Raw genomic sequence first — 56,656 nt, 5'->3', positions numbered from 1 at the left:
GCGGCAGTCGGTGCTGCGGCGGGTGCTGCGACCAACTAATGCATGTTGGGGCGATGCGGCGGTACGGCCTGCATCGCCCCCTGTTACAGCTGTTTTGGGGGTAAAATGCCGAAATCTAACAAGCTTCGCACAGGAACGGTTGGTTTCCTGCTTCTCTTTGCGCTCAGCGGATGCGAAATCGCAGCAGGGGCGGCCATCGGGGCTGCTACCGGTGCAATCGCAGCCGAGGCTACGGGCAATGATGTCGAGGACGGCGCAGCCGTTGGCGGCTTGCTCGGCGCTGGGGTTGGCGCACTCAACTGATTGGCGGGTATCTCCCCGTCAAAGGGGGATATAATGCAGAAACATCGTGGATTTCCGGGGCGTCTGCGCGGAACCGATTTTCAATTCGTGATCCGTCGCGCCGCGACCAAGGGCATCACCGAAATCAAGGCGCGTGAGCGTTACCGCGACCGCCGCAAGCCCGACCGTGAGGCCGATTCCGGCTTTCTGGGCGCACTTATCGAATTTTTTGGCGACGAACCGTTTGAGCGGGGCAATCTGGATGCGGGGCGCATCTCGTGGCTGTTCGGCCGCGAGGTCGTTCCGGCCGAGGACCCGTTTGATGCGGAATCCTACGAGGCACTGCTGCGCGTCGATATGGATGTCGCACAGCGCAATTTTCCGGAGCTGTTCTGATGCGGGTCGCGGCACTGGTCCTGTGCCTGTCGCTGAGCGGTTGCATCGGTGACGTGGCCGGTGCCGCGATCAAAATAACGGGAAAAACCATCGGCGTTGCCGCAGATATTGCGGGCACTGCCGTCAGTGTGGTGGTCCCGTGAGCGTTCTAAATTCTCTTCGGCCTCGTTCGGGCCGCAATTCCAACACCGCCTGAACGGAGGCAGAAATGTTCAAGAAAATCCTCATCGCCAATCGGGGTGAAATCGCCTGTCGCGTCATTAAAACAGCGCGCAAGATGGGGATCGCCACCGTCGCCGTTTATTCAGATGCGGATCGCGACGCGCTGCATGTACAAATGGCGGATGAGGCGGTGCATATCGGCCCGCCGCCCGCCAACCAGTCCTATATTGTGATCGACAAGATTATGGACGCCATCAAACAAACCGGCGCCGAGGCAGTGCATCCCGGCTATGGCTTCCTGTCCGAGCGTGCCGAATTTGCCGAGGCGCTGTCCGCCGCCGGTGTTGCCTTTATCGGCCCACCTGTCGGCGCGATTGAGGCGATGGGCGACAAGATCACGTCCAAGAAGCTGGCGGCCGAGGCAGGCGTGTCCACGGTTCCCGGCTATATGGGCCTGATTGATGATGCAGACCACGCGGCGGAAATCGCGGCGCAGGTCGGCTATCCGGTAATGATCAAGGCATCTGCCGGCGGCGGCGGTAAGGGGATGCGCATCGCATGGAACGATGACGAGGCGCGCGAGGGTTTCGCCCTATCGAAATCCGAGGCGGCGAATTCCTTCGGCGATGACCGGATTTTCATCGAGAAATTCGTGACCCAGCCCCGCCACATCGAAATTCAGGTGCTTGGCGATAAGCACGGCAATTGCATCTATCTGGGCGAGCGTGAATGCTCGATCCAGCGCCGGAACCAAAAGGTGATTGAGGAGGCTCCGTCTCCCTTCCTTGATGAGGCAACGCGAAAGGCGATGGGCGAACAATCCGTCGCGCTGGCGCAGGCGGTTGATTATTGCTCCGCCGGTACGGTTGAGTTCATCGTGGACGGGGATCGCAATTTCTACTTCCTCGAAATGAACACCCGCCTTCAGGTGGAACATCCCGTGACCGAGCTGATCACCGGCGTCGATCTGGTGGAGCAGATGATCCGCGTGGCTTACGGCGAACACCTCGCCATCAAGCAGGATGATGTGAAACTGGACGGCTGGGCGATGGAAAGCCGCCTATATGCCGAGGACCCGTTCCGCAACTTCCTGCCCTCTATCGGTCGCCTGACCCGCTACCGCCCGCCCGTGGAAATCGAGCGTCGCGTGCGCAACGATACTGGCGTTTACGAGGGCGGCGAGATCAGCCGCTTCTACGATCCGATGATTGCCAAGCTGTGCTCGTGGGGCCCAACCCGCGCAGATGCGATCGAGGAAATGCGCGGCGCGCTGGATCGGTTCGAGGTAGACGGAATCGGCCACAACCTGCCGTTCCTATCCGCTGTGATGGACCACCCGCGTTTTGTTTCAGGCAACATCACCACCGCGTTCATCGAGGAAGAATATCCCGATGGGTTCGAGGGCGCAGCCCTGTCCGATGCCGATGCAACCCGCCTGTTCGCTGTTGCCGCCGCGTGCCAGTTGGTGCGCCAGCGTCGCGGGGCGCAAGTTTCCGGCGCGATGGAGGGGCGTGAGTTCAAGCCAGGTGCAGATTGGGTCGTACAGATGAATGGTGACAGCCATGCAGTGCGCGTGACCGATGCGGGCGACTGGCTGTTCGACGTGGCCTTTGGCGACACGGTGCTGAAAATCGACCTGACCAAATGGCGACCCGGCAATGTGATGATCGACGCTGTGGTGGATGGCGTGGCTATGCCGCTAAAGGCATCGCGCATCACGGATGGTTATAAAATGGCATGGCGCGGTGCGGCGCGTAAGGTCTTTGTCCGCTCACCCCGTGTGGCCGAACTGGCGGCCCTGATGCCTGAGAAACTGCCGCCGGATACCTCGAAACTGCTGCTGTGCCCGATGCCCGGCTTGGTCATGTCCATCGCGGTTGAGGAGGGCGACGAGGTGCAGGAGGGACAGGCCCTATGCACAGTTGAGGCGATGAAGATGGAGAACGTCCTGCGCGCCGAACGCAAGGGCATCGTCTCCTCGATCAAGGCGGCGGCGGGTGACAGCCTTGCCGTGGATGCAGTCATCATGGAATTCGAGTGACACCATGGAATCGTGGATCGGCCCTGCGATCATAGCTGCCGTTGTGACGGCGTTTTTCGCCCTGCTGCGTGACGCAGCGGGCGATCGGCGCCGCCGCAATGAGCGGATTCGTGATGTGGAGGCCGCTCTAGCAGCGGAAATCAGGGCCTATGTTGCGGTTCTGGAACGGGATAATCTGGAGGAATATGGCCACCGGATCGGCGGGCGTATCATGCAGGGGCCGGACGGTCATACCGGTTATTTTCCGTTCATTCCGCTGGAAAACAATGACAGCATTTTCACAGCGCTGATTTCGGATGTTGCCATGTTGCCGCCGACGGTGATCGACTGGACAGCGATTTATTTTCAGCAAGTCCGCGCCATCGCTATTCTGGCTGAGGATTTGCGCGCAGATGCGGTGGCGCAACTATCCGCGCTTCGTAAGGCGCAGCTATACGAAACCTATATCTCGATGAAGGTGGAATCACTGGCGCAGGGGCAGGATGCCGTTGCGTTGCTGGATATTCATATCCGGCATGGCGATAGGGGCGTTGCGGAATTTTTGCGCAATCGTCGGGATGAAATGACCCAGCAGCGCAGTGATGAACTGCGCGATTGGGTTAATAGCCGGGCTTCGGTCCGGTCCGACCGGTAATCGGGCGTGGCTTATATGTTGGTTCAGACATATCGACGCTCTCCTGACTGGTGTGACGGTATCGCTCCCTCTTTATATGGCAGTGTGCATGGCCTCAGGCAAGAGGCGCGTATCAGGGACTCCCGTTTGTTCGCTAAATGTTCTAGTGTGATGACCTCCCTGAGTCGTCCGGATCAGAGCAATGGAACCACAGGTCAGCACGCTGTTCTTCGACATGAATTCCTACTTCGCCTCGGTCTGGCAGGCGGAGGAACCGGCCCTGCGCGGTCGGCCCGTGGGCGTGGTCACGGTGAACGCACCGGGTGCCGCCCTGATCGCCGCCAGCCGCGAGGCAAAGCAGGCGGGCGTCACCGGTTTGATGCGGGTCTACGAGGCGAGAAAGATCTGCCCGGACATCGTATTGCGCGAGGCACAGCACGACCTGTTCGTGGATTACCATCACCGGATTATGCAGGCCGTGGATACGGTTATCCCGATTCACAAGGCATTTTCGGTGGACGAATTTTCCTGCCTGTTGACTGGTTCGCAACAGGGGTTGGCCAAGGCGTTGTCGATCGGGGCGGATGTACAGCGCGCGATCCTCGATCTGGTCAATCCGGCGTTGAATTGCTCGGTCGGGGTGGCCCCGAACAAGATGCTGGCAAAGGTTGCGGCGGCATTGCGCAAGCCGGGCCTCGACTGGCTGCATCCCAGCGTTATGCCGCAGAAAATCGCGCATCTGCGGCTCAAGGAACTGCCCGGTGTGTCCAAGGGGATTTTGCCCCGCTTGGCCGCGGCGGGCATCCACGATGTAACCGCATTGCACGCCATGTCGCCCAAGGCTGCGCGGCATTTGTGGCGGAACGTCGAGGGGGAGCGCTTCATCCGTCAGCTACAGGGCGAGCATGTGGAATATCCCGAAACGGCGCGGCACAGCTTTGGTCACGGGCAAATCCTGACACCACAAAACCGCACGCCCGAGGGGGCGCGACTGGTTGCCAGACGTCTGTTGGTCAAGGCGGCATCCCGTCTACGGCGCGAGGGGTTTTACGCTCGATCCCTGCATGTCGGTGTGAAATGCGAACGGCTGGGACGGCACAGCGCGGACTACAAAATCGCCTCGACGCAGGACAGCCTGACATTGCTGCGAATATTCGAGCGGTATTGGGACATGCTGCGGCTGGAATCACCGGTTTCGGTGACGGTGGCGCTAGGGGATTTGCAACCTGTTCAGCACGATACCGGCGATCTGTTCGCGGACCGCATTGCGGGCGAACCAACGGATGGCGAGGCGTTATGCGCCAGCATCGACCGGCTGAACGCGCTGTTCGGGCAGGACACGATCCGCTACGGCGAGCTGCCCCCGCACAAGGTCGCCTATACCGGTGCCAAAATCGCGTTCAACCGCATACCGGATCGCGCGGAATTCAAGGAATAGCAGCCCCCGCTTACTCCGCAACCGGGTTTGCATATTCCTGCAACCGCAATGCACGCTCTGCCCGCAATTCGTCCTGCCGCAAAGGTGTGCGGTCGATGACGCGGGTCAACTCGCGGATGGGGACGGGATCAGGCTTGCGGTATTTCACCTCGCCATCCTTGCCAATCAGAACCAGTTGGAAATCACGCGGATGGAACCTGTCACGCAGGGCGCTATCGGCATCGGTGTCAATGATTACAATGACATCGCGATCTTCCAAATCCCGCTCTGCCTGTTCGAAGGCGGCGATCTGTTCAACCACACGCGGGTCACGCGGGCTGTCGGCAAAGACGATCACGGGGCGTGCGACCCATAGATATTCGGCCAGCGGATCATCCTGTGCCGCAGCGGGCACCGCAATAACGGTAAGCACCGCAATAAGAGTTTTGAGCATGAAAGCTCCTTTCTGTTCAGAATATAGGCATTTTTTCGCCAGAGGGGAGGGAAAAGCGTGACTGAATTTCACCTAATCCACCGATTTGGCGGGGCGGCCACGCCCGATACCAACCTGCGACCCGCCGTGATGGAGCGTCTCGCCCACCGGCCCCACGCCATGAAGGAGACCTAGTATGACCGACTGGAAAAAGCTGGCCGAGAAAGAACTGCGCGGCCGCCCGCTCGACGATCTGACATGGAACACACCTGAGGGGATCGCGGTTAAGCCGCTATACACCGCCGATGATCTGGAGGGGCTGGACCATGTGGGCAGCACGCCGGGCCATGCGCCGTTCACACGCGGCCCACGGGCGACAATGTATGCGGGGCGGCCATGGACGATCCGGCAATATGCGGGCTTCTCCACGGCTGAGGAATCCAATGCTTTTTATCGCAAGGCGCTAGAATCCGGCCAGCAGGGCGTTTCCGTTGCCTTCGATCTGGCGACGCATCGCGGTTATGACAGCGACCACCCACGGGTGGAGGGCGATGTCGGCAAGGCAGGCGTGGCGATTGATAGCGTTGAGGATATGAAGATCCTGTTCGACGGTATCCCGCTCAAGGATATTTCCGTGTCCATGACGATGAACGGCGCGGTGATCCCTGTTCTGGCCAGCTTTATCGTGGCGGGGGAGGAGCAGGGATGCTCCATCGCGGACCTGTCAGGTACGATCCAGAACGATATCCTCAAGGAGTTTATGGTTCGCAACACCTATATCTATCCGCCCGAACCATCGATGCGGATCATCTCGGATATTATCGGGTACACATCCAGCAATATGCCGCGCTTCAACTCGATCTCGATCTCCGGCTATCACATGCAGGAGGCGGGCGCGAACCTGGTGCAGGAACTGGCGTTCACGCTGGCGGACGGGCGCGAATATGTGCGGGCGGCGATTGCGTCGGGCATGGATGTGGATGCCTTTGCCGGGCGGTTGAGCTTCTTTTTCGCCATCGGCATGAACTTCTTCATGGAGGCGGCAAAGCTGCGCGCCGCGCGCCTGTTGTGGACACGGATCATGGCGGAGTTCGAGCCGAAGAAACCGGGTTCATCCATGCTGCGCACCCATTGCCAAACCAGCGGCGTGTCCTTGCAGGAGCAGGACCCCTATAACAACGTGGTGCGCACAGCTTACGAGGCACTGGCCGCTGTTTTGGGCGGTACGCAATCGCTGCACACCAACAGCTTTGATGAGGCGATCGGCCTGCCCACCGCCCATTCCAGCCGCATTGCGCGCAACACGCAGCTGATCCTGCAAGAGGAAACCGGCATCACCAATGTCGTCGATCCACTGGCGGGCTCCTACTACGTGGAAAAACTCACCGCCGATCTGGCCGAGGAAGCGTGGAAAATCATCGAGGAAGTCGAGGAAATGGGCGGCATGACCAAGGCCGTCGCCTCCGGCATGCCCAAGCTGCGGATCGAGGAAGCCGCCGCACAGAAACAGGCCCGCATTGATCGCGGGCAGGAGATTATCGTCGGCGTGAACAAATATCGCCGCGATGAGGAAGAGCCGATTGACGTGCTGGACATCGACAACGTCGCGGTGCGTGCCAGCCAGATCGAGCGGTTGGAGCAAATCCGCGCCACCCGCGATCAGGCTGCCTGTGATGCGGCATTGGCCGGATTGGAGGAGGCCGCACGGGGCAACGGCAATCTGCTGGCCGCCGCGGTTGAGGCCGCCCGCGCCCGCGCCAGCGTAGGGGAGATTTCGGACGCGATGGAAAAGGTATTTGGACGCCACCGCGCCGAGGTCAAAACCCTCGCCGGTGTGTATGGCGCCGCCTATGAGGGCGACGAGGGCTTCGCCCAAATCCAGCGCGACGTGGAGAGCTTCGCGGAGGAGGAGGGCCGCCGCCCCCGTATGCTGGTGGTGAAAATGGGGCAGGACGGCCACGACCGTGGTGCCAAGGTTATCGCTACCGCCTTTGCCGATATCGGGTTCGACGTCGATGTTGGCCCACTGTTCCAAACGCCTGAGGAGGCAGCGCAGGACGCCGTTGATAACGATGTGCATGTCATCGGTATTTCCTCGCAGGCGGCAGGGCACAAAACGCTGGCCCCGAAGCTGGTCGCGGCGCTAAAGGCGGCTGGCGCGGGGGATATCCTCGTGGTTTGTGGTGGCGTGATCCCGCAGCAGGATTACCAATTCCTGTATGATGCAGGCGTTAAGGCGATCTTTGGCCCCGGCACCAACATCCCCGACGCGGCTGCCAATATTCTAAAGCTGATTGCTGAGGCACGCGGCTGACCAAATGCAAAAACTCCTGACCGTATTGCCGGTGAGGGGTCCACAGAAAGTCCGATCATGAACATCTGCCAAGCTGACCCCACCACGCCCGAGGCCGTTGCCGTTTTGCAGCAGAGTTGGAATCTGCTGGACGCCATGTTCCCGCCCGAGGAACGGTTCCGCTTGGATCTCGGCAGCTTGACCGCGCCGCATGTCACCTTTTTCCTCGCGCGGGATGGTGAGCAGGTGACGGGCTGCGCCGCCTTTGCCCATCAGGGTGACGGGTGGGGCGAGCTGAAATCGATGTTCGTGACCGAGGGCGCCCGTGGCTCCGGCGCGGCAACTGGATTGCTGAACGCGGTGCAGGATTGCGCCATGGCCAAGGGGTGCAATCTGCTGCGGCTGGAAACCGGTGTCGGGCTGGACGCGGCGCATCGGTTCTACGCGCGTGAGGGCTTTATCCGCATCGGTCCGTTCGGAACCTATCCCGACGCGCCCAGCTCGGTTTTCATGGAGAAGAATCTTGCGCGGGATTCGGATGACGCGGCGGCAGCGGGGCGTTACGTCATGACCAACGACGTAAAGGGATAGTTTGATGACCGACGATAATAAGGCGAACAAGGATGCGTTCCGGCAGGCCGCGCTGGATTACCATGAGTTTCCGCGCCCCGGTAAGCTGGAGATTCGCGCCACCAAGCCGTTGGCAAACCAGCGTGATCTGGCACGCGCCTATTCGCCGGGCGTGGCCGAGGCGTGTCTGGAGATCAAGGAAGACCCCGCCACCGCTGCGAAATACACAGCCCGTCAGAACCTTGTCGCTGTGGTGACGAATGGCACGGCGGTTCTGGGCCTGGGCAATATCGGCGCGCTGGCCTCCAAACCGGTGATGGAGGGCAAGGCGGTTCTGTTCAAGAAGTTCGCCAATATCGATTGCTTCGATATCGAGGTGAACGAGAGCGACCCCTATAAACTGGCCGATATCGTCACCTCGCTGGAGCCGACATTCGGTGCGATCAACCTTGAGGATATCAAGGCGCCCGATTGCTTTATCGTGGAAAAGCTGTGCCGCGAGCGTATGAACATTCCCGTGTTCCACGACGATCAGCACGGCACCGCAATCGTGGTTGGTGCCGCAGCCCTGAACGCGACACGCCTGACGGATCGTAAGTTCCAGGATATCAAGGTCGTGTCCACCGGCGGCGGCGCTGCCGGTATTGCCTGCCTGAACATGCTGCTGGCGCTGGGCGTGCAGCGTAAGAACGTGTTCCTGTGCGATCTGGCCGGTTTGGTTCATGAGGGCCGTGAGGAGGACATGACTCCGCAAAAGGCTGATTACGCGCAGCCCGGCGGACCGCGTGCTCTGGACGATGTGATCGAGGGGGCAGACCTGTTCCTCGGCCTGTCCGGCCCGAATGTGCTAAAGCCTGAAATGGTTGCCAAGATGGCGGACGCCCCGATCATTCTGGCCTTGGCCAACCCGAACCCCGAGATCGACCCCGCCGCTGCGCGCGCCGTCAAACCCGATGCGCTGATCGCCACGGGCCGTTCGGATTACCCCAATCAGGTGAACAACGTCCTGTGCTTCCCGTTCATCTTCCGCGGGGCGCTGGATGTTGGCGCGACCGAAATCAACGAGGCGATGAAGGTCGCCTGTGTTGAGGGGATTGCGGAGCTAGCACGCGCATCCTCCAGCGCCGAGGCCGCCGCCGCCTATCAGGGTGAGCGTCTGGTCTTTGGCCCCGAATACCTGATCCCCAAACCGTTCGACCCCCGCCTGCTGGCCGTGGTTGCCGGTGCAGTGGCCAAGGCGGCGATGGAAAGCGGTGTCGCCACCCGCCCTGTCGCGGATCTGGACGCGTATAAGGATCAGCTGGACGGCTCCGTCTATAGGTCCGCGCTGATTATGAAGCCGGTTTTCGAGGCATCGCGCAGCACTTCACGCCGCATCGTCTTTGCCGAGGGTGAGGATGAGCGCGTGCTGCGTGCCGCCTATGCCATGTCCGAGGAAACAACAGATCGCCCCGTTCTGATCGGTCGCCCCGACGTGATCGCCACCCGCGCTGCGCGCAGTGGCATACCGCTAAAGGCCGACGATTTCGAGATCGTGAACCCCGAAAACGATCCCCGCTATCGGGATTATTGGGAAACCTATCACGGCATCATGGCGCGCAAAGGTGTGACCCCCGATCTGGCCCGCGCCATCATGCGTACCAACACCACCGCCATTGGCGCGGTGATGGTGCATCGTGGTGAGGCGGACAGCCTGATCTGCGGCACATTCGGTCAATATCTGTGGCACCTGAACTACATCGAGCAGGTTCTGGGCGGGCAGGAGCGTAAGCCGACAGGCGCGCTCAGCCTGATGATCCTGGAAACCGGCGCGCTGTTCGTGGCCGATACCCATGTGCATCCAGAACCCACAGCCGAGGAGATTGCAGGCATCGTAATTGGTGCTGCACGGCACGTGCGCCGCTTTGGTCTGGAGCCGAAAATCGCGCTGTGCTCACACTCGCAATTCGGCAATCTGGATACGGAAAGCGGACGGCGGATGCGGGCTGCGTTGCAGATGCTGGACAGCCAATCGCTGGATTTCCAATATGAGGGCGAGATGCATTCGGATGCAGCGCTGGACCCGGAACTGCGGGCCCGCCTGTTCCCCGACAGTCGTTTGCAGGGCGCGGCCAACGTGCTGGTCTTTGCCAATGCGGATGCGGCCTCGGGCGTGCGGAATATCCTGAAGATCAAGGCGGGTGGCCTAGAGGTTGGCCCGATCCTGATGGGCATGGGCAACCGCGCGCATATCGTCACCAGCTCCATCACCGCACGCGGGTTGCTGAATATCTCGGCGCTCGCCGGAACGCCGGTCGCCTCATATGGCTGACCGCCGCGTCTGAGCGGGCGCAAATACCTGACTATTTGGACCGGCGGCGCAAGATCGCCGGCCAAGCCACCCGCCAAAGGGTGGACCCTAAACCAGAGAGGAAACATTCATGTCGTACCGTGACACTTACGCCGCTGCGCAGTCTGACCCGGATGCGTTTTGGTTGCAGCAGGCCCAGTCGATTGACTGGCTATCCGCACCGACCACCGGTTATGACGCTGCCAGCAATACTTGGTTCGCGGATGCGATGGGCAATACGTGCTATAATTGCATAGACCGCCATGTCGAGGCGGGACGCGGCACGCAAATCGCCATCATCTATGACAGTCCTGTCACGAATGTTGTTGAGCATATCAGCTATGCTGACCTGCTGGATCGTGTGTCGCGACTGGCGGGCGTTTTGCATGAACGTGGCGTGCTTAAGGGCGACCGCGTTGTGATCTATATGCCAATGGTGCCAGAGGCCATGATCGCCATGCTGGCCTGTGCACGGATCGGTGCCGTCCACTCGGTTGTTTTTGGTGGATTCGCAGCGCCCGAACTGGCCGTGCGGCTGGATGATTGCGCGCCAAAGGCCGTCATCGCAGGTTCCTGCGGGATCGAGCCGGGGCGCGTGGTGCATTACAAGCCCCTGCTGGATGCCGCGATTGAACTGGCGCAGGAGAAGCCCGAATTCTGCCTGATCCATCAGCGTGATCACGGTGCGGCCGATTTGGTTGTCGGTCGCGACTTCGATATGCTGGATGAGATGAGCCGCGCCGACCCCGCGCCATGCGTGCCGGTTGCAGGCTCCGATCCGGCCTATATCCTGTATACGTCTGGCACCACAGGACAGCCCAAGGGGGTTGTTCGTCCTACGGCGGGCCACATGGTTGCGCTGAACTGGTCGATGAAAAACATCTATGATGTGGGCACGGGCGATGTGTTCTGGGCCGCGTCCGATGTGGGCTGGGTCGTGGGGCATTCCTATATCTGCTACGGCCCGCTGCTGGCCGGCTGCACGACTGTTGTGTTCGAGGGAAAGCCGGTGGGCACCCCCGATGCGGGCACCTTCTGGCGGGTGATTGCGGATCATAAGGTTAAGAGCTTTTTCACCGCGCCCACAGCATTCCGCGCGATCAAGCGGGATGATCCAAAGGGTGAGCATGTCGGCCGCTATGACCTCAGCCACCTCAAAACGCTGTATTTCGCGGGGGAGCGTGCAGACCCTGATACCGTGAACTGGGCGGGTGATCTGCTGGGCGTGCCTGTGGTGGATCACTGGTGGCAGACCGAAACCGGTTGGGCAATTGCGGCCAATCCCATCGGGTTGCAGGCGCTGCCGATCAAGGTAGGATCACCCTCTGTTGCGGTGCCCGGATATGATATCCAAATCCTGTCGCCTGAGGGTGAGCAGATGCCCGCCGGTGAGCTGGGCGCGGTTGCGATCAAATTGCCACTGCCGCCGGGTACGTTGCCGACCCTGTGGAATGCGGATGAACGGTACAAGAAAAGCTATCTCAGCACCTTCCCCGGATATTACGAAACCGGCGATGCGGGCATGATCGATGAGGACGGATATCTGTACATCATGGCTAGGACCGATGATGTCATCAACGTGGCGGGGCATCGTCTGTCCACCGGCGCGATGGAGGAAATCCTTGCCGGACACCCCGATGTAGCGGAATGTGCGGTTATTGGTGCGGCTGACGCGCTAAAGGGTCAGTTGCCGATCGGGTTCCTGTGCCTAAGCCGTGGTGTTGATCGCCCCGAGGCGGAAATCGTCGCGGAATGTGTTGCACGGGTGCGCCAGGTGTTGGGGCCGGTTGCGGCCTTTAAATCGGCGGTCGTGGTGGAACGGTTGCCAAAGACAAGATCGGGCAAGATCCTGCGCGGTATCATGGCGCGGATTGCCGATGGAACGGAGTATAAGATGCCCGCCACAATCGACGACCCCGCGATCCTGTCCGAGATTTCGGATGCGTTATCGCGCTTGGGCTATGCAGGCGGGAAGTCCGGTTGACGTCTCCGCTTATTTTAACTGATCTGCGCGTCCTCGTGGCCGAGGACGACGCAGCCAATCTGGATGTCGTTTCGCAAATGCTCGCGCGTCTTGGCGCGGCTGTGACCACTGCGCGCAACGGCGTGACTGCATTGGAACGGATTAAATCTGACCAGCCCGACATCGTTATGCTGGATATCGAAATGCCAGAAATGTCGGGACTGGACGTTCTGCGCACATTACGTGGTGCGCCGGAACGGCCAACGATGATCTGCCTGACCGCCCATGTCGAACCGGATTATGTTGAACGGGTCTACGAGCTGGGCGCGGATGGCGCGATAGGTAAGCCGCTCCGCTCGATCGAGGCGCTGGGACGGCGGGTGTTGGAAATTCACACGGGCAGGACGCAGCCGGACGACGTACCGGTTCTGGATCATGCCGTGTTCGATGTCTTGGCCGAGGCAATGGGTCCGACGGTCCTGGTCCAGCTTGCCACACAACTAAACGCGGATTTGAACCGCTGCGATGCGGCACTGGTGCAGGCGATTGCAGAGGGGGCGTTGGATAAGGTGCGCGCGCAGACCCATATCCTGACAGGTGTTGCAGGATCGGTGGGCGCGTCGCGGTTGGCGGTGCTGTCGGCGCAGCTGAATGCGGCGGCACATGGAACGGATGACGTTGCCCTGCGTTCCTTGGCCCCGCAATTGCGAGTGGAGATTGATGCGTTGATGCAGGCTCTGATGGAGCGGTCGCCCTAGGCGATAATTTCCTGTCTGGAACCGTCGCGAGCATCGCGCTAGTGTAATTATATGACAAATACTCTCCTTTTGGTTGAAGATACGCCTTCACTCTCTCTGGTCTATGAGTCCGTGTTGAAGAGAAGCGGGTATCAGGTCGATTGTGTCTTCACTGCCCGTGACGCGCGGCGCACCTTTGATCCGGAACGGCATGGCGTTGTTTTGCTGGATATGATGCTGCCTGATGGCAAGGGGCAGGACATCCTGACATGGATCAAGGAACGCTCGCCCGATACGCGCGTGATCGTGATTACGTCGAACGGATCGGTCCAGGTCGCGGTGGAGGCAATGCGTCTGGGTGCCGCTGATTTCCTGGTGAAACCTTTTGACGAAAGCCGTCTGCGCAATGCCGTCGCCAATGCACAGCAGGGCGAGGATGTGACCGTTCCGGATATTGTCGCGGCGCAGGATACTTCCCCCCCGCTTGAGGGGTTCATCGGTCAAAGCCGCCAGATGCGCGATATCTATCAAACGGTTCGGCTGATCGGGCGATCCACCGCCACCGTGTTCGTTACGGGCGAAAGCGGTACCGGTAAGGAGGTCTGCGCCCACGCGATCCACGCCAATTCCAAACGCGCAGACGGGCCGTTCATACCGCTGAACTGTGGGGCGATCCCTGCCAGCTTGCTCGAATCAGAGGTATTCGGCCACCTGAAGGGATCGTTCACCGGTGCGATTTCTGACAAGGAGGGTGCAGCGACCGCAGCGGATGGCGGCACGTTGTTCCTCGATGAAATTTGCGAAATGGACCTGAACCTGCAAACCAAATTGCTGCGGTTTATCCAAAGCTCAACGGTGCAGCCGGTCGGTGCCACTCGGGCGCGTAATGTTGATGTGCGTATCCTGTGCGCCACAAACCGTGATCCGAAACGAGAGGTGGACGAGGGCCGTTTCCGTGAGGATCTGTTCTACCGCCTGCACGTGGTTCCGGTGCATTTACCGCCGCTGCGCGAACGGGGCGATGACGTGAATCTGATTGCGCAGGACGCGCTGTCGCGGTTCTCGCATGAGGAGGGGAAGCAGTTTCGGACACTGTCGACCGAGGTGCAGGAACTCTTTCGCACATTGGAGTGGCGCGGAAATGTGCGCCAATTGTTGAACGTGGTGCGCAACGTGGTGGTGCTGCATGACGGACAGGTCGTCACACGCGAAATGCTGCCGCCCGATCTGGTCAGGCGTACACCATCCGTGGTGGGCGATGCGGCGCCACGGGTCATTACCGCCGATAACGCCTTGAACGCATTGGTTGGTCGCAATCTGGCCGATATGGAACGCAGCTTTATCGAGGCCACAATTGCCGCCTGTGACGGGTCGATCCCGCGCGCCGCACGCATGTTGGAGATCAGCCCCTCAACGCTGTATCGCAAGCGTGAAGCATGGGAACGCGCCGCACATGGGGCCACTGGCTGACCCTGCGGAACCTCATTAGCCCTTGAAAGCCGTTCGGGAATACGGTGCAGTGCGTCACGCCTCGGCTTGACCGAGCACTCAATTCAGAGCGACGCAGCATAGTGTCGCGAAAAAACAGGAAGAGGTTTCGTATGAAAAAGACCCTTGTCGGCGCCGCCGTAGCATCGCTGATCGCTGCATCCGGTGCATTTGCAGATGATATCATGCCAGCAGTTGTTTACGATCTGGGCGGTAAATTCGACCAGTCGTTCAATCAGGCCGCCTATACCGGCGCGGAGCGTTTTCTGGAGGAAACAGGAATCGAATATCGCGACTTCGAAATCCAGAACGATGCCCAGCGTGAGCAGGCCCTGCGCCGCTTCGCCCAGCAGGGTCACAACCCGATCATCGCCATCGGCTTCTCGCATGGTGCAGCGGTAGACAAGGTTGCAGCGGAATTCCCGGACACCGATTTCGCAATCGTGGACATGGTTGTTGAGCAGCCAAACGTGCGTTCCATCGTGTTCAAGGAGCAAGAGGGTTCGTATCTGGCTGGTGTTGCGGCGGCTATGGCCTCCGAATCCCAGGCAGTCGGCTTTGTCGGCGGCATGGATATCCCGCTGATCCGTAAGTTCGAGTGTGGCTTCCTCGGCGGCGCACGCTCCGTGAACCCTGACATCGAATTCATCGGCAACATGACCGGCACGGACGGTTCCGCATGGAACAACCCGACACGTGGTGATGAGCTGGCACGCTCGCAATTCGCACGCGGCGTTGATGTTGTGTACCACGCAGCAGGCGGCACCGGAGTTGGCGTTCTACAGGCTGCTGCGGATGAGGGTCTGCTGGGTATCGGCGTCGATTCCAACCAGAACGGCATGCATCCCGGCTCGATCCTGACCTCCATGCTCAAGCGTGTGGACAATGCAGTCTTCGACTCGTTCACTGACGCGATGAACGGCGAATTCTCCTACGGCTTCGACGTGAACGGTCTGGCTGAGGAGGGCGTTGGCCTTGCTCTGGACGAAAATAACGAGGAACTGATGACCGGTGAGATCCTTGCGGCTGTTGACCTTGCCCGTCAGCAAATCGTAAGCGGCGAAGTATCGGTGCATGATTACACCGCTGACGGTGCCTGCCCTTACTGATCCCAACGGATTACATGAGTTAGTGGGGGGCAGGTCCGATGGGCCTGCCCCCTTGCCGTTTGGATTTACGTTTCACCTCAACGGAGGGGCCACATGTTTTCTCTGCGCATTTCTGCCGCATTACTGGTTTGCACCTCGGTCCCTGCCTTGGCAGATCCCGCGATTGTCTATTCGGTTGGTGGAAAATTCGATGCGTCGTTTAACGAGGCAGCATGGCGTGGGGCGGAACATTGGGCGATGGAAACCGGCGGAAATTACGGCGAGTTCGAGATTGGCGGCACCGCCCAATCCGAACAGGCGCTACGTGCCTTTGCCCGCCGTGGCTTTGATCCAGTTGTGGCGATTGGATATTTGCACGCAGATGCACTGGCCAAGGTTGCAGCGGAATTTCCGGACACACGATTTGCCATTGTCGATATGGTTGTGGACGCGCCCAACGTGATGTCGGTGGTGTTTCGGGAGCATGAGGGCAGCTATATCACCGGCGCAATGGCCAGCATGGCCAGCGATAGCGGCGTGATCGGTTTCGTCGGCGGGATGGATATCCCCCTGATCCGACGGTTCGAATGCGGCTACCGGCAGGGCGCAGCGGCGCAGAGCAGTGACACACAGGTTATCGTGACGATGACGGGCACAACGCCGGACGCATGGGCCGATCCGGTGCGTGGCGCGGAAATCACCCGTGGCCAAATGGCCGAGGGCGCCGATGTCGTGATGCAGGCGGCGGGCGGCACAGGTATCGGCGTTTTACAGGCGGCGGCGGATGCGGGAATTCTGGGCATCGGCACTGATTCGAACCAGAACGCTTTGCATCCCGGCTTTGTCCTGACCTCCATGCTCAAGCGTATTGATGTTGCGGTGCAGGAGGCATTTGATGATGACGTTTGGGCCCCCGGCGTCCGGTCGCTGGGCATAGCGGAGGGCGGGCTGTCCATTTCGATGGACGAAAGCAACGCTGCGTTAGTTTCGGATGAGATGAAGGAGATGGCCGATTTGGCCGCCCGCTCCATTGCGGGAGGGGAAATTGTCGTGCATGACATCTATACAGATGGCGACTGCCCTTTCTAATAATTTGACCATTCGGTCACTTTTCTGACACAGGTGGCGCCTAATTCTACGTCAGCCCTTCTATGGCCTGTTGCGCGGATGCTGCACGTGCGAATATGACGCGTGCACGTACCGTCCGGAGAGAAAAGATGCGCCTTACCCCTGTATTTTCCGCCTTAATGCTATGCGCTGCTCCGGTTTTTGCCGATGGGCCGGTGCTGTTTTACGATGGCGGTGTGAAGCTGGACGCCTCGTTTAACGAGAGCGCATGGAACGGTGCGGAATTGTACCGTGAGACTGAGGGCGGCACCTATGCCGAGGTCGTCATGCCCGACGGTGCGGATCGTGCCGAAATGCTGCGCGATTATGCACGGCAGGGGTTTGAGCCGATTATCGCGATCGGGTTCCTGTACGGTGATGCCGTCGCAGAGGTCGCACCAGAATTTCCCGAGCTTGATTTCGCCATCGTTGATATGGTCGTCGACCAGCCCAATGTGCGCTCCGTTGTGTTTCGTGAGCAAGAGGGCAGCTACCTGATGGGCGTCATGGCTGCATCGGCCAACGAAACCGGCACAATCGGGTTTGTTGGCGGAATGGACCTGCCAATCATCCGTAAATTCGCCTGCGGTTATGTCGGCGGCGCGCGCGCGGTGAACCCCGATATGGAAGTGTTGATCGAGATGACGGGCGACACGCCTGCCGCCTTTAACAACCCGGAGCGGGGCGAGGAAATCGCGAACGCACAAATCGCTGCGGGCGCGGACGTGATCTATCACGCATCCGGCGGCACGGGCGTCGGTGTTCTGGGCGCTGCTGCACAGGCAGGCATTTACGGCATCGGCGTGGATATGAACCAGAACGGCATGCAGCCCGGTTCGGTTCTGACCTCGATGCTCAAGCAAGTGGACTATGCCGTCTACTTCGCGCTCAAGGATTATGCCGACGGCAACTACACTTACGGTGTGCAGAGCCTCGGGCTGGAGGATCGCGGTGTGGGTTATGCTGTGGATGCGAACAACCAGTATCTCGTTAACCGGTCCATGATTGCCGAGGTGGAAACCCTGTCCTACCAGATCATCTCGGGCGAACTGTCCGTGCATGACTTTACGACCGATGGCGTGTGTCCTTACTAAAAGACCTTGCCAGACTGGACCAGTTGGTCAAAAATTAACGGTATGAACGTTAATCCTCCTGAGCGCCCACCCTTCCAAATCGGAGGGCTGGGCGAAATTGCAATCCGTTGCCGCGATATGCCTGCGATGCGCGCCTTTTATGGCGGACTTCTGGGGTTGCAGCTGTTGGCGGAACGTCATGCAGGATTGGTCTTTTATGATCTGGGCGCAGGTATTGCAGGACACAGGCAGGTCTTGGCCCTGTTCACGGGCGATGCGGGGACAACCGGAGCATCATCGGTGCTGCACCATATCGCGCTGGGAATGACCCCGCAGGATCAGGAACAGGCCATGGCGTGGTACGAAACTCACCAACAACCTTACCATATTGAACATTTTGATTGGATCGGCTGGCGCGGGGTCTTCACGAAGGACCCCGAAGGCAATACCGTCGAGCTTGTCGCAAAGCTGAAGGAACCCGCGCCATGACAGCACCCGCTATCCAGCTACAGGGCATATCAAAGAGTTTTGGTGCCGTTCATGCCAATCGTGACATCGACCTAAAGGTTGATAAGGGCACGATCCACGGCATCATCGGTGAAAACGGTGCCGGTAAATCCACCCTGATGTCGATCCTTTACGGGTTCTATCAGGCGGATCGCGGCACGATTGCCGTGGATGGCCAGCAGGTCACGATCAAGGATTCCGACGCCGCCATCGGGCTGGGCATCGGGATGGTGCACCAGCACTTTATGTTGGTCGAGCCGTTCACCGTTCTGGAAAACGTCATGCTGGGGGCCGAGGGCGGCGCGCTGCTGAACAAGGGGCGGGCGCAGGCGCGCAAGGAATTGCAGCGGCTTGAGGAAGAATATGAGCTGAACGTCGATCCTGACGCCATCGTCGGCGATTTGCCCGTCGGTTTGCAGCAGCGGGTCGAGATTCTAAAGGCGCTGTATCGCGGCGCTGAAATCCTGATTCTGGATGAGCCGACAGGCGTGCTGACACCGGATGAGGCGGATCACCTGTTCCGTATCCTTGGTCAGTTGCGCGCGCAGGGTAAGACGGTTCTGCTGATCACGCATAAGCTGCGGGAAATCATGGCGATCACCGATGACGTGTCGGTCATGCGGCAGGGTCAGATGGTTGCCACACGCCACACCGCTGATACAGGGGTGGAGGAACTGGCCGAACTGATGGTCGGTCGCCGCGTCTTGCTGCAAGTGGACAAGGGTGAGGCACAGCCCGGCGCGACCAAGCTGGAGGTCCGCAACCTGGAGGTCGTTGACGAAATCGGCGTGCGTCGGGTCAAGGATGCCAGCTTTACCGTGCGCGCGGGCGAAATCGTCGGCATTGCGGGCGTTTCGGGCAATGGTCAGTCCGAGCTGCTGGAGGCAATTGCAGGCATCGGCCCGATTGCGAGTGGCGAGGTCGAGCTGTTCGATATCGAGGGCGACCCCACCAAATGGCGCCCGCAACACGGTCTGGGCCACGTGCCTGAGGATCGCCACCGGATGGGCCTCGTGACCAAATTCACGGCCCGCGAAAACACGATTCTGGGCTATCAACGCGACGCGGAATTCGGCTCGGGCCTATTTCTGGATCAGGCCGCAGTGCTAGAGGCATCGAAGGCGCAGATGGAACGCTTTGACGTGCGCCCCCCTGATCCCAGCCTGAAGGCCGCGAATTTTTCAGGCGGCAACCAACAGAAAATCGTCCTCGCGCGTGAGATTGAGCAAGATCCCGACGTCCTGATCATCGGTCAGCCAACACGCGGTGTTGATGTGGGCGCGATCGAATCCATCCACCGCCGTTTGATTGAGCTGCGCGACAGCGGCAAGGCGATCCTGCTGGTCAGTGTGGAGCTGGACGAAATCCGCGCTCTGTCCGACCGTATCCTCGTGATGTTTGCGGGCGAAATCATGGGCGAGGTCGGGCCAGAGGCCAGCGAACGCGAAATCGGCCTGCTGATGTCCGGCGTCCGGGCCGAGGACGCGGCATGATGCGAGCAGCGGCCCATTATCAAGGAAGCATAAGATGACGGATTTCTTTGAAGTTCGCTATCACGAAGACGTGGACGGCTTGCGGTATTGGTTCGGGCCTTATGATGTGGTGCGCAAAAGGCTTCGATCCCAGTTACAAGGAGAGTTGCGGCATGTTGGGGTTTATATTGCACAACATGGTACTGGATTTCGTGTAGGTGAGGGTGAAATTCCCAAACGGTTAGACCGACACAGGAGCCCATTGAAAAATCCAAAAATAAAGGGTGATGCACAGTTATTTGTTTGCCTTGGGCCACCAGCGATTTTTTCTAAGTCTCAGGCGCTTGTTATCGAAAATTATCTAGCAAAAAAACTACTGGGAGAGGGTCGGATTTACGGTCGTGCGATCGCCTCTTCAGCCTCGGGTCTGGATGACACAGGTGTTGCGCATGCCGAAGATATTGCAGTGCGTATATATGAACATTTTAATGAACTCGTCTGAGAGTTAGGAGCGTACAGCATGAACAAGGACCTTCCCGGCTGGGTGGATTTCGGGCTGCTGCCATTGCTCAACCTGCTGACGGCCTTTGTGGTTGCCGGCTTGGTTGTTCTGGCCATTGGCGAGGACCCGATCGAGGCTGTAGGCCACATCATCTACGGTGCATTCGGCTATGGTAACGGCGTCGGCTACACGCTGTTCTACACGACGAATTTCATCTTTACCGGTCTGGCGGTCGCGGTTGCGTTCCATGCCAGCCAGTTCAATATCGGGGGTGAGGGGCAGGCCTATCTGGGCGGTCTGGGCGTTGGTGTGGCCTGTCTGATGCTGGATCAATACCTGCCATGGTGGGGTATTTTGCCGGTGGCGATCCTGCTGGGGGCCAGCTTTGGCGCGATCTGGGCAGCGATTCCGGGCATTTTATATGCCAAACGGGGCGCCCATGTTGTGATCACCACGATCATGTTCAACTTCATCAGCTTTTCCCTGATGAATTACCTGATTAACGAATATCTAAAGGTGCCGGGCAATGCCTCGGTCCAATCACGCACATTCGAGCAGACAGCATGGATGCCCAAGCTGACATGGTTCGAGGGCGTGATGCCGGGTATTTCGACCAGCCCTGCCAACCTTAGCTTTATCATCGCACTAATTGCCTGTGTGTTCGTCTACATCCTGATCTGGCGCACCAAGTTCGGATACGAGGTCCGCGTCTATGGCGCAAACCCGTCAGCGGCGCGGTATGCCGGTATTTCGACCACGCGGGTTGTGGTGCTGACCATGGCGATTTCCGGCGCGCTGGCGGGCCTGATGGGCCTGAACCCTGTGATGGGGGACCAGACGCGGATCTTCCTCGATATTCCGCAACAGGCGGGCTTTGTGGGGATCGCGGTGGCGCTGATGGGCCGTTCGCATCCGCTATGGATCGTCTTTGCGGCGCTGCTATTTGGCACGTTGTATCAGGGCGGCGCAGAACTGGCGTTCGAGATGCCGGCGATCACCCGTGACATGATCGTGGTAATTCAGGGTCTGGTGATCCTGTTTGCGGGCGCGATGGAATTTATGTTCAGGCCGTGGGTCGCACGCGCCTTCTCAATGCGGGAGACGGCAAATGGGTGATTTTATTCCTGATCTGAGCACCGTGGTCGCCCTGACCGACGGAACCCTGCGCGGGGCCACGCCATTGCTGCTGGCCTGTCTGGCGGGCCTGTATTCGGAACGCTCTGGCGTGTTCGATATCGGGCTTGAGGGCAAAATCCTGATCGCGGCCTTTGCCGGTGCGGCGGTGGGTATCACCACGGGCAGCGCGGTTGTGGCTGTTGCGGCGGCGATCGGGGCCTCGACCCTGTTTGCACTGATCCATGGGCTGGCCTGTATTACGTTTCGCGGCAACCAGATCGTGTCTGGGGTGGCTATCAACTTCCTCGCGCTGGGTTTGGCGGCTGTTGCAGGCAATGCAATTTTCCACATGGGCGGTCGCACACCGCAACTGCCCGCCTCGGCCCGTTTGAACGGCGGCGATAGCTGGTTTACCCCGATGTTGGAGGGGATGGGCCGGTACGGTGAGGCCGTGAACGAGATCGCCTTTGACCAATCCGTGTTCGTCTATATCGCCTTTGCGGCGGTGCCCTTTACGTGGTGGGTTTTGTACCGCACCCGCTTTGGCATGCGCCTGCGGGCGGTGGGTGAGAATCCGGCGGCTGTGGACACAGCGGGTATTTCCGTGACAGCCCTGCGGTTCAAGGCAGTGATGTGCGCAGGCGTTCTGTGCGGCCTATCCGGTGCAACCCTGTCGATGGCGCTGAATTCGGGCTATATCAATAATATGAGCGCGGGGCGTGGCTTCATCGCGCTGGCCGCGCTGATCTTTGCCAAGTGGCGTCCGGTTCAGGCGATGTTTGCCTGCCTGCTGTTCGCCTTTCTCAGCGCATCGGAAAGCCGCCTACAGGGCACCGAGGTGCTGGGCTTTGAAATTCCGGTGCAACTGGTTCAGGCGATGCCCTACCTGCTGGTGGTTATCCTGCTTGCCGGATTTATCGGTCAGGCACGTGCGCCAAAGGCGGGCGGTGTGCCCTATGTTAAGGAACGCTAATGTCCGATTTATTTGAAGCGGCCCGCGCCGCCCGCGAAAATGCCTATGCGGCCTATTCCAATTTCAAGGTGGGCGCGGCCCTGCGCACACCAACCGGCATTTATGTCGGGTGCAATGTGGAAAACGTCGCCTATCCTGAGGGAACCTGCGCCGAGGCTGGCGCAATCGCTGCCATGTGCGCAGCGGGCGAACGTGAAATCTCCGAGGTTCTGGTCATCGCGGACAGCCCCGTTCCCATCACACCCTGTGGCGGATGCCGTCAGAAACTGGCGGAATTTGCGGGTGCGGATGTCACGCTGATCCTGGCTGGATTGGAGGGCGAAACCGCACGGATGAAGGTCGGCGACCTGCTGCCCGGCACCTTCACCATGGAGCATATGAAATGACTCTAGACGAAATTCGCGACCAGATCGGCGCGACCCCTACCCAGATCGGCATGATCCTCGGCTCCGGCCTCGGCCAAATGGCTGGGGAAATGCAGGACGCGATCAAGATTTCCTTCGACGAAATCGACGGTATGCCGCAATCGGGCGTGTCTGGCCATGCCGGTGCGCTGGTCGTCGGTAATCTGGAGGGCGTGCGCTGCGCGATTCTGTCGGGCCGTGTGCATTACTACGAACAGGGCCACGCAGCCGCGATGCGCCCCGCACTGGAACTGCTGGCACAACTGGGTGCGGAATCGGTGCTGCTGACCAATTCGGCGGGCTCAACCCAACAGGAAATGCCTCCGGGCAGCCTGATGGCGCTGGACGATCACATCAACTATTCCGGCCTGAATCCGCTGATCGGTGATGGCGGCGATGCGCGCTTTGTCGGGATGGTGGATGCCTATGACCCCGCATTACTTGCCCGCCTGCATGCCGCGGCACAGGCTGAGGGGATTACCCTGCATCAGGGCGTTTACGCGTGGTTCTCCGGCCCGTCATTCGAGACTCCGGCGGAAATCCGCATGATCCGCACGATGGGCGCGGATGCGGTGGGCATGTCCACCGTTCCCGAAACAATTCTGGCCCGCCGTATCGGGCTAAAGGTTGCAGCGATTTCATGCATCACCAATTACGGTGCAGGCATGACGACAACAAACAATTCCCACGCGGAAACCCTAGAGGAATCCGCCAAGGCGCGCGGGGCCTTCATTCAACTGGTCCGCGCATATATTCGGAGCTTCGCATGAGCGATCTGAAGGCTATCGCGGCCAAGGCAATTTCCTGCCTCGACCTGACCAACCTCAACGATGATTGCACCGAACAGGACGTGCTGGATTTGTGCGAGCGTGCGCAAACCCCGCATGGCAACACGGCGGCGATCTGCATCTGGCCGCGTTTTGTGGCAGCAGCTAAAACGAAGCTGTCGGGCACGGGCATTCGCATCGCAACCGTCGTCAACTTCCCCGGCGGGATGGATGACGCGGATGAGGTGATGGCCCTGACCGAGCAAGCCGTTGCCGATGGCGCGGATGAGATCGACATGGTGATCCCCTATCCTGACTTGCTGGAGGGGCATGCGCAGGACGTTTCCGCCCTTGTCCACCGCGTTTGCCAATCCGCTGGTGGTGCGCGGATAAAGGCGATTCTGGAAACCGGAATGCTGCAAAAACCCGAACTGATCCGTCAGGCCGCCGAACAGGCGATTGAGGGCGGGGCGCATTTCATCAAAACCTCCACCGGTAAGGTCGCGGTAAATGCGACGCTCAGCTCCGCCCGACTGATGGTTGAGGCGATCCGCGACAGCGGCAAGGATGTCGGCTTCAAACCCGCAGGCGGCGTGAAAACAACCGTCGATGCCGGCGACTACATTGCACTATGCGACGAGCTGTTGGGCGATGGCTGGGCCACGCCCGAAACCTTCCGCATCGGCGCGTCCGGCGTGCTGACGGCACTGCTGGCCACGCTGGACGATGGCGATGCACCGGCACAAGGGGAGGGCTACTAATGCTACCACAAGAAGTAATTGCGAAAAAACGCGATGGCGACCGGTTGTCCGAGGATGAGATCCGCTTCTTCATCGAGGGTCTGCACTCCGAGGCGATCACCGAGGGGCAGGTCGGCGCGATGGCGATGGCGATCCTGCTGAACGGCATGGTGATGGACGAACGTGTGGCGCTGACACAGGCGATGCGCGACAGCGGCACGGTGCTGAAATGGGATCTCGACGGTCCTGTGATCGACAAGCATTCGACGGGTGGCGTTGGCGATAACGTGTCCCTGATGCTGGCCCCTGCGCTGGCGGCCTGTGGTGCCTATGTTCCGATGATTTCGGGGCGTGGGTTGGGCCATACGGGCGGCACGCTGGATAAATTCGACGCGATCCCCGGTTATCGCACACAACCAGATATTGAGGAGCTGTACCGCGTCACCGGAAAGATCGGCTGCGCGATTATCGGCCAAACACCTGACATCGCGCCTGCGGATAAACGCCTCTACGGTATCCGCGACGTTACCGGCACGGTGGAAAGCATCGACCTGATCACCGCGTCGATCCTGTCCAAAAAACTGGCCGCCGGTCTGGATGCGCTGGTGCTGGACGTAAAGGTCGGCTCCGGCGCGTTCATGGCCACGGCTGAGGATGCAGACGGGCTGGCACGCTCCTTGGTTGAGGTGGCAAACGGCGCAGGGTGCAAAACCTCCGCTATCGTCACCGATATGAACGAGCCACTGGCCAGCGCCGCGGGCAATGCGCTGGAGGTTATCAACGCCGTGCGCTTCCTGCGGATGGAGGAGATCGACAGCCGCCTTTGGGACGTCACCGTTGCTCTGGGCGGTCAGGCGCTGGTTCTGGCAAAAATCGCCAAGGACAAGGCCGATGGTGAGGCGCGCATGCGCAAGGCGTTTGAGTCCGGTCAGGCCGCAGAGCGTTTCGGCCAGATGGTCACCGAACTGGGCGGCCCCGCTGATTTCATGGAACGGTACGACGCCCATCTGCCGCATGCGAATGTGGTGCGTGAGGTTATCGCCGAACAGCCCGGTTTCGTGAGCAAGATCAACACAAAGGCAGTCGGACTGGCCGTGGTCGAACTGGGCGGGGGTCGCGTACGCGCCGCCGATCCTATCGACTATTCCGTTGGCTTGGACATGCTGGCAGGACGCGGTTTGCGCGTCGATGCGGAACAGCCCATCGCGCGGATTCATGCCAAGGACGAGGCAGCCGCCGACCGCGCCGAGGCACGTTTGCGCGCCGCTTATAAGGTTAGCGATGAGGCACCCCGCGAATTGCCGCTGGAAAAAGAGCGGATCGGCTGATGGCACGCGCATTCCTCCTCGTTCTCGATAGTGTTGGGTGCGGCGGTGCACCTGATGCCGCGCAATTCGGCACAGGCCCCCATGGTGATGAGGGGTCGAATACGCTTGGCCATATCGCGCAGGAATGCGCGGCTGGGCGGGCGGAGGAGGGGCGCAGCGGCCCGTTACATCTGCCCAATCTGGATGCGCTGGGTCTGGGGGCGGCCACACGGCTGGCCTCGGGTCTGACGCCGCCCAACCTGACTGCTGCCCCCACCGCCGCATGGGGTGCCGCGACCGAGGTTTCGCAGGGCAAGGATACCCCCTCGGGCCACTGGGAACTGGCGGGTGTACCGGTGCCGTGGGACTGGCATTACTTCCCCGAAACCGTCCCGACCTTCCCCGAGGATCTGATCGCGGAACTGGTCAAGCGGGGCGATATTCCGGGCATTCTGGGCAATAAACATGCCTCGGGCGTGCCGATTATTGAGGAGCTGGCCGAGGAGCATATCCGCACTGGTATGCCCATCTGCTACACCTCCGCCGACAGCGTGTTCCAGATCGCCGCGCATGAGGAACATTTCGGGCTGGAGCGCTTGCTAAAGCTATGTGAGGTTGCAGCCGAACTGGTCCACCCGATGCTGGTCGGCCGCGTCATCGCCCGACCCTTTGTTGGCACGGCTGGCAATTGGCAGCGTACCTCAAACCGACGCGATTATGCGATTGCGCCGCCTGAACCGACGATTCTTGACCGTGTGCAGACTGCTGGCGGGGAAACCATCGCGGTTGGTAAAATCGGTGACATCTTTGCCCATCGCGGCATTGATGAACTGCATAAGGGTAAGGACGATATGGCGCTGGTGGATCACACCATACGCCTATTGGCCGATGCACCAGACGGCGCATTCGTTTTTGCCAACTATGTTGAATTCGACAGCAAATATGGCCACCGGCGCGACGTGTCCGGCTATGCCCGCGCGTTGGAGGCATTCGATGCCCGCGTGCCGGAATTGCTGACCGCGATGCAACCTGATGACCTGATTGTCTTTACCGCCGATCATGGAAACGACCCGACATGGCATGGCACCGATCACACCCGCGAACGGGTGCCGGTGCTGATGGCCGGGCTTGGCTTTCCCCGCGCACTGGGCCTGCACGGCTTTGCCGATGTGGGTGAAACCATTGCTGCGCATCTGGAACTGGCCCCGGGTAAACACGGAAAGTCACTGCTATGAATGTTGCTGATCTGGCGAAGGTTGAACTGCATTTGCATCTGGAGGGCGCGGCTCCGCCCGCCTTTATGCGCGATCTGGCGGCGGAAAAGGGCATGGACCTTAGCGCGGTGATCGATGGCGATAACTACATCTACACCGATTTTCCGGCCTTCCTCGCGGCATATGAGGCTGTTTCGGCGGCTCTGCAAACCCCTGATGATTACCGCCGTCTGGTGCGGGCCGTGTTGGAGCAATCCCGCGCGCAGGGCGTCGTTTATACGGAACTGTTTGTGGCACCGGCCATCACCGGCAGCTCCATGGCAGATTGGCCGGACTACCTTGCCGGGATGGAGGCAGGCGCCGATGACGTGCCCGAGGTTGAGTGCCGCTTTACCTCCACCGCCGTGCGCCATCTAGGGGCCGATATTGCCCGCCAAACGGCTGAGGTTACGGTCGCCAATCTATCCCCCCGCATGACCGGTTGGGGCATGGGCGGGAATGAAAGCATGTTCGCGCCCGCAGATTTCGCCCCCGCCTTTGACATTGCACGGCAGGCGGGGCTGGGCATCACCACCCATGCGGGTGAGGTCGAGGGACCAGACAGCGTGCGCGACAGCCTCGACTACCTGAAGCCCAGCCGTATCGGTCACGGTGTGCGCGCGATCGAGGATTCCGCCCTGATCGCCCGCTTGGCGGCGGAGGGGATCGTGCTTGAGGTAAATCCAGGCTCGAATATCCGGCTGGGCGTGTACCCGACGCTGGATGATCACCCGATTGACCGTCTGTTGCGCGCGGGCGTTGCCGTGACCGTTTCCACGGATGATCCGCCCTATTTCCGCACGACAATGCGCGATGAGTATACGCAACTGGCGCGGGTCTTTGGCTGGACGAAAACCGAATTCGATGCCATCAACCGCGTTGCACTCAGCGCGGCATTTTGTGACGAGGCGACCCGCGCACGCCTGATGAAACTCTTCGAGGAGCCCGCCGCATGAGCGATCACCTGACCATTGTGAACCACCCCTTGGTGCAGCACAAATTGACCCTGATGCGGGAGAAATCGACCTCCACCGCCGTGTTCCGCCAATTACTGCGCGAAATCAGCCACCTGCTGGCCTATGAGGTGACGCGCGATCTGCCGATGACGACGACCAATATCGACACGCCATTGGTTGAGATGGACGCCCCCACGCTCAAGGGTAAAAAGCTGGCGCTGATCTCGATCCTGCGTGCGGGCAACGGCCTGCTGGACGGCGTGATGGACTTGATCCCATCGGCGCGCGTCGGCTTTGTCGGCCTGTATCGTGACGAGGAAACGTTAAAGCCGGTGCAGTATTACTATAAGGTTCCGGGTGAAATGGGCAGCCGCGTGGTGATCGCCGTTGATCCAATGCTGGCGACCGGAAACTCCTCCGCCGCGGCGATTGATCTGCTCAAGGAATCCGGCGCAACCGATATCCGCTTCCTGTGCCTGCTCGCCTCGCCAGAGGGTGTGGCCCTGATGAAGGAGCGTCACCCCGATGTGCCGATTATTACGGCCGCATTGGACGAGCGTTTGAATGAGCTGGGATATATCCTGCCCGGACTGGGCGATGCCGGTGACCGGATGTTCGGCACCAAATAAAGGCCGATAATTTAGGTTAGCGGGAAACCCGGGGGCGCAAACCCTCGGGTTTCTTGTTATGCGGCTTAGTTGAGAGTTTGGATCATGCCCTGCTCAACAGCCAATTCACGCATTTTCTTTTGCAGCTTTTCAAAGGCGCGCACCTCGATCTGGCGAATACGCTCACGGCTGACATTGTATTGCTGGCTCAGTTCCTCCAGCGTCAGGGGTTCATCCTTCAGCTTACGCTCGGTCAGGATGTGGCGTTCCCGCTCGTTCAGGTCCTCCATCGCCTCCATCATCATGGAGCGGCGGCTGTCCATCTCGTCCTGCTCGGCATAGGCCTCGGCCTGATCGGCATCATCATCGGTCAGCCAATCCTGCCATTCCGATGCGCCCTCACCATCCGATTTCAACGGCGCGTTCAGCGATGCATCACCGCCCGACAAGCGCCGGTTCATCGAGGTGACTTCGTCCTCGGTCACACCCAGATCCGTCGCGATTTTCGAGACGTTCTCAGGACGCAGATCGCCATCCTCCAGCGCACCGATTTTGTTTTTCGCCTTACGCAGGTTGAAAAACAGCTTCTTTTGCGCAGCCGTGGTGCCCATTTTGACCAGCGACCATGACCGCAAGATATATTCCTGAATGCTGGCGCGGATCCACCACATCGCATAGGTCGCCAGACGGAAACCCTTTTCAGGATCAAACCGCTTCACCGCCTGCATCAGGCCGACATTCGCCTCGGAAACTACCTCCGCCGTGGGCAGGCCGTAACCGCGATAGCCCATGGCGATTTTCGCGGCCAGACGCAGGTGCGAGGTCACCAATTGGTGCGCGCTGTCGGAATCCTGATGGTCCACCCAAGCCTTAGCCAGCATGTATTCCTGCTCCGGCTCCAGCATCGGAAATTTGCGGATTTCCTGCATGTAGCGGCTCAGGCCCTGTTCCGGTGACGGGGCGGGAAGTGATGTATACGTGCTGGCCATGGTGCGTGTCCCTTTAACAGTCTGAGGGGTCATTTAAGTATTATACGCGCCAAGACAAGCAATCCGTCGCAAATGTTGCGATTGTTCACGTCATTGCGTTATCGCGCGCAGGTTCTGTAACAACTGGCTGAAATCGTCGGGCAGGGGGGCCTCGAAATACAACTCCTCGCCGCTCAACGGATGCACGAATCCTAGGCTGGTCGCGTGCAGCGCTTGGCGAGGGAAGCGTTTCAGCACCTCCGCGCCGCGCGGAACGGTGCGATTACCGCCATAAACCGGATCACCGACCAGCGCATGTCCCGCATGGGTCATGTGTACGCGAATCTGGTGGGTGCGCCCCGTTTCCAGACGGCATTCCAGCAGGGCCGCCAGCGGACGGGCCAGATCGAAACGCTCCAGCACCTTGGCCCGCGTGACCGCATGGCGGCCACCGGCGCGCACGGCCATTTTCTTGCGATCGCCGGGGTGGCGGTCAATCTCGGTCGCGATGCGGATCAGGCCAGCGGCCTCGAACGATACGCCGGGGATGCCGCGCAGGCGCGGATCGGCGGGGTCGGGCACACCGTGGCACAGTGCGGTATAGTGGCGGGCAATGTCGTGGCGGGCAAAGGCAGCGGCCAGCGGCTGATGCGCCGCATCTGATTTGGCGACCACCAGCAGGCCGGACGTATCCTTGTCGATCCGATGCACAATTCCGGGACGACGCTCACCACCCACACCGGACAGGGTATCGCGGCAATGGTGCAGCAGGGCGTTGACCAAGGTATGATCCGGTGCGCCGGGGGCAGGGTGCACAACCATGCCGGCCGGTTTGTTCACAACGATCAGGGCTTCATCCTCGAACACCACGTCCAGCGGAATGTCCTGCGGTTCGGGGGCGGCATCGGCGGGGGGCGGCGGCAGGACGGTAAATGCCTCACCCACGGCGACCTTACGCTTGATATCCGTCTCAACGCCGTTGGGGCCGGAAACGGCGCCTGCCTCGACCAGATTGCGCAGACGTGAGCGGCTAAGCCCCACACCCTCTGGCGCTGCGTCGGCCAGCACCTTATCAAGGCGGCCTGAACTGCCTGCCACAATGTGGAAAGGATCCTGCATGACGTCTGTCCCGAATTCTGGCTCTGATGAGTATCCGCCGGAGCCACCACGGCTGCGGCTACTGCGCCTGTTGGTCACGACCCTGATGGTCGTGCTGATCGTTGCGGTCATAACTATAGTGGCGCTGCTTGTCATCCGGTTGGGCAATGTTTCCGCGCCACCGGCCTTTCCCGACGGAATCACCGCGCCTGATGGCGAAACGGTGCAGGCGGCAACACTGGGCACGGACTGGATTGCCATCGTCACCCGCGATGATGCGGGGGCAGAGCGGATTCACATCCTGCGCCCCGACGGCACTATCCGCCAAACGGTTCAGATCGCGCCGAATTGAGCCTAGCGCAATTTGGGTGGACCAGCCCCTGCAATCAGGAAGAATATGCCAAAGACCAGCAGGATCGGCGCCAACGGGGTCAGCAGCAGCGGGGTGATCATGTTTTCCCAGATCCACGGCGACATGTATCGCTCCACGGCCGGTTGCAGCGCTAACAAGCTTTCCCGATGGAAACCGGCCCAGATTGCGCCAGTATCGGCCAGACCGAAATCGCGGCCCTTGAATGCCGTGGCAGAGATATCGAACCAGACCCGCAACGCCGCCAGCGCCATGAAGCCATAGCCGATTGCCTTGAACATCTTGCGCATCTTGATTTTCCCTCGTTTGTGCGCGCAGCCTAGCCTCCGCTGACAGGCTGCGCAATTCACCCGCAAACACCTTCGCTTGAGGACATCCCATGTATCAATCCTTTGAGATGGCAACATCGCCCGAAACAGGTGCCGCACGGCTACGCGATTTGCGGGCCGAGCTTTCGACCCGTGGCCTTGATGGCTTTCTGATCCCGCGCGCTGACGCCCATCAGGGTGAAAATGTGGCCCCCCGTGATGAGCGTTTGTCATGGCTGACCGGCTTTACCGGCTCCGCTGGCACCTGCGCTGTGTTGCCTGATGATGCAGGCGTGTTCATTGACGGGCGCTATACGTTGCAGGTGCGCGGGCAGATCGATTTGCAGCACTTCACGCCCGTTGGCTGGACAGGGCAGGAGGTCGGCCCGTGGATTGTGCAGCATCTGCCGACCGGCACCATCGGCTTTGACCCATGGCTGCATACCCCGCGCGAAATTGACGATCTGCGTGCGACTCTGTCGCCGCGGGTTGAGCTGCGCGCGCTGGACGATAACCCGCTGGATTGCGTCTGGGCCGATCAACCCGCCGCGCCTGCTGACCCGATTGTACCGCATGGGCTGGACGTAGCGGGTGAGTTGAGCGCCGATAAACGCAGACGCCTCGCGGCAGAGCTGACCACACGCGCGGCAAGCGCGGCTGTGCTCAGCCTGCCTGACAGCATCGCATGGCTGCTGAATATTCGCGGCTCCGACATTGCGCGCACGCCGGTGGCCTTGTTGTTTGCGGTGCTGCACGTGGACGGAACCGTTGATCTGTTCGGCGCGAAATCCCGTACCGATGATACGCTGCGCGACCATCTGGGACCGGATGTGCGCCTGCACGACATGGACGTTTTCGCCGATCACCTGCGCGCGTTGCAGGGCACGGTCGCGCTGGACCATTCCTCGGCCCCTGTCTGGATCGCGGATCGCCTGAACGAAACTGTGGATTTCGAGCCTGTGCGCCTGCCCAAGGCCCGCAAAAATGCGGCAGAGATCGAGGGCTCCCGCGCCGCCCACCGCCGCGATGCGGTTGCGATGGTCGAATTTCTGCGCTGGCTGGACGAAAACGGCCCCTCCGGCACGCTGACCGAAATCGCAATCGCGCAGCAGCTTGAATCCTATCGTCGTGCAACAAACCAGTTGCGCGATATCAGCTTCGAGACGATCTCCGGCTCCGGCCCCAATGGCGCAATCGTGCATTACCGCGTGAACGAGGCATCGGATCGAACCCTGTCGCCTGGCGAACTGATGCTGGTCGATTCGGGTGGCCAGTATGCCGATGGCACCACCGACATTACCCGCACCGTGGCCGTCGGTCCCGTTGACCCAGATGCCGCACGGGCGTTCACGCTGGTCCTGCGAGGAATGATTGCAATCAGTCAGTTACGCTGGCCTGCGGGGCTGGGCGGGGCGCATATCGACGCGCTGGCCCGTGCGCCGCTATGGTCCGCCGGCATGGATTACGCCCATGGGACGGGCCACGGCGTCGGCGCCTATCTGGGCGTGCATGAGGGACCGCAAAGCCTGTCGCGCCGGTCAACTGTGCCGTTTGAGCCGGGCAACATCCTTAGCAACGAACCGGGCTATTACCGCGAGGGCGCATTCGGCATCCGGATCGAGAATTTGCTGGTGGTCGAACAGCCCTCGGACATCGCTGGCGGCGACCTGCCGATGCTTTCATTCGAGACGTTGACCCTCGTACCCATTGACCGCAGGCTCATCATCCCCCACCTTCTGTCAGCGGTCGAGCTGCAATGGCTGGACCAGTATCATAAACGAGTGTGCGCCGAGATAGGTGCCCTCGTCCCCCCTGCGACCCGCGAATGGCTAAATGCCGCCTGCGCGCCGCTGTCAGAAGACTGAAGGACACCGTAACCGAACTGTCATGCTCTGCATGGCAGTCTGGAACTCCGGCGTCCTATTTGAGGAGGAGACCATCATGGTCGAGAAATACATCACCGTGAGCAAGGCAAACGGCATCTGGACCGTGCGCACTGCCGGCGCGATCATTGCCGAAAGCACAAACGCACTCGAATTGGTTGAGGGCGACTATCCTCCGGTAATCTACTTCCCACGCGACGATATCGCGATGGCCTTCCTTGATCCGTCCGATCTGACCTCGCATTGTCCGCATAAGGGCGACGCCGAATATTTCTCTATCGTGGCGAAAAGCGGCACAATCGCCGATGTGGCATGGTCCTATCCCGCCCCGCTGGAGGCAGCAGAGCGTATCGCGGGCTACATCGCGTTCTATACCGACCGCACAACGGTTGAGCAGATCTAAACTCTTTGCGGGCGTCCACGGATGCCCGCACCCCTATGAAGCCGAAACCATGGCCCAGCCGTACCAATCCTACATCCTGTGCACGACCAGCCGCAGCGGCAGCACACTGCTCTGCACCTATCTGGACGGGCTGGCCGGCCACCCGAAATCCTATTTCCACGCGCCGGATATTACCGCATGGGCCCGCGCGCTGAACCTGCCCGGCGATGCCCCCATTGCGGAGATCGTTGATGCCGCCGGCCAGAATGGCACTGGCGACACGCCGCTATTCGGCCTGCGCCTGATGCGCAAGAGCTTCGCGCTGTTCATGCAGCAGCTCACCATCTTGCACCCCGATTTGCCCAGTGACGCCGCACGGATCGACGCCGCCTTTGGCCGCACCGCCTATATCCACCTGACCCGTCAGGATACCGTCGCGCAGGCGGTTTCCTTTGTCATGGCAGAACAATCCGGCCTGTGGCACCGCAATGCGGACGGGTCCGAGCGTGAGCGCGCCAGTCCCCCACAAACCCTGCACTATGACCATGACGCCATCGCCCGCAACGTGGCCGATCTGCACGCCTATCAGGCGGAATGGCAAGGCTGGTTCGCGCAGCAGGGCATCCAACCGCTGACCATCCGGTACGAGGATCTGGCCGCGACCCCCACGCAAACCCTGACGCAGGTTTTCACGCATCTGGGATTGGACAGCACCGCCGCGCAGGGCCTGACGCCGCAGGTCGCGCCGCTCTCCAATGCTATCAGCGCCGACTGGATCGCCCGTTACCGCGCCACGCATTAGGCTACGCTGCATTTCTTTTGTATCTGACACATGCCCGCCACCTATCGCCACGTCACCCACGGTGCTAGGACCGATAGGCAGGAGGCCAGATGCAAGACGTTCTTTCAGCTCAGATCACACGATACCGCGACGGCTTACAGGGCGCATTGCGACGTTTGCGAAGGCAGGGTCCGGGCCAAGTGTTGTTCTGGCTGATCGCGCTGGTCATCGGCGCGCTGGCTGGCGGCGTTGCCATCGGCTTTCGTGAGGGGATCGCCCTGCTGCAACTGAATTTCTATGGCGAGAGCGACGCGCTGCTGCATTCCCACCTGTCCACGCTGGAATGGTATTGGGTGGTTGGCATTCCGGTGGCTGGCGGCTTTATCGTCGGGCTGATCCTGTGGCGTTTTACCCCCGATGGGCGGGGCCGATCCGTCGCCCATGTGATCGAGGGCGCGGCCCTGCACCATGGTCGGGTGGAAAAGGAGGCTGGCCTCGCCTCCGCCGCTGCATCGCTGATTACCCTTTCTACAGGCGGTTCCACGGGGCGCGAGGGGCCGGTTGTGCACCTTGCCGCGCTGATCTCAACCGCCGTTTCGAACTGGCTGCGTGCGCCTGATATTACGGCCCGCGACCTGATGGGATGCGCCGTTGCAGGGGCCGTCAGTGCCAGCTTTAACGCCCCGATCGCAGGCGCATTATTCGCGTTGGAGGTGATCCTGCGCCATTTCGCCATCCACGCCTTTGCCCCGATTGTTGTGGCATCGGTATCCGCGACGGTGGTCAGCCGATTGTGGCAGGGCGACCTGCCGGAATTCTCGCTGCCCGAACATTCGCTGGCATTCTATGTGGAGCTTCCCGCCTTTATGGTGCTGGGCCTGATCTGCGGTCTGGTGGCCGTGGTGATGATGAAGGCGATCTTTCTGGCTGAAAATGCAGGCGACCGCATCACCCGCCGGCTGAACCTGTGGTTACCGCTGCGCCCCGCGCTGGCCGGTTTGCTGCTGGGCCTGATCGCAACCCAGTTTCCCCATATTATCGGCGTTGGCTATGAAACCACATCGCGTGCGCTGAATGGCGAGCTGGTGATGTGGTCCGCAATCCTGTTCGCGGTGGTCAAGGTGATTGCCGTCGCGCTAACCATGGCGGGCCGTATGGGCGGGGGCGTCTTCTCACCGTCGCTGATGCTGGGCGCTCTGACGGGGCTGGCCTTTGGTTGGGTTTCGACATCGATTTTTCCGACGGTCTCAGGTTCTGAAACGCTCTACGCGCTGGCAGGTATGGGTGCGGTTGCGGCGGCGGTGCTGGGCGCGCCGATTTCGACCACGCTGATCGTGTTTGAAATGACAGGCGACTGGCAGGCCGGTATCGCGGTGATGGTGGCGGTCTCTCTGGCCTCCGCCGTGGCGGTGACGCTGGTGGATCGCTCCTTCTTTCTGACGCAGTTGGAGCGGGCAGGGCATCACGTTGCCGCCGGTCCGCAGGATTACGTGCAATGCACGATCACGGCGGGCGCGCTGATGCGACCACGGGGCGCGGAAAACGGCGCATCCGATACGCAAAGCTGGAGCTTGGTTGAGCAGGGCGCCTATCTGACCCGCAGTGATACGCTGGAAAAAGCCCTGCCGCTGTTCGACCGCATCGGCGGCAATATGATCCCCGTTGTCAAAACCAGCAAGGACGAGGGCGGCACCCCCGAATTACTCGGCGCAGTCTTTCATGTGGACGCGCTAAAGGCATTTAACCGCGCATTGGCAGACGTGGCAAAGGAGGAACATTCATGACCGATATTCTACGCTGGGGTATCCTGGGCAATGCCAAGATTGCCCGCGATCATCTGGCCCCCGCGATCCACAATTCACAGCGCGGAATGCTGACGGCCATCGCCTCGCAATCGGGCCGGATGCTGGATGGTTATGGCCCGCTGAAACTGCACACCAGCTATGACGCAATGCTGGCTGATCCCGATATCGACGCGATCTATATTCCGCTGCCCAATAACATGCATGCCGAATGGACCCGCCGCGCGCTGGACGCTGGCAAACATGTGCTGTGTGAAAAGCCGATCTCGTGGTCCGCCCCCGAAATCGACACCCTGATCACTGCGCGGGATGCGTCGGGCAAGGTCGCGGCGGAGGCCTTCATGGTCTGCTTTCACCCGCAATGGCTGCTGGCGCGTAAGCTGCTGGCCGAGGGCGCGATTGGTGAGCTGCGCCATGTGCAGGGCGCGTTCACCTTTAACAACCCCGACCCCGATAACATCCGCAATAAACCGGATATGGAGGGCGGCGCACTGGCCGATATCGGCGTTTATCCCAGCGTCACCACCCGCTTTGTCACCGGTCGGGAACCGAGTAGCGCCACCACGCAGATGGTTCTGGAAAATGGCGTCGATACGATGGCCCGCACAGCGGTGGAGTTCGATACATTCTCGCTGGATTTCTACGTCTCGATGCGGCTGTCCCCACGACAGCACATGGTCTTTCACGGGACGGAAGGCGTGCTGGAGCTGCCCGCCCCGTTCAACGCCACGCTATACGGTGATGCTTGCGTCATCCTGCGGCAGGGTGATCGCCAAGTGGTGGAGCGGTTTGGCCGCACCAACCACTATGTCGTGCAGGTCGATGCCTTTAATGACAGTGCGCTGGACGGCACGCCCTATCCGCAACCGTTGGAGTTCTCGCGCCAGAATGCCGCGATGCTCGACCTGATCCGCGCAGGGGTTTAGGCGCCGCATAGCTAAAACAGCAACGGCCCGCGTGGTTAAACGCGGGCCGTTATGGTTGGGGCTGAAACGATATCAGCCCTCCATCGCCTCCAGCTCATCAATCAGGCTTTCGATGACGCTCAGGCCCTTATCCCAGAATTTAGGGTCGCTCGCGTCCAGCCCGAACGGGGCCAACAGCTCCTTGTGATGCTTGGAGCCACCTGCCTCCAACATGGCGAAATACTTCTCCTGGAAGTCCGCATCGCCCTCCTCGTAAACGGCATAAAGCGCATTCACCAGGCCATCGCCAAACGCATAGGCATAGACGTAGAACGGCGAGTGTATGAAGTGCGGAACATAGGTCCAGAACGTCTCATACCCCTCAACGAAATCGAAGACCGGGCCTAGGCTTTCGGCCTGAACGCTCATCCAGATGGCATTGATGTCGTCCGGTGTCAGCTCACCCTCACGGCGGGCGGCATGCAATTTGCACTCGAAATCGTAGAACGCAATCTGGCGCACGACGGTGTTGATCATGTCCTCAACCTTGGACGCCAACAGCGCCTTACGCTCATTGCCTTCCTTACCCTCCAGCAACTTGCGGAAGGTCAGCATCTCACCAAACACACTGGCGGTTTCGGCGAGTGTCAGCGGGGTCGAGGACAGCATCTCACCCTGTTTCGCGGCGAGGCGCTGATGCACGCCATGGCCCAGCTCATGCGCTAGGGTCATCACGTCGCGCTGCTTGCCCAGATAGTTCAGCATGACGAACGGATGGGCATCCACAACGGTCGGGTGCGCAAATGCACCGGGTGCTTTACCCGGCTTAACCGGTGCGTCGATCCAACCCTCGGTAAAGAACGGCTCGGCCAGCTCCGCCATGCGCGGATCGAAGCCGGAATAGGCATCCATCACGGTCTGCTTTGCCTCATCCCACGAAATCACGCGGTCATCGGTGATCGGCAGGGGCGCGTTGCGATCCCAAACCTGCATGGTTTCCAGACCCAGCCACTTTGCCTTTAGCGCGTAATAGCGATGGCTCAGGCGGGGATAGGCGGCGACCACGGCGTCGCGCAGGGCCTGAACAACCTCCGGCTCAACATGGTTGGACAGGTGGCGCGCGGCCTGCGGGGTGGGCAGCTTGCGCCAGCGGTCGTCGATTTCCTTTTCCTTGGCCAACGTGTTGGTGATGCGCGCAAACAGGGGCAGCTGGTCACGGAACACCGCGATCAGGGCATGGGTCGCCACCTCGCGCCGCGCACGATCCGTATCGCTGAGGCAGTTCAGCGTCGCCTCAAGGCTGAGCGTCTCACCATCCACATCGAATTCCAGACCGGCCATCGTCTCATCAAACAGGCGATTCCACGCGGCGGCACCGACCACAGATTGATCGTGCAGGAATGTCTCCAGCTCATCGCTCAACTGATAGGGCTTCATCGCGCGCATACGGTCCAGAACAGGGCGATAGCGTTTCAGCGTTTCGTCCTGCTCAACCAACATCGCAAAGGGTTCATCGTCGATGCGGTTCATCTCAAGGCTAAAGAACACCAGATTGGACGAGATCGTGGTGATCTTGTCCTGCATGTCGGACATGAATTTCGCGCGATCTGAATCGGTGGTGTTTTGATAGTACCGCAATCCGGCAAAGGACATGATGCGGCCCATCACGGATTGCATCCCCTCGTACCGCTGAATGCAGGTGCCCAATGCGGCAGCAGTCTTTTCCGACAGGTTGCCCTCGTAATCGGTCCGGAAACGCTCCGCTTCCTCACCCAGCCATTTCAGATCATCCGCAATTTTGGGATCATCCTGACCTGCATATAGCGCGGAAAAATCCCATTCAGGCAAATCAGCCATGCCATCACCGGCGCCACCCTCGGCGGGTTGCAGGTATGTCATCGGGCGAAGGGATAGGGTCGGGGTCATAGCGTGCTCCAAATGCGATATTTCATCACTCGATATCTCAGGTAAGTCGGATGGGGGAACAGGCAATGGCGTCACTGCGTGCTGTGCCGAATTCATCGCGGGGACTTCGCAATTACGCGGTGCCGGATACAAAAACGCCCCGACATTTCTGTCAGGGCGTTTCCGTTAATCTGAGTGACGACCGATGGCCGCCGCCCGAATTACTTCAGGACGATGCCTTCAGCGGTGGACGCTGCTGCTTCGCAGAGGCCATCGGAAGCAACGATCACGCAGTCATACTCGACTGGTGCTGCTGGAGCAGCAATGCCGTCAACGCTGATTTCAACGCGACGGTTACGTGCTTCACGAACGCCGTCAGCAGTTGCAACAGCCAGATCCAGCTCGGAACGGCCGGAAGCAGTTACGATAGCAGGGTTAACGCCGTTGCCGACCAGTGCGCCAACAACAGTTGCTGCGCGTGCTTCGGAAAGCGACTGGTTGTATGCCACGGAACCAACAGTGTCGGTGTGACCAACAACGGATACGGATGTTGCGTTTGCAGCAGCGCCGGATGCGTCGGAAACAGTCTGTGCGCCCAGCTCGGACAGGTCAGCGCGGTTGAACGCGAAGTAGACTGTGTAATCGGTTGCAACAACAGGTGCCGGTGCAGGTGCCGAAGCGGTCTGAGGCGCCTCGCTTGCACATGCTGCCAGGAACGCAGCCGCGCCGATCATCATTACGGAAGCAGTTTTCATCCCTCTCTCCATTCTTTGTTAGAGGTGATTTCGGCCCAGCAAATTCGCTAGACCATCCAAGTTAGAACGCTGTAAAAATTGAAATTTGTACAGCATCACGCAATCGCGCCACTCCGAATTTTGTCAACTGATGCATTTCAGCATCGGCCGCAGCTGAACGTTACATTCAACCCGCAGTGCGCTCTTGTTTCAGGAATGTTGGCGAACGGTGTATCCGCCAACACGTTGTATCATAATCGTTAGTCGCGACCGCGAAAATCGCGGCTCTCGCACACCATCGGCTGTCCGGCGTTACAGATCAAGCACGGAACGGCCCACGGTATCTAGAATCACATTCAAAACCTGCCCTCCCGTTGCAAAGATGCCAGCGGCGGTGTTGTGCAATGCGCAAAATCCATACTGGCTCTCTCCCTTATTTGACGCTGTAACGACATGATGTCCGTTAGTGCGGATGTGGTTGGATAACGACGCGAGCGTCAGAATGGTTTCGAGATTTTTTGAAAAACTTTCAACAATAGCGTGCTGCGTGACGATTCAGGCCGCGCTACGCTCCTGCTGTACGTCTTCCCATGCGCGGTTAATTGCGGCCATCCGCTTGGTCGCCAACATGACGGCTTCCTCGGGTACGCCACGGGCAATCATGCGGTCGGGATGGGTGTCGCGGACCAGCTCGCGCCAACGACTGCGCATGTCCTTTAGCTCCATATCCGGCGTGACGCCCAGCACATCATAGGGGTCCGGCTCCGCATCGACGACCTGACGGGCGCGAATCGCACGGAAACAGCGCTCACCGATTCCAAAGATATCGGCGACGCGGTGCAGGAACTCGTCCTCCGCCGGATGATATACACCATCGGCAGCGGCGATGTGGAACAGACCCTCCAGCAAATCCTGCCGCACGGCCTCATCATGGGCCAGCATGCGCGCGATCTGGGTGGCATATGCCTCGAACCCTGCGGAATCGAGGCGCGCCATGTCAAAGATTCGCGCGGCCTTTGCCTCATGCTCGGGGGCGATGTGAAACACCTCGCGGAAGGCGGTAACCTCATCACGGGTGACCTGACCGTCTGCCTTGGCCATTTTGGCGCCCAATGCGATGACGGCGATGGTAAAGCCAACAGACCGCTGCGGCGGCGTGCTGAGCTTTTCAAACACAGCAGACAACCCCTCACCTGCGCGAAGGGCTGAAATTGCTTCTGTTATACGGGTCCAGATCGACATGGACCAACCATAGCAGAATCCAGCGAAACTACTAGATGTGGCAACTGCTTAGATCACGCGAACGCGACCTGCGACGCGAACACCTGCACCGTGCTGGGGCAGGGCGGTGGCAAACAGCCTGCTGGGCACACCCATATCGTGCCCTTGGGCGATTTCGATGCGACCTGTGCGAATACCCGCATCACGCCACCACCCGACCAGCGCGGCCGCTGCGGCCCCCGTTGCCGGATCCTCCATCACTCCGCCCGATGCAAATGGATTGCGCGAATGCACCACGCCGTCCTGCGCCACATAAATCAGCGAGATCGTGACCAGCCCCGCCTCACGCATCAATGCGCCGCCGGCCTCCAGATTATAGGACATATCGGCCAGACAGTTCCGGTCGGCCAAGGTGAAAATCAGATGGTCCGCCCCCGCATGGGCCCGAACGGGGCGCGACCCCTCGGCCAAATCACCACCGGTCAAACCGAACAATTCCATCGAGCGTGTAATCATGCCCGCATGGGGTTCGTCATGCCACGTGGGCGGCGATGTTAGCTCCGCCTGCCAATCATCGCCATCTGCCTCGGCCCGCACGGCGGCGGGGCCTGCCTGTGTGTTCAGCGCGAACGAGCCTGCACCGAATTGCCGTCCCAATGCGGCGCCCAGTGCAACGGTGGCATGGCCGCAAAACGGAACCTCGCCCACGGGTGCGAAATATCGAACGGTCCAGTGATCGCCATCAGGGGCGGCAAAGGCGGTCTCGGAATAACCAACCTCGGTCGCGATGCGCTGCATGGTTTCCGCATCGGGTAGGGTGTCGCCAATCACAACCCCCGCCGGATTTCCGCCCTGATTCCCATCCGCAAAGGCGGCCAATCGCTGCACATCCATCCGTACTCTCCCGTTGCTGGTATAGCGCGGACACTGCGCGCCAGACCTCATCCGGTCCAACGCGAATTGCTTATGCATTCCATCACGATCAGTTCATCGGGGGCGCTACAGCGCGCGATGCATCAGTACCAAATCCATCTGCCGACCGAATTTACGCCCTGCATTCGGCACGCGCCCAACCTCGGCGAATCCCATAGCGGAGTGGAATTTCAGCGCGGCTTCGTTTTCGCCGCTAATGCCGCCGATCAGCGCGGATTTACCCTGCACACGGGCGATATCAATCAGGCCGTTCAGCAGGGCACGCCCGCCGCCCGTGCCGCGCGCATCGGGGCCTAACATCAACGTATGCTCGGCAATATGCAGATAACCCGGCCCACCGCGAAACGGGCCATAGGTGGCGAACCCGACGCATTCACCACCCCGATCACAGGCCAGAACCGGCTCACCCGCAGCGGATTTTTGCGCCAGCCACCCGTCCAGATCCTTGGCCTGCGTGGTGAATGTGGCGGTTGTGTCTGCGATAATCTGGTTCCAGATGGATTCAATGCGCGGCACATCCCGCGCCTCCGCATTGCGCACTATGGTCTGCATCGCTTGCCCTTCTGCATTTCACGGTCCAAGACTAGGGCCGGTTTTGGTACAGCGCAAAGAGCATAACATGAGTGGCAATTGGGATTTCTGGATTGATCGTGGCGGCACCTTTACGGATATCGTGGCACGCCGCCCCGATGGCGGGCTGGAGACGGCCAAGCTGCTGTCTGAAAACCCCGAGCAATATACCGACGCCGCCTTGGCCGGTATTCGCCGCTTTCTGGACATCGCACCCGACGCCCAAATCCCGTTGAGCCGCGTTGGCGCGGTCAAAATGGGCACGACCGTCGCCACCAATGCGCTGTTGGAGCGCAAGGGCGACCGTACCGCGCTGGTCATCACACGCGGCCTGCGCGATCAGCTACGCCTCGCCTATCAGCACCGCCCGCGCCTGTTTGACCGCCACATCGTGCTGCCCGAAATGCTGTATGATGACGTGGTTGAGGCGCAGGAGCGTGTGCGCGCCGATGGTACTGTTGAGCAAGCATTGGACCCCGTGCAACTGCGCGCCGATCTGGAACGCCTTTACGCCGATGGCATCGACGCGCTGGCCATCGTGTTCGTCCACGGCTACCGCCATACCGCGCATGAGGCACAGGCGGCTGAAATTGCCCGCGAAATCGGCTTCCCACAGGTTTCGGTCAGCCACGAGGTTTCCCCTCTGATGAAGATGGTTAGTCGCGGCGACACCACCGTCGTTGACGCCTACCTGTCCCCGATCCTGCGCCGCTACGTTGACCGCGTGGCCCAAGCCTTTGACGGTGATCCTGCGGGCAAACTGATGTTCATGCAGTCCAGCGGCGGTCTGACCGATGCGCGGCTGTTTCAGGGTAAAGACGCGATCCTCTCCGGCCCCGCCGGTGGTGTGGTCGGCGCTGTGCGTACCTCGGAAATCGCAGGGTTCGACCGGATCATCGGCTTCGACATGGGCGGCACCTCCACCGATGTCTGCCACTTCGCCGGTGATTTCGAACGTGTCCTGAATACCGAGGTCGCGGGCGTGCGCATCACCGCCCCGATGATGAACATCCACACCGTTGCTGCGGGCGGGGGCAGCCTGCTGACCTTTGACGGCCAACGTATGCGCGTGGGGCCAGAGAGTGCTGGCGCCGATCCCGGCCCCGCCTGCTATGGCCGTGGCGGCACGCTGGCCGTGACCGATGCGAATGTGATGACGGGTAAGCTGCGCCCCGAATTCTTCCCCGCGATCTTTGGCCCCAATGCCGACCAACCGCTGGACCTCGCCGCGACCAAGGCCGCGTTTGAGGTGCTGGCCCAACAAACCGGCAAAACAGCCGAGGAACTGGCCGACGGCTTCCTGCGCATCGCGGTCGAAAACATGGCCAATGCGATCAAGAAAATCTCGGTTCAGCGCGGCTATGAGGTCTCGAAATACTGCCTGACCGTGTTTGGCGGGGCAGGGGCACAGCATGCCTGTGCAATTGCCGATACGCTGGGCATGGAAACCTGCCTGATCCACCCGTTCGCGTCTCTGCTATCGGCATATGGCATGGGCCTCGCCGATATCCGCGCTGCACGCCAGCAGGCGGTTGAGGCTGTGCTGGACGACACCACCCGCCTTGAAGCCGCGAATATTATCGAGGCCCTCTCCGCCCAAACCTCCGACGAAGTTATGGCGCAGGGCGTGCCCAACAGTGCTGTGCGGTATGAGCGTATCCTGAACCTAAAGGTACAGGGAACCGACACCGCGCTTCCGATCCCGTTCGCCGCCCTGGACGAACTGCGCGTCGCGTTCGACACCGCGCATCAGCAACGCTTCGGCTTTGCCTCCCCCGACGCCCCGCTGGTGATCGAAAGCGTCGCGGTTGAGGCCGTAGGAGAGGCCGCCGACCTGTCCGAGCCAACGCTGGAAACGAGCACCCGCGACGAATCCTACGGCACCGCGCTGACCGCTCCGATCTATGTTGGCGGTTGGCACGATGCCCGCTTTGTGAAGCGTGAGGTCCTGCGCCCCGGCGACACCCTGACCGGCCCTGCTGTGCTGGTGGAAAAACACACCTCCATCACGATCGAGCCGGGCTGGCAGGCGCGCATCACCGCCCATGACCACGTGACCCTGCACCGCATCGCCGCGCGCACCGACGCGCACGCTATCGGCACACAGGCTGATCCGGTGATGCTGGAGGTGTTCAACAACCTCTACATGTCGATCGCGGAGCAGATGGGCGCCGTGCTGGAAAACACCGCTGCCTCGGTCACGATCAAGGAGCGTCTGGATTTCTCCTGCGCGATCTTTGACGCGGCGGGCGACCTGATTGCCAATGCGCCGCACATGCCGGTCCACCTTGGTTCGATGGGCGCGAGTGTAAAGGCGATCATCGCGCAAAACCCCGAAATGGGCGCTGGCGATGTGTATGTCCTGAACGCCCCCTATAATGGCGGCACGCACTTGCCCGATATTACGGTGGTGCAGCCGGTCTTCTCGGATGCGGGTGATCTGCTGTTCTTCACCTCGGCCCGTGGGCACCATACCGATGTTGGTGGTCTGACCCCGGGGTCCATGCCGCCCGATAGCCGCACCATCCATGATGAGGGAGCGCTGATCGACAACTGGAAACTGGTCGATGCCGGTCACTTCCGCGAAGCCGAAACCCGCGACCTGCTGCTGTCAGCCGAACACCCCGTGCGCGCCGTCGATACCAATATCGCGGATCTAAAGGCGCAGGTGGCCAGTTGTGCCAAGGGCGCATCCGAACTGCACCGCATGGTTTCCCTGTTCGGTCTGGACGTGGTCAGCGCCTATATGCAGCACGTGCAAAACAACGCCGAGGAATGCGTCCGCCGCGCGATCCAGACCCTGCATGATGCCGAATATGTCTACCCGATGGATCCCGACTTTGACGGCAATGCCCGCGAAATTCGGGTCAAGATCACGGTGGACCGCGACGCCCGCACCGCCACCGTTGATTTCACCGGCACCACGGGGCAGCTGGCCACGAACTATAACGCGCCAGAGCCGGTGACGATGGCGGCGGTGCTGTATGTGTTCCGCCTGCTGGTGGATGACGACATCCCGATGAACGAGGGCGTGATGAAGCCGCTCAAGGTCATCCTGCCCTCGGGCACAATGCTGTCACCACAATATCCGGCGGCGGTTATCGCGGGCAATGTCGAAACATCGCAGGCCGTCACCTCGGCCCTGCTGCTGGCGCTGGGCGTGCAGGCGGCGGCGCAAAGCACCATGAACAACACCACTTGGGGCAATGCGACCTATCAGTATTACGAAACGATCTGCGGCGGTTCCGGCGCTGGGCGTTTGACCGACGGAACCGGCCATGCGGGAACGGGGGGTGTGCACACGCATATGACCAATTCGCGCCTGACCGATCCAGAGGTTCTGGAATGGCGCTTCCCCGTTGTGCTGGATGAATTCAGCCTGCGCCGCGATACAGGCGGTGCGGGTGCGTTTCGTGGTGGCGACGGTACCACACGCCGGATTCGTTTCCTTGAGGATATGACGCTGGCCGTCCTGTCGGGCCACCGCGTGGTTCCGCCCCCCGGGCTTGAGGATGGCAGCGCAGGTGAAGTTGGCACCAGCCGCATCACGCGCGCCGATGGCCGGATCGAGCGTTTGAAATCCGCCGACCGCACCGAAATGGCACCGGGCGATACCTACTGGCTGGACACGCCGACCGGTGGTGGCTTCACCCCGAAATAAGCAACGCTGCGGGCGTTAGGATTTCCTAACGCCTGTGGTCCCTCGAAATCTTGCCAGCCATAGAGCAGCCTGAAAGCAGCTCCATAGCAGCCGGCAAAAACAGGAGTTAACCAAATGCATTTGACCGTTTACCTTTCGGGCGAAATCCACAGCGACTGGCGCGACGAAATCGCCGAGGCAGCCGCCGATCTGTCCGTCTCCTTCTCCGCGCCCGTGACGGATCACGCGGCGTCGGATGATTGCGGCGTGGCTATTCTAGGCGCGGAATCCAACAAGTTCTGGCATGATCGTAAGGGCGCAAGCCTTAACGCCATGCGTACGCGCAAGGGCATCGAGGAGGCCGACATCGTCGTCGTCCGCTTTGGCGAAAAATACAAGCAATGGAACGCTGCATTCGATGCGGGCTATGCTGCCGCTTTGGGTAAGTCCCTGATCGTGATGCATAACTCGGAACATGCCCACGCGCTAAAGGAAGTGGACGCCGCCGCCAATGCCGTATGTGAAACGCCACGTCAGGTCGTGGATATGCTGCGCTATGTGCTGACCGGACAGTTGCCCGATTAAGAATTCCCTGCCACGCTTTCCTAAAAAATCAGGGGAAGCGTCATGGAATTCGATTACGTTATCGTCGGCGGCGGGTCCGCCGGCTGCGTTATGGCCGCCCGCCTCAGCGAGGATCCGGCCATATCCGTCTGCTTGATCGAGGCGGGGGGAGAGGGCCGCGACCTGCTGGTCCGCGCACCAATGGGCGTAATCGGCATGATTTCCGGTCGCCCCAAAATCAACAATTACGCCTATAAAACCACCCCGCAAAAACACCTGAACAACCGCCGTGGTTTCCAACCGCGAGGGCGTGCCTTGGGTGGAAGTTCTGCAATAAACGCAATGATTTACATTCGCGGTCATCAGGCGGATTATGACGAGTGGGCCGCCAATGGCGCGACCGGTTGGAGCTGGTCCGAGGTGCTGCCATATTTCCTGAAATCCGAGGGGAACAGCCGTGGCGCGGACGCCCTGCGCGGCGCTGATGGTCCGCTATCCGTCAGCGATCAACGCACCCCGCGCAACGTAACGCAGGCCTTTCTGGAGGCTTCTGACGAACTGCAATTGCCCCGCAATGACGACTTTAACGGGCCGCAGCAGCAGGGCGTCGGACTGTGGCAGGTCACGCAATTCGCGGATGGGCCCAAGGCGGGTCAGCGTTGCTCCGCCGCTGCGGCATATCTGCATGACGCCATGACACGACCGAATTTGCACGTGATTACAAAGGCGCGCGTCGAGAGGATCACCTTTGACGGCCCCCGCGCGACGGGCGTGGATTATAGCAAAGGCGGCCGCAAAACCGTCCATGCGCGACGAGAGGTCATCCTGTGCGCCGGTGCGTTCGGTTCCCCCCAATTGTTGCAGGCGTCTGGCATCGGACCGGCGGTGCATTTACGGGATTTGGGCATTCCGGTGATCCATGATGCGGCGCAGGTCGGCGGTAATTTGCAGGATCACCTCGACTTTGTGCTCAGTTATAAAACCAATGATACGAATGGCCTAGGGCTCGGCATCGCAGGAACCAGACACCTGCTGCGTGAAATTCTGAAATGGCGCAAGGACGGCACCGGCATGATCGCCAGCCCGGGGTCGGAGGCAGGCGCGTTCCTCAAAACCGATCCGAATCTGGATCGACCCGATGTGCAATTGCACTTCGTTCCGGCCATTGTTGATGACCACGTGCGCAAGCTGCATTTGGGCTACGGCTACTCCTGCCATGCCTGCATTTTGCGCCCGAAATCGCGGGGCACGGTCCGGTTGGCCAGTGCGAATATGCGGGATGCGCCGCTGATCGATCCGAACTTCCTGTCCGATGAACGCGATGCGCAGGGATTGCTGGCCGCTACGAAATTGATGCGGCGGATCATGGATACCTCAACAATGCAGGCGTGGCGCACGGCCGAGATTTATACAGATGGCGTCACCAGTGATGAGGAGCTAATGCAGCATATTCGCGCCCGCGCCGATACGATTTATCACCCTGTTGGTACGTGCCGGATGGGCACCGATACGGATGCGCCCTGTGATCCGCAGGGGCGTGTGAATGGGGTCGCGGGGTTGCGGGTGGTCGATGCATCGTTGATGCCGACATTGATTGGCGGCAACACCAACGCGCCGACAATCATGATGGCAGAGAAGATCGCGGCGGGGATGCATGCAGGCGAACCGGTCGCCCGCATGCAATAGGGATCAAACCTCGCGCGGGGGGATGTTCACAGCCAACTGACTGGCCGGGCGGGCGGAATGCAGATCACGGTAGCGGGTAACATTGGTGTAGCTGGCAAGGTCCAGCACCTCGACACCCTCGTAAAACTCGATAGCCCTGATCCACGGCCAAATTGCCATATCGGCAATGGTATATTCACCGGCGGCGATGAAGTCCTTGCCCTCTAGCTGCGCATCCAGCACGCGCAGCAGACGCTTTGCCTCGTCCTTGGCACGATCACCGGCATAGCTGTCGGTCGTCTTGCCGACCGCGAATTTGTTGAAGTGCCCGAACTGCCCCAACATCGGGCCAAACCCGCCGATTTGCCACATCAGCCAGCTGAGCACCTCGCCCTTTTTGACGGGATCGGAGGGCAGGAACTTTCCCGATTTTTCAGCGAGGTAGAGCAGCATCGCGCCGCTTTCAAAGATGGCAACAGCTTCACCATCAGGGCCGTTAGGGTCGATCAGGGCGGGAATCTTGTTGTTGGGGTTCAAGGCCAGAAATTCGGGCGTCATCTGATCGCCGGTACGAATGCTGATCGTATGCGCCTCATAGGGCAGGCCGCTTTCCTCAAGCATAGCAGAAATCTTGATGCCGTTGGGGGTCGGGAACGAATAGAGCTGAATCCGGTCAGGGTGCTGGGCTGGGCGTAGTTTCGAAATCGGGTGGTCGTGCAATGCGGGCATTATCGTTTCCTATGTGAGTTCTGACCCAAGGTAATCTGTGCCGCCGCGATAACCAATGCATGGTCGCGAAAACGTAATCATGCTGCATCAAATGGGTGTTTTCAGCCATGTACCTGTTCGTAAGGCGGACGTAGGGGCAGTTTGGGATTGGCTGGTTGTTTCTTGACCCGCAACAATCTTCCGCTAAGGGTTGCCCATCGAAACGGATCGCTAAAGGAGCAGGGGATGCTGCAAGAATTCAAGAAGTTCATCGCCAAGGGCAATGTCATGGACATGGCTGTTGGTATCATCATCGGCGCAGCCTTCACGGCGATTGTTCAGTCGGTTGTTAAAGACTTGATCAATCCTTTCGTTGGCCTGTTCACCGGCGGTGTTGATTTCGAGAACCTGTTTGTTGAGATGGATGGCTCCGAGTACACCTCGCTGGTTGAGGCGCGGGAGGCTGGTGCGGCTGTGTTCGCCTATGGCTCGTTCATCAATGCGGTCATCAACTTCGTCATCATTGCCTTCGTTGTGTTCCTGCTGGTGAAGGCCGTGAACCGCGCAAAGGAATCTGCTGCGAAGGAAGAAGAAGCGGCGGCACCTGCTGCACCTGCCGGACCAACGCAAGAGGAGCTGTTGGCTGACATTCGCGACCTGTTGGCGCGCAACAACCAAGGTTAAACAGATCCGCCGGAGGTGGGATGCCTCCGGCGGGGATATTTCCAGAATGCGATAGGGCTGCGGGTGAAAATCTGCGGCCCTATTTATTACAGCAGGCTCGCTGGCGTGACCCAGTCGAGGTTTTGGGCAGCGGCCACAGCCTCGTTCGTGATGATGCCTTCGTGCACATTCAGGCCCGCAGCAAGGTGGGCATCGGCGGCGCAGGCTGCTTTCCAGCCCTTATCGGCGAGGGCCAGCACGAAGGGCATCGTGGCATTGCCAAGCGCGATGGTCGATGTGCGCGCAACCGCGCCCGGCATGTTGGCCACGCAATAGTGGATGACGCCATCCACCTCGTAGATCGGCTCATCATGGGTTGTCGCCTTGGACGTTTCAAAGCAACCGCCCTGATCGATTGCCACATCGACCAGAACCGCACCGGGTTTGAGTGTGGCGAGGTCCGCGCGGGACAAAAGCTTGGGTGCGGCGGCACCGGGGATCAGCACGGCGCCAACGATCATGTCGGCCTGTGCGCAAAGCTCCAGTATATTGGCGCGGCTGGCATAGCGGGTGCTGAACACGCCGCCGAACTGGTCGTCCAATTGGCGCATGCGCGGCAGGGACAGGTCCAGAACGGTAACGCGGGCACCCATTCCAGCCGCAATGCGCGCTGCATGCGTACCCACAACACCGCCGCCAATCACGACAACATCAGCAGGGCCAACGCCCGGTACGCCGCCCATCAGGACGCCGCGCCCGCCATTTGCCTTTTGCAGGGACCATGCGCCGACCTGAGGGGCGAGACGACCGGCGACCTCGGACATCGGGGCCAGCAGGGGCAGGCCGCCATTGCGGTCGGTCACGGTCTCATAGGCGATGCAGGTCGCGCCGGATGCGATCAGCTCCTCGGTTTGCGGGGTATCAGGGGCGAGGTGCAGATAGGTGAACAGGGTTTGACCCTTGCGCAGGCGTGCGCGCTCCGCTGTTTGGGGTTCCTTGACCTTTACGATCATATCGGCGGCAAAGACGGCATCGACATCGCCCATAACGGCACCAGCCGCCATGTAATCTGCATCGTCAAAGCCTGCACCCAGACCGGCGCCGGTCTGCATTGTTACGTCGTGGCCACGATCTGTAAGCGCCTGAACGGCGGCAGGCGTCAGGCCGACGCGGTATTCACGAACTTTGATTTCTGTCGGGCAGCCGATGTGCATTGGAACCTCCATAGGGTTGTGATGGATCGAGCATGGGAGATTTTTCGTGCAATGTGCTTGCGAAGTTGTACGGTGTTGGATGAAAAAACGCTTCATATGAAGCGTCAAACCGATGTGAGGCGAATGAATTCTTCGAAAATGGATTTCGATGCGCAAGATGTGAGGATACTCACATTATTGCAGCGGGACGGGCGGCAATCGAATGCGGCATTGGCCGAGGCGGCAAATCTATCTGCCTCTGCCTGCCACAGACGGGTGCGGCGGTTGGAGGCCAGCGGCGTAATCTCCGGCTATGGCGCGCGGTTAGACCCTGTCGCGCTGGGACGGCGCACAGTTGTTTATGTTGAATTCACCCTGATGGGGCAAAGTCAGGAGGTGCTGGACGCGTTCGAGGATGCCGTCGCAAAGGTGCCGGACGTTGTTGAATGCCACCTAATGGCCGGCGCCGCGGATTATCTGGCCAAGGTGATGGCCCGTGACAGCGACGATTTTGCCCGTATTCATCGCGAGCATCTTTCCCGTCTACCCGGCGTGGCGCAGATGCAGTCCAGCTTTGCCCTGCGCACGGTGCGTGCAGGACGAGAATTACCGGTGCCCGCTCACAAAAGCCACAGCAAGAGGTAGAGCGTGACCAGCCCGCCCCCCACAGCGCCAAGGGTGTTGCGGGTTGCTGCTCCAATCGCCAAGGCGACGATGGCCGCGCCCATGCGTGCAGGATCCATCGCGCCGCCTGTTGCCTCGGGCCAGACGACCAGCGGGGCGACCAGACCGGGCATCACCGCGACAGGAACGTAGCGCAGCAGGCGCATCATCCAGTCGGGAAAGGTGCGGTCAGCCATCATGCCGAGAAAGGAAAACCGGATCAGGAAGGTGCCAGCGCCCAGTCCCGCGATAACGATCCAAATGCTCAACGTATCCATTATGCGGCTCCCTTACGGCGTTCCATCAGGATTTCGGTTCCGGCCCCCGCCGCCATGGCGAAGATGGCCGCGACGATCAGGCCCATGGAATAGGGCACCCAGACCAGCAACAGCGCGACGGTGATGGATACCAGTGCGGTGACAACATGGGGAATGGTGCGCAGCATCGGTGCGATCAGCGCGATGAAGGTGATTGGCACCGCAAAATCCAGTGCGAATTCTGGCGGAATCGCAGAGCCGGCAACCGCTCCGATCAGGGTGAAGCCGTACCAAAGAGGCCCGATCGGAACCATGATGCCAAAGAAATAGGCCAGCTTTGACTGCGGGTGCAGTTCTGGATGCTGCTCATATTTCAGGATGGAGGCCGCATAGGATTGATCGACGAGGAAATAGGCGACAAATGCCTTCTTCCACACGGGCAGGGTGCCCAAATGGGTGCTCATCGATGCGGAATACAGCGCCATGCGCAGGTTTACGGCGAGTGCTGTCAGGATCACGATGAATGTCGGGGCCTGATCCACCATCAGGGCGATTGCGGTAAATTGCGCCGCGCCCGCGATAACCAGGATCGTCATTGCCATGGTTTCCAGCAGGTTCAGACCCGCCTCTGTCGCCACAACGCCGAAAAGCAGTGCGAACGGGGCCACGACTAATGTGAAGGGCAGGCCGTCGCGTGCGCCGCGCCAGAACCAGGTGCTGGGGCTCGAAATTGTTTGGGTCATAGGGGGCTCCATCGTCGTCGGGCGGACTATTGGCGATTCAGCCCAAATGGCCAAGGCATGAATTGTGCCCTCTCAATCACGTATCGTGATGAGTGGTGTGATCTTGTGGACATATCCGCGCAAAAGCTCCTAATTCGAACCATGACTGATTTGCGAGACAAGACCGAGAACCGCCGCGCCGTCGGCCTGATCCATGGGTTGGGGCGCGGTCCCGGTTCCATGATGATCATGGCGAACCGGTTGGAGACAGCGGGGTTTCGTCCCTTTTTGCTCAGCTACCGCTCACGCCATGTTGTGCCATCCGAGGCGCAGGCCGATTTGTCGCGTCAACTGGATGCAAAGGCGCCGGATGGCTGTGATCTGGTCGGATATTCGCTGGGCGGTGTGTTGTCACTGCGGTTGAAGATCGCGAACCCCGACCGGATTGGCCGCGTGGTTCAGTTGGGTCCACCCAATCTGGGCTCACCCATGGCGGCGTTTTTTCAGGAGGTCCGCTTGGTCGCTGACCTGATGGGGCCCGCGCTGCAACGGTTGGCGGCGGCGGATATGGGGTTGAACGATCTACCGCCCGAGGTCGCACGCGATCTGGGCATCATCGCCGGTTCCGCCCCGATTGAGCCGCTGAGCGCGCTGTGGGGAATTGATGAGCCATCGGATGGCATGGTTCCGGTCAGTTCCGCATTGGGGATCGACCACGCGGATGCCTTGGTCACGAAAACGATGCACGGAATATTACCCCTGTCCATCGAGGCAGCACGGCAGGTCGCGGCCTTTCTGCGGGATGGGCGGTTCATGCGCGAGGACACGAAATGAGCGATTATCTGATCGGCCCGACCCCTGATGATACCCGTCTGACGCGCGGTGTGAGGGGGCGCGATCATGAGGGGCGCATGGTGGACCTGCGCGTGGTCGAGGAACGGCCGCTGACAATCTACCTCAACTCGCAGGAGATCGTGACCGCGATGACCATCGGCGATCATCCACGCTGGTTGGCGGTTGGCTATCTCAACAATCAGGGGATGCTGCTGCCGGATGACGTGATTACCGCCGTCGATTTTGACGAGGAAACCGAGACCGTCGTCGTGCGCACCGATCGCGCCACCGATTACGAGGATAAGCTGAAGCGCAAGACCCGAACCTCGGGCTGTGCGGTTGGCACTGTCTTTGGCGATATGATGGACGGATTGCAGGGCGTGTCGCTGCCTGCGGGGCAGGTGCGGACCTCGTGGTTGTACCCCTTGGCCCAGCGGATCAACACCACGCCCAGCTTGTATTTGCAGGCAGGGGCGATTCACGGAACCGTACTGTGTCAGGGCGATCAAACGCTGGTCTATATGGAGGATGTCGGTCGCCACAACGCAGTGGACAAGATCGCAGGCTGGATGCGGATGAACGGCATTAGCGCGGCGGACAAGATGCTGTACACCACCGGCCGCCTGACATCCGAGATGGTCATAAAAACCGCGCTGATGGGCATTCCCGTGTTGGTCAGCCGCTCAGGCTTTACCGCATGGGGTGTGGAAATCGCGCAGCAGGTCGGGCTGACCCTGATCGGGCGGATGCGGGGCAAACGCTTTGTCTGTCTGGCGGGTGAGGAAAGATTGGTGTGCGATGCGGAGCTGGCCCATGTGGCGGATGAGCCGCGCAAATCGGGCCGAAAGGGCGCATCATGATGAATGTTGCAGGCGTCATTCTGGCCGGTGGTCGGGCCACGCGCATGGGCGGCGGGGATAAGGCGCTGCTGGATCTGGGCGGGCGCAGTTTGCTGACCCATGTGATCGACCGCCTGCACCCGCAGGTCGGGGCGATTGCGCTGAACGCAAATGGCGATGCGGCGCGGTTCGCTGAATACGGCCTGCCGGTTATTGCCGATGCCAATGACAATCGCGACGGGCCGCTGGCAGGGGTGCTGGCGGGCATGGATTGGGCCGCTGAAAACGGGTTCGACCTGATCGCAACGGCGGCGGCGGATACGCCGTTTTTCCCCGATGCGTTGGTGCGGGGGCTATGGCTGGGCATGGTATCGGATGGTAAATCGCTAGCCCGTGCCGAAACAGCGCGTGAGGGCGGCGGCTTTGACAAACACCCGACCTTTGGCATGTGGTCCGTCAGCCTGCGCGATGATCTGCGCGCTGCCCTGCCCGCTGGCACGCGCAAGGTTGTCGCATGGACCGATCCCCATGGCTGCGCGAGGGTCGTCTTTGACGGACAGGAACCGTTTTTCAACGTCAACACGCCAGAGGATCTGGCCACAGCACGGCGGCGCATTGGATGAGGGTTTACGGAATTACCGGCTGGAAAAACTCTGGCAAGACGACACTGGTTGAGCGGCTGGTGGACGATATCACGGCGCGGGGGTTTAGTGTCTCGACCGTGAAACATGCGCATCATTCCTTTGATGTGGATCATCCGGGCAAGGACAGCTTTCGCCACAGAACGGCAGGGGCGCAGCAGGTTATGCTGGCCTCGCGCAATCGCTGGGCGCTGATGCATGAATTGCGCGGCGATGCGGAGCCTAGTCTGGACGAGCTGCTTGAACATTTGGAGCCGGTCGATCTGATCCTGATCGAAGGGTATAAACGCGACCGCCATGCCAAGGTGGAGGCCCACCGCGCCGCAACCGGTCAGCCCCTGATTGCGGCTGAGGATGACACAATTCGCGCCGTGGCCAGTGACGCCACCCCATCCGGTTTGAACGTGCCTGTGCTGGACCTGAACAATACCCGCGCCATCGCTGATTTCATCTTGGCCGAGGTGGGGCTGCTATGATCTTCGACACTGTGATCGCGGTGGATTGGTCGGCCCGCTCGACCCCGTCGCCCGCAGTGCCGTCCAAGGATGCGATCTGGATCGGCTGCACCCGTGACGGGGTTGATGAGGCGCCACGCTATTGCCGCACGCGCGCGCAGGCTATGGCGGATGTCGCGCAGATGGTCGCGCAGGACCGCGCCGCCGGTCGGCGGGTGTTGATCGGGTTCGACTTTGCCTTTGGCTGGCCAGACGGGTTTGCTGCGGCGATCACGGGGCAGGCAGGTGCCTTGGCCGTCTGGGCGCATCTGGCCGATATGATGCAGGACGGGCCGGACAATTCCAACAATCGCTATGATGTTGCCGCCGCGCTAAACGCCGCCTTACCCGGGGTTGGTCCGTTCTGGGCGAAATCCCACGCGGATCGCTGGCCCGCTATTCCGTATAAGGATACGCGGCAGGATCATGGCATGCCTGAACGGCGGGTGGTGGACACACGTGCATCAGGGGCAAAACCTGTCTGGCAACTGGCCGGTGCGGGGGCGGTCGGCTCGCAATCCTTGGTCGGGGTGGCGCATCTGGAACGGTTGCGCCACCAGCTCAACTCGCAGGTCTGGCCATTTGAGACGGGCGGTAACATCCCTGATGGCGACGTGGTGTTGGCGGAGATTTACCCCGCCCTGTTCAGTGCAGAGGTTCAGGCCCGTCGCGCACCGGATGAGATTCTAGACAGGGCACAGGTGCGTGTCGTCGCCTCGCAATTGGCAGCGCTGGATCGCAATGGCGCGCTGAACGATATGCTCGATATCCGCGCGATGGGGGATGTTGTGACGCAGCAGGAGGGCTGGATCCTCGGGCTGCCGGTTGCTGGATCGGTGCCGAAACTGCGCAATGATTGCTTTGCCCTGCCGCCGGGTGTGCATTGGACGCCTGTGGATGCGGCGCTGAAACAATTGCGCGACGGGCTGCGCGCCGTGGTGGGGCAGGAGCATGTCCCGCTGGCCGATGCGGGCGGGCGGGTTCTGGCCGAGGATGCAGTGGCGGTGCGCAGCAATCCCGTGGTGGCAAATTCGGCAGTGGACGGTTTCACATTCGATGCAGCTACGGTGCCATCAGGCATCGCGTCCCTGCCATTGGTGCAGGGGCGTTCAGCGGCGGGTGTGCCCTATGATGGTGCGGTTCCGGCCGGTTCTGCTCTGCGCATCCTGACCGGTGCGGCAATTCCGGCGGGTTGCAACACCGTGGTCTTGCAGGAGGATATTGTGCAGGAAAACGGCGCGATCCGCTTCGAAAACACCCTGCGCGCAGGCGCGAATGTGCGGCGCGCGGGTGAGGATTTTGCGCAGGATGCTGCC

General features: G+C 60.5%; 57 protein-coding genes (2 of these 57 only partly in view). 44 read left to right on the top strand and 13 right to left on the bottom strand.

All coding sequences use genetic code 11. From position 1 onward, the window contains the following. The 7 genes from CR254_RS09855 to CR254_RS09830 form a co-directional block, all read left to right on the top strand. A protein-coding gene (locus tag CR254_RS09855; protein ID WP_219618001.1) for a YMGG-like glycine zipper-containing protein crosses the window boundary here: on the top strand, positions 1–39 show its final stretch. Its footprint begins 168 nt before the window's first position; only the last 39 of its 207 coding nucleotides appear in the window; its start codon lies off the left edge, out of view; its stop codon occupies positions 37–39. Positions 40–105: 66 nt separating this feature from the next. Then, the gene (locus CR254_RS09850; RefSeq protein WP_097929690.1) at positions 106–303 is read left to right on the top strand and encodes a hypothetical protein; all 198 of its coding nucleotides are present in this window, start codon (positions 106–108) and stop codon (positions 301–303) included. Positions 304–336: 33 nt separating this feature from the next. Continuing rightward, entirely contained in the window at positions 337–678 is a 342-nt protein-coding gene (locus tag CR254_RS09845; RefSeq protein ID WP_097929689.1) for a hypothetical protein, read from the top strand. Further along, positions 678–821 (top strand): hypothetical protein, encoded by a 144-nt coding sequence (locus CR254_RS18055; protein ID WP_180955960.1) that lies wholly within the window; start codon positions 678–680, stop codon positions 819–821. Before CR254_RS09845 ends, CR254_RS18055 begins: the two co-directional genes overlap by 1 nt. 65 nt (positions 822–886) lie before the next feature. Then, positions 887–2,881, top strand: coding sequence for an acetyl-CoA carboxylase biotin carboxylase subunit (locus CR254_RS09840; RefSeq protein ID WP_097929688.1), 1,995 nt, complete (start codon positions 887–889; stop codon positions 2,879–2,881). Positions 2,882–2,885: 4 nt separating this feature from the next. Continuing rightward, positions 2,886–3,515 (top strand): hypothetical protein, encoded by a 630-nt coding sequence (locus CR254_RS09835; protein ID WP_097929687.1) that lies wholly within the window; start codon positions 2,886–2,888, stop codon positions 3,513–3,515. A gap of 181 nt (positions 3,516–3,696) precedes the next feature. Next, entirely contained in the window at positions 3,697–4,932 is a 1,236-nt protein-coding gene (locus CR254_RS09830) for a Y-family DNA polymerase (protein WP_097929686.1), read from the top strand. A 10-nt stretch (positions 4,933–4,942) separates the two neighbouring features. Here CR254_RS09830 and CR254_RS09825 read toward each other — a convergent pair whose 3' ends face one another. Next, on the bottom strand, positions 4,943–5,365 hold the full coding sequence (locus CR254_RS09825; protein ID WP_097929685.1) for a DUF4174 domain-containing protein: 423 nt from the start codon (positions 5,363–5,365) through the stop codon (positions 4,943–4,945). Between the two features lie 175 nt (positions 5,366–5,540). Here CR254_RS09825 and scpA point away from each other — a divergent pair, with 175 nt between their 5' ends. The 21 genes from scpA to upp all read left to right on the top strand — a co-directional run bounded on the left by scpA (position 5,541) and on the right by upp (position 28,618). Then, the gene (gene scpA / locus CR254_RS09820) at positions 5,541–7,658 is read left to right on the top strand and encodes a methylmalonyl-CoA mutase (RefSeq protein ID WP_097929684.1); all 2,118 of its coding nucleotides are present in this window, start codon (positions 5,541–5,543) and stop codon (positions 7,656–7,658) included. A 57-nt stretch (positions 7,659–7,715) separates the two neighbouring features. Then, positions 7,716–8,228, top strand: a complete 513-nt coding sequence (locus CR254_RS09815; protein ID WP_097929683.1) for a GNAT family N-acetyltransferase — start codon at positions 7,716–7,718, stop codon at positions 8,226–8,228. A 4-nt stretch (positions 8,229–8,232) separates the two neighbouring features. Beyond that, positions 8,233–10,518 carry an NADP-dependent malic enzyme gene (locus tag CR254_RS09810; RefSeq protein ID WP_097929682.1) on the top strand — a complete coding sequence of 762 codons (2,286 nt, stop codon included), beginning with the start codon at positions 8,233–8,235 and terminating at the stop codon, positions 10,516–10,518. 109 nt (positions 10,519–10,627) lie between these two features. Beyond that, on the top strand, positions 10,628–12,520 hold the full coding sequence (locus CR254_RS09805) for an AMP-binding protein (RefSeq protein ID WP_097929681.1): 1,893 nt from the start codon (positions 10,628–10,630) through the stop codon (positions 12,518–12,520). Beyond that, a complete protein-coding gene (locus CR254_RS09800) occupies positions 12,517–13,257 on the top strand; it encodes a response regulator (RefSeq protein ID WP_180955959.1) in 741 nt (246 codons plus the stop codon). The genes CR254_RS09805 and CR254_RS09800 overlap by 4 nt, the downstream gene beginning before the upstream one ends. Positions 13,258–13,308: 51 nt before the next feature. Next, the gene (locus CR254_RS09795; RefSeq protein WP_097929679.1) at positions 13,309–14,706 is read left to right on the top strand and encodes a sigma-54-dependent transcriptional regulator; all 1,398 of its coding nucleotides are present in this window, start codon (positions 13,309–13,311) and stop codon (positions 14,704–14,706) included. A gap of 131 nt (positions 14,707–14,837) precedes the next feature. Further along, on the top strand, positions 14,838–15,833 hold the full coding sequence (locus CR254_RS09790; protein ID WP_097929678.1) for a BMP family lipoprotein: 996 nt from the start codon (positions 14,838–14,840) through the stop codon (positions 15,831–15,833). Between the two features lie 93 nt (positions 15,834–15,926). Continuing rightward, a complete protein-coding gene (locus CR254_RS09785) occupies positions 15,927–16,901 on the top strand; it encodes a BMP family lipoprotein (protein WP_097929677.1) in 975 nt (324 codons plus the stop codon). A 128-nt stretch (positions 16,902–17,029) separates the two neighbouring features. Continuing rightward, on the top strand, positions 17,030–18,013 hold the full coding sequence (locus CR254_RS09780; RefSeq protein ID WP_097929676.1) for a BMP family lipoprotein: 984 nt from the start codon (positions 17,030–17,032) through the stop codon (positions 18,011–18,013). A gap of 42 nt (positions 18,014–18,055) precedes the next feature. Next, complete coding sequence (locus tag CR254_RS09775) at positions 18,056–18,481, top strand: VOC family protein (RefSeq protein ID WP_097929675.1); 426 nt, start codon at positions 18,056–18,058, stop codon at positions 18,479–18,481. Beyond that, positions 18,478–19,992 (top strand): ABC transporter ATP-binding protein, encoded by a 1,515-nt coding sequence (locus CR254_RS09770; protein ID WP_097929674.1) that lies wholly within the window; start codon positions 18,478–18,480, stop codon positions 19,990–19,992. Before CR254_RS09775 ends, CR254_RS09770 begins: the two co-directional genes overlap by 4 nt. A gap of 34 nt (positions 19,993–20,026) precedes the next feature. Further along, positions 20,027–20,473 (top strand): hypothetical protein, encoded by a 447-nt coding sequence (locus tag CR254_RS17895; protein WP_145996736.1) that lies wholly within the window; start codon positions 20,027–20,029, stop codon positions 20,471–20,473. An 18-nt stretch (positions 20,474–20,491) separates the two neighbouring features. Beyond that, the gene (locus tag CR254_RS09760) at positions 20,492–21,589 is read left to right on the top strand and encodes an ABC transporter permease (protein WP_097929672.1); all 1,098 of its coding nucleotides are present in this window, start codon (positions 20,492–20,494) and stop codon (positions 21,587–21,589) included. Then, complete coding sequence (locus CR254_RS09755; protein WP_180955958.1) at positions 21,582–22,562, top strand: ABC transporter permease; 981 nt, start codon at positions 21,582–21,584, stop codon at positions 22,560–22,562. The genes CR254_RS09760 and CR254_RS09755 overlap by 8 nt, the downstream gene beginning before the upstream one ends. Next, positions 22,562–22,948, top strand: coding sequence for a cytidine deaminase (locus tag CR254_RS09750; RefSeq protein ID WP_097929671.1), 387 nt, complete (start codon positions 22,562–22,564; stop codon positions 22,946–22,948). The genes CR254_RS09755 and CR254_RS09750 overlap by 1 nt, the downstream gene beginning before the upstream one ends. After that, positions 22,945–23,736: a purine-nucleoside phosphorylase gene (locus tag CR254_RS09745; RefSeq protein ID WP_097929670.1), complete on the top strand. Its 792-nt coding sequence runs from the start codon at positions 22,945–22,947 to the stop codon at positions 23,734–23,736. Before CR254_RS09750 ends, CR254_RS09745 begins: the two co-directional genes overlap by 4 nt. Beyond that, positions 23,733–24,494, top strand: a complete 762-nt coding sequence (deoC, locus tag CR254_RS09740; protein ID WP_097929669.1) for a deoxyribose-phosphate aldolase — start codon at positions 23,733–23,735, stop codon at positions 24,492–24,494. The genes CR254_RS09745 and deoC overlap by 4 nt, the downstream gene beginning before the upstream one ends. After that, positions 24,494–25,801, top strand: a complete 1,308-nt coding sequence (gene deoA, locus CR254_RS09735) for a thymidine phosphorylase (protein WP_097929668.1) — start codon at positions 24,494–24,496, stop codon at positions 25,799–25,801. The genes deoC and deoA overlap by 1 nt, the downstream gene beginning before the upstream one ends. Further along, positions 25,801–27,015 (top strand): phosphopentomutase, encoded by a 1,215-nt coding sequence (locus tag CR254_RS09730; RefSeq protein WP_097929667.1) that lies wholly within the window; start codon positions 25,801–25,803, stop codon positions 27,013–27,015. Before deoA ends, CR254_RS09730 begins: the two co-directional genes overlap by 1 nt. Further along, the gene (gene add / locus CR254_RS09725; protein ID WP_097929666.1) at positions 27,012–27,989 is read left to right on the top strand and encodes an adenosine deaminase; all 978 of its coding nucleotides are present in this window, start codon (positions 27,012–27,014) and stop codon (positions 27,987–27,989) included. The genes CR254_RS09730 and add overlap by 4 nt, the downstream gene beginning before the upstream one ends. Beyond that, on the top strand, positions 27,986–28,618 hold the full coding sequence (gene upp, locus CR254_RS09720; RefSeq protein ID WP_097929665.1) for a uracil phosphoribosyltransferase: 633 nt from the start codon (positions 27,986–27,988) through the stop codon (positions 28,616–28,618). The genes add and upp overlap by 4 nt, the downstream gene beginning before the upstream one ends. Before the next feature lie 65 nt (positions 28,619–28,683). Here upp and rpoH read toward each other — a convergent pair whose 3' ends face one another. Both rpoH and CR254_RS09710 read right to left on the bottom strand, forming a co-directional pair. Then, complete coding sequence (rpoH, locus tag CR254_RS09715; RefSeq protein WP_097929664.1) at positions 28,684–29,586, bottom strand: RNA polymerase sigma factor RpoH; 903 nt, start codon at positions 29,584–29,586, stop codon at positions 28,684–28,686. A gap of 90 nt (positions 29,587–29,676) precedes the next feature. Beyond that, the gene (locus tag CR254_RS09710; protein WP_097929663.1) at positions 29,677–30,684 is read right to left on the bottom strand and encodes an RluA family pseudouridine synthase; all 1,008 of its coding nucleotides are present in this window, start codon (positions 30,682–30,684) and stop codon (positions 29,677–29,679) included. Between CR254_RS09710 and CR254_RS09705 the strand changes: the two genes are divergently transcribed. Beyond that, positions 30,683–31,015, top strand: coding sequence for a DUF6476 family protein (locus CR254_RS09705; RefSeq protein WP_097929662.1), 333 nt, complete (start codon positions 30,683–30,685; stop codon positions 31,013–31,015). The two genes, CR254_RS09710 and CR254_RS09705, sit on opposite strands and share 2 nt — an antisense overlap. 2 nt (positions 31,016–31,017) lie before the next feature. Here CR254_RS09705 and CR254_RS09700 read toward each other — a convergent pair whose 3' ends face one another. Then, positions 31,018–31,323: a hypothetical protein gene (locus tag CR254_RS09700; protein ID WP_097929661.1), complete on the bottom strand. Its 306-nt coding sequence runs from the start codon at positions 31,321–31,323 to the stop codon at positions 31,018–31,020. A gap of 89 nt (positions 31,324–31,412) precedes the next feature. Between CR254_RS09700 and CR254_RS09695 the strand changes: the two genes are divergently transcribed. From CR254_RS09695 to CR254_RS09675, 5 genes are all read left to right on the top strand, one after another. Continuing rightward, entirely contained in the window at positions 31,413–33,206 is a 1,794-nt protein-coding gene (locus CR254_RS09695; protein WP_097929660.1) for an aminopeptidase P family protein, read from the top strand. A 76-nt stretch (positions 33,207–33,282) separates the two neighbouring features. Further along, positions 33,283–33,627: a DUF427 domain-containing protein gene (locus CR254_RS09690; protein ID WP_097929852.1), complete on the top strand. Its 345-nt coding sequence runs from the start codon at positions 33,283–33,285 to the stop codon at positions 33,625–33,627. A 49-nt stretch (positions 33,628–33,676) separates the two neighbouring features. Continuing rightward, entirely contained in the window at positions 33,677–34,408 is a 732-nt protein-coding gene (locus CR254_RS09685) for a Stf0 family sulfotransferase (protein WP_097929659.1), read from the top strand. 89 nt (positions 34,409–34,497) lie between these two features. Then, positions 34,498–36,171, top strand: a complete 1,674-nt coding sequence (locus CR254_RS09680) for a chloride channel protein (protein ID WP_097929658.1) — start codon at positions 34,498–34,500, stop codon at positions 36,169–36,171. After that, positions 36,168–37,115: a Gfo/Idh/MocA family protein gene (locus CR254_RS09675; protein WP_097929657.1), complete on the top strand. Its 948-nt coding sequence runs from the start codon at positions 36,168–36,170 to the stop codon at positions 37,113–37,115. The genes CR254_RS09680 and CR254_RS09675 overlap by 4 nt, the downstream gene beginning before the upstream one ends. A 72-nt stretch (positions 37,116–37,187) precedes the next feature. On the opposite strand, the gene CR254_RS09670 is transcribed toward CR254_RS09675, so the two are convergent. The 5 genes from CR254_RS09670 to CR254_RS09650 form a co-directional block, all read right to left on the bottom strand. Continuing rightward, entirely contained in the window at positions 37,188–38,993 is a 1,806-nt protein-coding gene (locus CR254_RS09670; RefSeq protein WP_097929851.1) for a M3 family oligoendopeptidase, read from the bottom strand. A gap of 227 nt (positions 38,994–39,220) precedes the next feature. After that, entirely contained in the window at positions 39,221–39,754 is a 534-nt protein-coding gene (locus tag CR254_RS09665) for an OmpA family protein (protein ID WP_281252991.1), read from the bottom strand. A 534-nt stretch (positions 39,755–40,288) separates the two neighbouring features. Then, positions 40,289–40,975, bottom strand: coding sequence for a molecular chaperone DjiA (locus CR254_RS09660; RefSeq protein ID WP_097929655.1), 687 nt, complete (start codon positions 40,973–40,975; stop codon positions 40,289–40,291). A 48-nt stretch (positions 40,976–41,023) separates the two neighbouring features. Continuing rightward, positions 41,024–41,848 (bottom strand): PhzF family phenazine biosynthesis protein, encoded by an 825-nt coding sequence (locus CR254_RS09655; protein ID WP_097929654.1) that lies wholly within the window; start codon positions 41,846–41,848, stop codon positions 41,024–41,026. Between the two features lie 105 nt (positions 41,849–41,953). Then, positions 41,954–42,439, bottom strand: coding sequence for a GNAT family N-acetyltransferase (locus tag CR254_RS09650; protein WP_097929653.1), 486 nt, complete (start codon positions 42,437–42,439; stop codon positions 41,954–41,956). Between the two features lie 67 nt (positions 42,440–42,506). Between CR254_RS09650 and CR254_RS09645 the strand changes: the two genes are divergently transcribed. The 3 genes from CR254_RS09645 to CR254_RS09635 all read left to right on the top strand — a co-directional run bounded on the left by CR254_RS09645 (position 42,507) and on the right by CR254_RS09635 (position 48,347). Next, complete coding sequence (locus CR254_RS09645; protein WP_097929652.1) at positions 42,507–46,118, top strand: hydantoinase B/oxoprolinase family protein; 3,612 nt, start codon at positions 42,507–42,509, stop codon at positions 46,116–46,118. A gap of 114 nt (positions 46,119–46,232) precedes the next feature. Continuing rightward, on the top strand, positions 46,233–46,682 hold the full coding sequence (locus CR254_RS09640; protein ID WP_097929651.1) for a YtoQ family protein: 450 nt from the start codon (positions 46,233–46,235) through the stop codon (positions 46,680–46,682). Between the two features lie 42 nt (positions 46,683–46,724). Beyond that, a complete protein-coding gene (locus CR254_RS09635; protein ID WP_097929650.1) occupies positions 46,725–48,347 on the top strand; it encodes a GMC family oxidoreductase in 1,623 nt (540 codons plus the stop codon). A gap of 3 nt (positions 48,348–48,350) precedes the next feature. Here CR254_RS09635 and CR254_RS09630 read toward each other — a convergent pair whose 3' ends face one another. Then, positions 48,351–49,055, bottom strand: coding sequence for a glutathione S-transferase N-terminal domain-containing protein (locus CR254_RS09630; RefSeq protein WP_097929649.1), 705 nt, complete (start codon positions 49,053–49,055; stop codon positions 48,351–48,353). A gap of 225 nt (positions 49,056–49,280) precedes the next feature. Here CR254_RS09630 and mscL point away from each other — a divergent pair, with 225 nt between their 5' ends. Beyond that, on the top strand, positions 49,281–49,718 hold the full coding sequence (gene mscL, locus CR254_RS09625; protein WP_097929648.1) for a large conductance mechanosensitive channel protein MscL: 438 nt from the start codon (positions 49,281–49,283) through the stop codon (positions 49,716–49,718). 86 nt (positions 49,719–49,804) lie between these two features. Here mscL and ald read toward each other — a convergent pair whose 3' ends face one another. Continuing rightward, positions 49,805–50,911, bottom strand: coding sequence for an alanine dehydrogenase (gene ald, locus CR254_RS09620; protein WP_097929647.1), 1,107 nt, complete (start codon positions 50,909–50,911; stop codon positions 49,805–49,807). A 138-nt stretch (positions 50,912–51,049) separates the two neighbouring features. Here ald and CR254_RS09615 point away from each other — a divergent pair, with 138 nt between their 5' ends. After that, positions 51,050–51,535 (top strand): Lrp/AsnC family transcriptional regulator, encoded by a 486-nt coding sequence (locus CR254_RS09615; RefSeq protein WP_097929646.1) that lies wholly within the window; start codon positions 51,050–51,052, stop codon positions 51,533–51,535. On the opposite strand, the gene CR254_RS09610 is transcribed toward CR254_RS09615, so the two are convergent. Further along, a complete protein-coding gene (locus tag CR254_RS09610; protein ID WP_097929645.1) occupies positions 51,511–51,831 on the bottom strand; it encodes an AzlD domain-containing protein in 321 nt (106 codons plus the stop codon). The two genes, CR254_RS09615 and CR254_RS09610, sit on opposite strands and share 25 nt — an antisense overlap. Beyond that, a complete protein-coding gene (locus CR254_RS09605) occupies positions 51,831–52,553 on the bottom strand; it encodes an AzlC family ABC transporter permease (protein WP_097929644.1) in 723 nt (240 codons plus the stop codon). Before CR254_RS09605 ends, CR254_RS09610 begins: the two co-directional genes overlap by 1 nt. Positions 52,554–52,694: 141 nt before the next feature. Here CR254_RS09605 and CR254_RS09600 point away from each other — a divergent pair, with 141 nt between their 5' ends. The 5 genes in view from CR254_RS09600 to CR254_RS09580 are tightly spaced (each overlapping or abutting the next) and all read left to right on the top strand, a layout consistent with a single transcriptional unit that may run on beyond the window. Then, complete coding sequence (locus CR254_RS09600) at positions 52,695–53,366, top strand: lipase family protein (protein WP_097929643.1); 672 nt, start codon at positions 52,695–52,697, stop codon at positions 53,364–53,366. Further along, positions 53,363–54,226, top strand: a complete 864-nt coding sequence (locus tag CR254_RS09595; protein ID WP_097929642.1) for a formate dehydrogenase accessory sulfurtransferase FdhD — start codon at positions 53,363–53,365, stop codon at positions 54,224–54,226. Before CR254_RS09600 ends, CR254_RS09595 begins: the two co-directional genes overlap by 4 nt. Then, positions 54,223–54,828: a molybdenum cofactor guanylyltransferase MobA gene (gene mobA / locus CR254_RS09590; protein ID WP_245851549.1), complete on the top strand. Its 606-nt coding sequence runs from the start codon at positions 54,223–54,225 to the stop codon at positions 54,826–54,828. Before CR254_RS09595 ends, mobA begins: the two co-directional genes overlap by 4 nt. Then, a complete protein-coding gene (mobB, locus tag CR254_RS09585; protein ID WP_097929641.1) occupies positions 54,825–55,322 on the top strand; it encodes a molybdopterin-guanine dinucleotide biosynthesis protein B in 498 nt (165 codons plus the stop codon). The genes mobA and mobB overlap by 4 nt, the downstream gene beginning before the upstream one ends. Further along, positions 55,319–56,656, top strand: the 5' portion of a protein-coding gene (locus CR254_RS09580) for a molybdopterin-binding protein (protein ID WP_097929640.1). The gene runs 777 nt beyond the window's last position; only the first 1,338 of its 2,115 coding nucleotides appear in the window; its start codon is at positions 55,319–55,321; its stop codon lies off the right edge, out of view. The genes mobB and CR254_RS09580 overlap by 4 nt, the downstream gene beginning before the upstream one ends.

Source organism: Pontivivens marinum, from assembly GCF_900231835.1.
Classification (GTDB): Bacteria; Pseudomonadota; Alphaproteobacteria; order Rhodobacterales; family Rhodobacteraceae; genus Pontivivens; species Pontivivens marinum.
The sequence above is the reverse complement of the archived record's forward strand: the minus strand, read 5'-3'. Positions and strand labels throughout refer to the sequence as shown.

What these genes read in the sequence shown, in the direction of transcription:
- CR254_RS09850 (WP_097929690.1), top strand. Translation starts at nt 106, where the DNA reads ATGCCGAAATCTAACAAGCTTCGCACAGGAACGGTTGGTTTCCTGCTT.
- CR254_RS09845 (WP_097929689.1), top strand. Translation starts at nt 337, where the DNA reads ATGCAGAAACATCGTGGATTTCCGGGGCGTCTGCGCGGAACCGATTTT.
- CR254_RS18055 (WP_180955960.1), top strand. Translation starts at nt 678, where the DNA reads ATGCGGGTCGCGGCACTGGTCCTGTGCCTGTCGCTGAGCGGTTGCATC.
- CR254_RS09840 (WP_097929688.1), top strand. Translation starts at nt 887, where the DNA reads ATGTTCAAGAAAATCCTCATCGCCAATCGGGGTGAAATCGCCTGTCGC.
- CR254_RS09835 (WP_097929687.1), top strand. Translation starts at nt 2,886, where the DNA reads ATGGAATCGTGGATCGGCCCTGCGATCATAGCTGCCGTTGTGACGGCG.
- CR254_RS09830 (WP_097929686.1), top strand. Translation starts at nt 3,697, where the DNA reads ATGGAACCACAGGTCAGCACGCTGTTCTTCGACATGAATTCCTACTTC.
- CR254_RS09825 (WP_097929685.1), bottom strand. Translation starts at nt 5,365, where the DNA reads ATGCTCAAAACTCTTATTGCGGTGCTTACCGTTATTGCGGTGCCCGCT.
- scpA (WP_097929684.1), top strand. Translation starts at nt 5,541, where the DNA reads ATGACCGACTGGAAAAAGCTGGCCGAGAAAGAACTGCGCGGCCGCCCG.
- CR254_RS09815 (WP_097929683.1), top strand. Translation starts at nt 7,716, where the DNA reads ATGAACATCTGCCAAGCTGACCCCACCACGCCCGAGGCCGTTGCCGTT.
- CR254_RS09810 (WP_097929682.1), top strand. Translation starts at nt 8,233, where the DNA reads ATGACCGACGATAATAAGGCGAACAAGGATGCGTTCCGGCAGGCCGCG.
- CR254_RS09805 (WP_097929681.1), top strand. Translation starts at nt 10,628, where the DNA reads ATGTCGTACCGTGACACTTACGCCGCTGCGCAGTCTGACCCGGATGCG.
- CR254_RS09795 (WP_097929679.1), top strand. Translation starts at nt 13,309, where the DNA reads ATGACAAATACTCTCCTTTTGGTTGAAGATACGCCTTCACTCTCTCTG.
- CR254_RS09790 (WP_097929678.1), top strand. Translation starts at nt 14,838, where the DNA reads ATGAAAAAGACCCTTGTCGGCGCCGCCGTAGCATCGCTGATCGCTGCA.
- CR254_RS09785 (WP_097929677.1), top strand. Translation starts at nt 15,927, where the DNA reads ATGTTTTCTCTGCGCATTTCTGCCGCATTACTGGTTTGCACCTCGGTC.
- CR254_RS09780 (WP_097929676.1), top strand. Translation starts at nt 17,030, where the DNA reads ATGCGCCTTACCCCTGTATTTTCCGCCTTAATGCTATGCGCTGCTCCG.
- CR254_RS09775 (WP_097929675.1), top strand. Translation starts at nt 18,056, where the DNA reads ATGAACGTTAATCCTCCTGAGCGCCCACCCTTCCAAATCGGAGGGCTG.
- CR254_RS09770 (WP_097929674.1), top strand. Translation starts at nt 18,478, where the DNA reads ATGACAGCACCCGCTATCCAGCTACAGGGCATATCAAAGAGTTTTGGT.
- CR254_RS17895 (WP_145996736.1), top strand. Translation starts at nt 20,027, where the DNA reads ATGACGGATTTCTTTGAAGTTCGCTATCACGAAGACGTGGACGGCTTG.
- CR254_RS09760 (WP_097929672.1), top strand. Translation starts at nt 20,492, where the DNA reads ATGAACAAGGACCTTCCCGGCTGGGTGGATTTCGGGCTGCTGCCATTG.
- CR254_RS09755 (WP_180955958.1), top strand. Translation starts at nt 21,582, where the DNA reads ATGGGTGATTTTATTCCTGATCTGAGCACCGTGGTCGCCCTGACCGAC.
- CR254_RS09750 (WP_097929671.1), top strand. Translation starts at nt 22,562, where the DNA reads ATGTCCGATTTATTTGAAGCGGCCCGCGCCGCCCGCGAAAATGCCTAT.
- CR254_RS09745 (WP_097929670.1), top strand. Translation starts at nt 22,945, where the DNA reads ATGACTCTAGACGAAATTCGCGACCAGATCGGCGCGACCCCTACCCAG.
- deoC (WP_097929669.1), top strand. Translation starts at nt 23,733, where the DNA reads ATGAGCGATCTGAAGGCTATCGCGGCCAAGGCAATTTCCTGCCTCGAC.
- deoA (WP_097929668.1), top strand. Translation starts at nt 24,494, where the DNA reads ATGCTACCACAAGAAGTAATTGCGAAAAAACGCGATGGCGACCGGTTG.
- CR254_RS09730 (WP_097929667.1), top strand. Translation starts at nt 25,801, where the DNA reads ATGGCACGCGCATTCCTCCTCGTTCTCGATAGTGTTGGGTGCGGCGGT.
- add (WP_097929666.1), top strand. Translation starts at nt 27,012, where the DNA reads ATGAATGTTGCTGATCTGGCGAAGGTTGAACTGCATTTGCATCTGGAG.
- upp (WP_097929665.1), top strand. Translation starts at nt 27,986, where the DNA reads ATGAGCGATCACCTGACCATTGTGAACCACCCCTTGGTGCAGCACAAA.
- rpoH (WP_097929664.1), bottom strand. Translation starts at nt 29,586, where the DNA reads ATGGCCAGCACGTATACATCACTTCCCGCCCCGTCACCGGAACAGGGC.
- CR254_RS09705 (WP_097929662.1), top strand. Translation starts at nt 30,683, where the DNA reads ATGACGTCTGTCCCGAATTCTGGCTCTGATGAGTATCCGCCGGAGCCA.
- CR254_RS09710 (WP_097929663.1), bottom strand. Translation starts at nt 30,684, where the DNA reads ATGCAGGATCCTTTCCACATTGTGGCAGGCAGTTCAGGCCGCCTTGAT.
- CR254_RS09700 (WP_097929661.1), bottom strand. Translation starts at nt 31,323, where the DNA reads ATGCGCAAGATGTTCAAGGCAATCGGCTATGGCTTCATGGCGCTGGCG.
- CR254_RS09695 (WP_097929660.1), top strand. Translation starts at nt 31,413, where the DNA reads ATGTATCAATCCTTTGAGATGGCAACATCGCCCGAAACAGGTGCCGCA.
- CR254_RS09690 (WP_097929852.1), top strand. Translation starts at nt 33,283, where the DNA reads ATGGTCGAGAAATACATCACCGTGAGCAAGGCAAACGGCATCTGGACC.
- CR254_RS09685 (WP_097929659.1), top strand. Translation starts at nt 33,677, where the DNA reads ATGGCCCAGCCGTACCAATCCTACATCCTGTGCACGACCAGCCGCAGC.
- CR254_RS09680 (WP_097929658.1), top strand. Translation starts at nt 34,498, where the DNA reads ATGCAAGACGTTCTTTCAGCTCAGATCACACGATACCGCGACGGCTTA.
- CR254_RS09675 (WP_097929657.1), top strand. Translation starts at nt 36,168, where the DNA reads ATGACCGATATTCTACGCTGGGGTATCCTGGGCAATGCCAAGATTGCC.
- CR254_RS09670 (WP_097929851.1), bottom strand. Translation starts at nt 38,993, where the DNA reads ATGACATACCTGCAACCCGCCGAGGGTGGCGCCGGTGATGGCATGGCT.
- CR254_RS09665 (WP_281252991.1), bottom strand. Translation starts at nt 39,754, where the DNA reads ATGAAAACTGCTTCCGTAATGATGATCGGCGCGGCTGCGTTCCTGGCA.
- CR254_RS09660 (WP_097929655.1), bottom strand. Translation starts at nt 40,975, where the DNA reads ATGTCGATCTGGACCCGTATAACAGAAGCAATTTCAGCCCTTCGCGCA.
- CR254_RS09655 (WP_097929654.1), bottom strand. Translation starts at nt 41,848, where the DNA reads ATGGATGTGCAGCGATTGGCCGCCTTTGCGGATGGGAATCAGGGCGGA.
- CR254_RS09650 (WP_097929653.1), bottom strand. Translation starts at nt 42,439, where the DNA reads ATGCAGACCATAGTGCGCAATGCGGAGGCGCGGGATGTGCCGCGCATT.
- CR254_RS09645 (WP_097929652.1), top strand. Translation starts at nt 42,507, where the DNA reads ATGAGTGGCAATTGGGATTTCTGGATTGATCGTGGCGGCACCTTTACG.
- CR254_RS09640 (WP_097929651.1), top strand. Translation starts at nt 46,233, where the DNA reads ATGCATTTGACCGTTTACCTTTCGGGCGAAATCCACAGCGACTGGCGC.
- CR254_RS09635 (WP_097929650.1), top strand. Translation starts at nt 46,725, where the DNA reads ATGGAATTCGATTACGTTATCGTCGGCGGCGGGTCCGCCGGCTGCGTT.
- CR254_RS09630 (WP_097929649.1), bottom strand. Translation starts at nt 49,055, where the DNA reads ATGCCCGCATTGCACGACCACCCGATTTCGAAACTACGCCCAGCCCAG.
- mscL (WP_097929648.1), top strand. Translation starts at nt 49,281, where the DNA reads ATGCTGCAAGAATTCAAGAAGTTCATCGCCAAGGGCAATGTCATGGAC.
- ald (WP_097929647.1), bottom strand. Translation starts at nt 50,911, where the DNA reads ATGCACATCGGCTGCCCGACAGAAATCAAAGTTCGTGAATACCGCGTC.
- CR254_RS09615 (WP_097929646.1), top strand. Translation starts at nt 51,050, where the DNA reads ATGGATTTCGATGCGCAAGATGTGAGGATACTCACATTATTGCAGCGG.
- CR254_RS09610 (WP_097929645.1), bottom strand. Translation starts at nt 51,831, where the DNA reads ATGGATACGTTGAGCATTTGGATCGTTATCGCGGGACTGGGCGCTGGC.
- CR254_RS09605 (WP_097929644.1), bottom strand. Translation starts at nt 52,553, where the DNA reads ATGACCCAAACAATTTCGAGCCCCAGCACCTGGTTCTGGCGCGGCGCA.
- CR254_RS09600 (WP_097929643.1), top strand. Translation starts at nt 52,695, where the DNA reads ATGACTGATTTGCGAGACAAGACCGAGAACCGCCGCGCCGTCGGCCTG.
- CR254_RS09595 (WP_097929642.1), top strand. Translation starts at nt 53,363, where the DNA reads ATGAGCGATTATCTGATCGGCCCGACCCCTGATGATACCCGTCTGACG.
- mobA (WP_245851549.1), top strand. Translation starts at nt 54,223, where the DNA reads ATGATGAATGTTGCAGGCGTCATTCTGGCCGGTGGTCGGGCCACGCGC.
- mobB (WP_097929641.1), top strand. Translation starts at nt 54,825, where the DNA reads ATGAGGGTTTACGGAATTACCGGCTGGAAAAACTCTGGCAAGACGACA.